This window comes from Tistrella mobilis KA081020-065, assembly GCF_000264455.2.
Taxonomy (GTDB): Bacteria; Pseudomonadota; Alphaproteobacteria; order Tistrellales; family Tistrellaceae; genus Tistrella; species Tistrella mobilis.
In genome coordinates this window covers 2,011,197-2,067,356 of record NC_017956.1, presented here as the reverse complement: position 1 = coordinate 2,067,356, position 56,160 = coordinate 2,011,197, and the positions used below count along the sequence as shown (strand labels likewise).

General features: G+C 67.2%; 53 protein-coding genes and 1 riboswitch (1 of these 54 cut by a window edge). Of the genes, 23 read left to right on the top strand and 30 right to left on the bottom strand.

The features are described 5' to 3' along the window. The 10 genes from radA to rpsF all read right to left on the bottom strand — a co-directional run. Positions 1-750, bottom strand: the 5' portion of a protein-coding gene (gene radA, locus TMO_RS09435; RefSeq protein WP_014745394.1) for a DNA repair protein RadA. The gene continues 723 nt to the left of window position 1, outside the view; the window shows 750 of its 1,473 coding nt (coding positions 1-750); it begins with the start codon at positions 748-750; its stop codon lies off the left edge, out of view. A 36-nt stretch (positions 751-786) separates the two neighbouring features. Beyond that, complete coding sequence (locus TMO_RS09430) at positions 787-1,566, bottom strand: ABC transporter ATP-binding protein (RefSeq protein WP_014745393.1); 780 nt, start codon at positions 1,564-1,566, stop codon at positions 787-789. A 34-nt stretch (positions 1,567-1,600) separates the two neighbouring features. After that, positions 1,601-2,374 carry an MlaE family ABC transporter permease gene (locus TMO_RS09425; RefSeq protein WP_014745392.1) on the bottom strand — a complete coding sequence of 258 codons (774 nt, stop codon included), beginning with the start codon at positions 2,372-2,374 and terminating at the stop codon, positions 1,601-1,603. Continuing rightward, positions 2,371-3,597: an alanine racemase gene (alr, locus tag TMO_RS09420; protein WP_014745391.1), complete on the bottom strand. Its 1,227-nt coding sequence runs from the start codon at positions 3,595-3,597 to the stop codon at positions 2,371-2,373. Before alr ends, TMO_RS09425 begins: the two co-directional genes overlap by 4 nt. Continuing rightward, positions 3,594-5,177 (bottom strand): replicative DNA helicase, encoded by a 1,584-nt coding sequence (locus TMO_RS09415; protein ID WP_014745390.1) that lies wholly within the window; start codon positions 5,175-5,177, stop codon positions 3,594-3,596. Before TMO_RS09415 ends, alr begins: the two co-directional genes overlap by 4 nt. 161 nt (positions 5,178-5,338) lie before the next feature. Continuing rightward, complete coding sequence (locus TMO_RS09410; protein ID WP_014745389.1) at positions 5,339-6,580, bottom strand: SAM-dependent methyltransferase; 1,242 nt, start codon at positions 6,578-6,580, stop codon at positions 5,339-5,341. Positions 6,581-7,010: 430 nt separating this feature from the next. After that, complete coding sequence (gene rplI, locus TMO_RS09405) at positions 7,011-7,580, bottom strand: 50S ribosomal protein L9 (protein ID WP_014745388.1); 570 nt, start codon at positions 7,578-7,580, stop codon at positions 7,011-7,013. A gap of 22 nt (positions 7,581-7,602) precedes the next feature. Continuing rightward, on the bottom strand, positions 7,603-8,556 hold the full coding sequence (locus tag TMO_RS09400; protein WP_014745387.1) for a hypothetical protein: 954 nt from the start codon (positions 8,554-8,556) through the stop codon (positions 7,603-7,605). 160 nt (positions 8,557-8,716) lie between these two features. After that, positions 8,717-8,992: a 30S ribosomal protein S18 gene (gene rpsR / locus TMO_RS09395; protein WP_014745386.1), complete on the bottom strand. Its 276-nt coding sequence runs from the start codon at positions 8,990-8,992 to the stop codon at positions 8,717-8,719. Between the two features lie 32 nt (positions 8,993-9,024). Next, complete coding sequence (gene rpsF / locus TMO_RS09390; protein ID WP_014745385.1) at positions 9,025-9,477, bottom strand: 30S ribosomal protein S6; 453 nt, start codon at positions 9,475-9,477, stop codon at positions 9,025-9,027. 595 nt (positions 9,478-10,072) lie between these two features. Here rpsF and fabD point away from each other — a divergent pair. The 5 genes from fabD (at position 10,073) to mltG (ending at position 14,862) form a co-directional block, all read left to right on the top strand. Beyond that, positions 10,073-11,014 carry an ACP S-malonyltransferase gene (gene fabD, locus TMO_RS09385; RefSeq protein WP_014745383.1) on the top strand — a complete coding sequence of 314 codons (942 nt, stop codon included), beginning with the start codon at positions 10,073-10,075 and terminating at the stop codon, positions 11,012-11,014. A 57-nt stretch (positions 11,015-11,071) separates the two neighbouring features. Next, the gene (gene fabG / locus TMO_RS09380; RefSeq protein ID WP_014745382.1) at positions 11,072-11,809 is read left to right on the top strand and encodes a 3-oxoacyl-[acyl-carrier-protein] reductase; all 738 of its coding nucleotides are present in this window, start codon (positions 11,072-11,074) and stop codon (positions 11,807-11,809) included. Positions 11,810-12,008: 199 nt separating this feature from the next. Continuing rightward, on the top strand, positions 12,009-12,245 hold the full coding sequence (locus TMO_RS09375; protein WP_014745381.1) for an acyl carrier protein: 237 nt from the start codon (positions 12,009-12,011) through the stop codon (positions 12,243-12,245). Positions 12,246-12,529: 284 nt separating this feature from the next. Then, on the top strand, positions 12,530-13,789 hold the full coding sequence (gene fabF, locus TMO_RS09370; protein ID WP_014745380.1) for a beta-ketoacyl-ACP synthase II: 1,260 nt from the start codon (positions 12,530-12,532) through the stop codon (positions 13,787-13,789). A gap of 50 nt (positions 13,790-13,839) precedes the next feature. Then, complete coding sequence (gene mltG, locus TMO_RS09365) at positions 13,840-14,862, top strand: endolytic transglycosylase MltG (RefSeq protein ID WP_014745379.1); 1,023 nt, start codon at positions 13,840-13,842, stop codon at positions 14,860-14,862. 4 nt (positions 14,863-14,866) lie between these two features. Here the strand turns inward: mltG and TMO_RS09360 are convergent, their stop codons facing one another. The 6 genes from TMO_RS09360 to TMO_RS09335 form a co-directional block, all read right to left on the bottom strand. Beyond that, complete coding sequence (locus tag TMO_RS09360; RefSeq protein ID WP_014745378.1) at positions 14,867-15,910, bottom strand: DUF6925 family protein; 1,044 nt, start codon at positions 15,908-15,910, stop codon at positions 14,867-14,869. After that, positions 15,865-16,701 (bottom strand): ABC transporter ATP-binding protein, encoded by an 837-nt coding sequence (locus tag TMO_RS09355; protein WP_051045494.1) that lies wholly within the window; start codon positions 16,699-16,701, stop codon positions 15,865-15,867. The genes TMO_RS09360 and TMO_RS09355 overlap by 46 nt, the downstream gene beginning before the upstream one ends. 12 nt (positions 16,702-16,713) lie before the next feature. Beyond that, positions 16,714-17,709, bottom strand: coding sequence for a FecCD family ABC transporter permease (locus tag TMO_RS09350; protein ID WP_014745376.1), 996 nt, complete (start codon positions 17,707-17,709; stop codon positions 16,714-16,716). Next, complete coding sequence (locus tag TMO_RS09345; protein ID WP_014745375.1) at positions 17,706-18,584, bottom strand: ABC transporter substrate-binding protein; 879 nt, start codon at positions 18,582-18,584, stop codon at positions 17,706-17,708. The genes TMO_RS09350 and TMO_RS09345 overlap by 4 nt, the downstream gene beginning before the upstream one ends. Positions 18,585-18,587: 3 nt before the next feature. Continuing rightward, on the bottom strand, positions 18,588-20,558 hold the full coding sequence (locus TMO_RS09340; protein WP_014745374.1) for a TonB-dependent receptor plug domain-containing protein: 1,971 nt from the start codon (positions 20,556-20,558) through the stop codon (positions 18,588-18,590). Between the two features lie 134 nt (positions 20,559-20,692). Next, positions 20,693-20,909: riboswitch (cobalamin riboswitch) on the bottom strand. A gap of 71 nt (positions 20,910-20,980) precedes the next feature. After that, positions 20,981-21,754: an SDR family NAD(P)-dependent oxidoreductase gene (locus TMO_RS09335; RefSeq protein ID WP_014745373.1), complete on the bottom strand. Its 774-nt coding sequence runs from the start codon at positions 21,752-21,754 to the stop codon at positions 20,981-20,983. Positions 21,755-21,915: 161 nt separating this feature from the next. Here TMO_RS09335 and TMO_RS09330 point away from each other — a divergent pair, with 161 nt between their 5' ends. Together TMO_RS09330 and gmk are read left to right on the top strand one after the other, a co-directional pair. Further along, the gene (locus TMO_RS09330; RefSeq protein WP_014745372.1) at positions 21,916-22,806 is read left to right on the top strand and encodes a YicC/YloC family endoribonuclease; all 891 of its coding nucleotides are present in this window, start codon (positions 21,916-21,918) and stop codon (positions 22,804-22,806) included. A gap of 28 nt (positions 22,807-22,834) precedes the next feature. Continuing rightward, on the top strand, positions 22,835-23,509 hold the full coding sequence (gene gmk / locus TMO_RS09325) for a guanylate kinase (RefSeq protein ID WP_014745371.1): 675 nt from the start codon (positions 22,835-22,837) through the stop codon (positions 23,507-23,509). Between the two features lie 29 nt (positions 23,510-23,538). Here gmk and TMO_RS09320 read toward each other — a convergent pair whose 3' ends face one another. From TMO_RS09320 to lptF, 7 genes are all read right to left on the bottom strand, one after another. Next, positions 23,539-24,528: a calcium/sodium antiporter gene (locus TMO_RS09320; protein ID WP_014745370.1), complete on the bottom strand. Its 990-nt coding sequence runs from the start codon at positions 24,526-24,528 to the stop codon at positions 23,539-23,541. Between the two features lie 100 nt (positions 24,529-24,628). Next, positions 24,629-25,504, bottom strand: a complete 876-nt coding sequence (rsmA, locus tag TMO_RS09315) for a 16S rRNA (adenine(1518)-N(6)/adenine(1519)-N(6))-dimethyltransferase RsmA (RefSeq protein ID WP_014745369.1) — start codon at positions 25,502-25,504, stop codon at positions 24,629-24,631. A 47-nt stretch (positions 25,505-25,551) separates the two neighbouring features. Further along, positions 25,552-26,586 carry a 4-hydroxythreonine-4-phosphate dehydrogenase PdxA gene (gene pdxA / locus TMO_RS09310; protein ID WP_014745368.1) on the bottom strand — a complete coding sequence of 345 codons (1,035 nt, stop codon included), beginning with the start codon at positions 26,584-26,586 and terminating at the stop codon, positions 25,552-25,554. Next, positions 26,573-27,853, bottom strand: coding sequence for a peptidylprolyl isomerase (locus TMO_RS09305; RefSeq protein ID WP_014745367.1), 1,281 nt, complete (start codon positions 27,851-27,853; stop codon positions 26,573-26,575). Before TMO_RS09305 ends, pdxA begins: the two co-directional genes overlap by 14 nt. A 31-nt stretch (positions 27,854-27,884) precedes the next feature. Further along, positions 27,885-30,077, bottom strand: coding sequence for an LPS-assembly protein LptD (locus TMO_RS09300; RefSeq protein ID WP_014745366.1), 2,193 nt, complete (start codon positions 30,075-30,077; stop codon positions 27,885-27,887). 2 nt (positions 30,078-30,079) lie between these two features. Beyond that, on the bottom strand, positions 30,080-31,234 hold the full coding sequence (gene lptG, locus TMO_RS09295; protein WP_014745365.1) for an LPS export ABC transporter permease LptG: 1,155 nt from the start codon (positions 31,232-31,234) through the stop codon (positions 30,080-30,082). Beyond that, positions 31,231-32,370, bottom strand: a complete 1,140-nt coding sequence (gene lptF, locus TMO_RS09290; RefSeq protein ID WP_051045347.1) for an LPS export ABC transporter permease LptF — start codon at positions 32,368-32,370, stop codon at positions 31,231-31,233. Before lptF ends, lptG begins: the two co-directional genes overlap by 4 nt. Positions 32,371-32,689: 319 nt before the next feature. Here lptF and TMO_RS09285 point away from each other — a divergent pair, with 319 nt between their 5' ends. Then, complete coding sequence (locus tag TMO_RS09285) at positions 32,690-34,174, top strand: leucyl aminopeptidase (RefSeq protein WP_014745363.1); 1,485 nt, start codon at positions 32,690-32,692, stop codon at positions 34,172-34,174. A gap of 17 nt (positions 34,175-34,191) precedes the next feature. After that, positions 34,192-34,671 (top strand): DNA polymerase III subunit chi, encoded by a 480-nt coding sequence (locus TMO_RS09280; RefSeq protein ID WP_014745362.1) that lies wholly within the window; start codon positions 34,192-34,194, stop codon positions 34,669-34,671. 11 nt (positions 34,672-34,682) lie between these two features. On the opposite strand, the gene TMO_RS09275 is transcribed toward TMO_RS09280, so the two are convergent. The 3 genes from TMO_RS09275 to TMO_RS09270 form a co-directional block, all read right to left on the bottom strand. After that, entirely contained in the window at positions 34,683-36,812 is a 2,130-nt protein-coding gene (locus TMO_RS09275; protein WP_014745361.1) for a histidine kinase dimerization/phospho-acceptor domain-containing protein, read from the bottom strand. A gap of 138 nt (positions 36,813-36,950) precedes the next feature. After that, a complete protein-coding gene (locus tag TMO_RS30350; RefSeq protein WP_081598844.1) occupies positions 36,951-37,214 on the bottom strand; it encodes an usg protein in 264 nt (87 codons plus the stop codon). A gap of 400 nt (positions 37,215-37,614) precedes the next feature. Next, entirely contained in the window at positions 37,615-39,528 is a 1,914-nt protein-coding gene (locus TMO_RS09270; protein WP_014745360.1) for an ABC-F family ATP-binding cassette domain-containing protein, read from the bottom strand. A gap of 256 nt (positions 39,529-39,784) precedes the next feature. Between TMO_RS09270 and ndk the strand changes: the two genes are divergently transcribed. After that, on the top strand, positions 39,785-40,207 hold the full coding sequence (gene ndk / locus TMO_RS09265) for a nucleoside-diphosphate kinase (RefSeq protein WP_014745359.1): 423 nt from the start codon (positions 39,785-39,787) through the stop codon (positions 40,205-40,207). 92 nt (positions 40,208-40,299) lie between these two features. Here the strand turns inward: ndk and purN are convergent, their stop codons facing one another. Then, positions 40,300-40,965, bottom strand: a complete 666-nt coding sequence (gene purN / locus TMO_RS09260) for a phosphoribosylglycinamide formyltransferase (protein ID WP_014745358.1) — start codon at positions 40,963-40,965, stop codon at positions 40,300-40,302. Continuing rightward, positions 40,938-42,062 (bottom strand): phosphoribosylformylglycinamidine cyclo-ligase, encoded by a 1,125-nt coding sequence (gene purM, locus TMO_RS09255; RefSeq protein WP_051045493.1) that lies wholly within the window; start codon positions 42,060-42,062, stop codon positions 40,938-40,940. The genes purN and purM overlap by 28 nt, the downstream gene beginning before the upstream one ends. Before the next feature lie 289 nt (positions 42,063-42,351). Here purM and TMO_RS29300 point away from each other — a divergent pair, with 289 nt between their 5' ends. Genes TMO_RS29300 through TMO_RS09230 form a run of 5 tightly spaced genes read left to right on the top strand, consistent with a single transcriptional unit; the run spans position 42,352 to position 46,865 of the window. After that, the gene (locus TMO_RS29300) at positions 42,352-43,596 is read left to right on the top strand and encodes a DUF2066 domain-containing protein (RefSeq protein WP_014745356.1); all 1,245 of its coding nucleotides are present in this window, start codon (positions 42,352-42,354) and stop codon (positions 43,594-43,596) included. Positions 43,597-43,599: 3 nt separating this feature from the next. Next, the gene (locus tag TMO_RS09245; RefSeq protein WP_014745355.1) at positions 43,600-44,217 is read left to right on the top strand and encodes a CDP-alcohol phosphatidyltransferase family protein; all 618 of its coding nucleotides are present in this window, start codon (positions 43,600-43,602) and stop codon (positions 44,215-44,217) included. A gap of 19 nt (positions 44,218-44,236) precedes the next feature. Continuing rightward, the gene (locus TMO_RS09240) at positions 44,237-45,376 is read left to right on the top strand and encodes an AI-2E family transporter (protein ID WP_014745354.1); all 1,140 of its coding nucleotides are present in this window, start codon (positions 44,237-44,239) and stop codon (positions 45,374-45,376) included. After that, a complete protein-coding gene (locus TMO_RS09235; RefSeq protein ID WP_041604891.1) occupies positions 45,373-46,101 on the top strand; it encodes an HdaA/DnaA family protein in 729 nt (242 codons plus the stop codon). Before TMO_RS09240 ends, TMO_RS09235 begins: the two co-directional genes overlap by 4 nt. Beyond that, positions 46,098-46,865 (top strand): VOC family protein, encoded by a 768-nt coding sequence (locus TMO_RS09230; RefSeq protein ID WP_014745352.1) that lies wholly within the window; start codon positions 46,098-46,100, stop codon positions 46,863-46,865. The genes TMO_RS09235 and TMO_RS09230 overlap by 4 nt, the downstream gene beginning before the upstream one ends. A gap of 28 nt (positions 46,866-46,893) precedes the next feature. Here the strand turns inward: TMO_RS09230 and rnd are convergent, their stop codons facing one another. Beyond that, on the bottom strand, positions 46,894-48,162 hold the full coding sequence (rnd, locus tag TMO_RS09225; protein ID WP_014745351.1) for a ribonuclease D: 1,269 nt from the start codon (positions 48,160-48,162) through the stop codon (positions 46,894-46,896). 259 nt (positions 48,163-48,421) lie between these two features. Between rnd and aspS the strand changes: the two genes are divergently transcribed. The 6 genes from aspS (at position 48,422) to TMO_RS09195 (ending at position 53,128) form a co-directional block, all read left to right on the top strand. Continuing rightward, the gene (aspS, locus tag TMO_RS09220) at positions 48,422-50,248 is read left to right on the top strand and encodes an aspartate--tRNA ligase (protein WP_014745350.1); all 1,827 of its coding nucleotides are present in this window, start codon (positions 48,422-48,424) and stop codon (positions 50,246-50,248) included. Between the two features lie 228 nt (positions 50,249-50,476). Then, positions 50,477-50,749: an NHLP leader peptide family RiPP precursor gene (locus tag TMO_RS09215; protein ID WP_014745349.1), complete on the top strand. Its 273-nt coding sequence runs from the start codon at positions 50,477-50,479 to the stop codon at positions 50,747-50,749. Positions 50,750-50,791: 42 nt separating this feature from the next. After that, a complete protein-coding gene (locus TMO_RS09210) occupies positions 50,792-51,091 on the top strand; it encodes a hypothetical protein (RefSeq protein WP_014745348.1) in 300 nt (99 codons plus the stop codon). Positions 51,092-51,094: 3 nt separating this feature from the next. Continuing rightward, complete coding sequence (locus TMO_RS09205) at positions 51,095-52,033, top strand: hypothetical protein (RefSeq protein ID WP_014745347.1); 939 nt, start codon at positions 51,095-51,097, stop codon at positions 52,031-52,033. After that, entirely contained in the window at positions 52,030-52,878 is an 849-nt protein-coding gene (locus TMO_RS09200) for a hypothetical protein (RefSeq protein ID WP_014745346.1), read from the top strand. Before TMO_RS09205 ends, TMO_RS09200 begins: the two co-directional genes overlap by 4 nt. A 13-nt stretch (positions 52,879-52,891) precedes the next feature. Beyond that, a complete protein-coding gene (locus tag TMO_RS09195; RefSeq protein WP_014745345.1) occupies positions 52,892-53,128 on the top strand; it encodes a hypothetical protein in 237 nt (78 codons plus the stop codon). Between the two features lie 159 nt (positions 53,129-53,287). Here TMO_RS09195 and TMO_RS09190 read toward each other — a convergent pair whose 3' ends face one another. After that, positions 53,288-53,761 (bottom strand): MucR family transcriptional regulator, encoded by a 474-nt coding sequence (locus TMO_RS09190; protein WP_014745344.1) that lies wholly within the window; start codon positions 53,759-53,761, stop codon positions 53,288-53,290. 494 nt (positions 53,762-54,255) lie between these two features. On the opposite strand from TMO_RS09190, the gene rpiB reads away from it, so the two are divergent. Together rpiB and glyA are read left to right on the top strand one after the other, a co-directional pair. Then, a complete protein-coding gene (gene rpiB, locus TMO_RS09185) occupies positions 54,256-54,699 on the top strand; it encodes a ribose 5-phosphate isomerase B (protein WP_014745343.1) in 444 nt (147 codons plus the stop codon). Between the two features lie 154 nt (positions 54,700-54,853). Next, positions 54,854-56,152: a serine hydroxymethyltransferase gene (glyA, locus tag TMO_RS09180; protein WP_014745342.1), complete on the top strand. Its 1,299-nt coding sequence runs from the start codon at positions 54,854-54,856 to the stop codon at positions 56,150-56,152. Positions 56,153-56,160: the final 8 nt, after the last annotated feature.

The following is a 56,160-nucleotide window of genomic DNA, read 5'->3' as shown; positions in this document are numbered from 1 at the left end:
GTAGGCATGGCCGCGCTCGCCCTCGAAGTGGAGCACGGTATCGACCATGTGCTCCAGCAGGCGGGGACCGGCGATCTGGCCCTCCTTGGTGACGTGACCGACGATGATGACCGCAATGCCGCGCCGCTTGGCCAGCTGGATCAGCTCCTGACCGCAGGCGCGCACCTGCGACACCGTTCCCGGTGCGCCTTCCAGACCGTCATGGCGCATGGTCTGGATACTGTCGATCACCGCTACCGCGGGTCTGTCCGCCGGGGTCTTCTCCAGCGTCGAGACGATGTCGCGGATATTGGTTTCGGCGGCGAGCCTGACCGACGAACCATCAAGACCCAGCCGATGGGCGCGCAGCCGGACCTGATCGACCGATTCTTCGCCCGAGACGTAATAGGCATCGACCCCATTGCCGGCCAGTGCCGCCAGGGCCTGGATCAGCAGTGTGGATTTGCCGATGCCGGGGTCGCCGCTGATCAGGATCGCCGCCCCCGGGACCAGGCCGCCGCCCAGCACCCGATCCAGTTCACCGATGCCGCAGCGCCGCCGGGGCACGACCTCGACCGGCCCGTCCAGGGTGACGAAGGACAACCCGCGCCGCGCGGAGGCCACGGCCGAACCGCGCCCACCCGCCACCGGCTGGGGCAGGACCTCTTCGACCATGGTGTTCCATTCGCCGCAGGCTTCGCAGCGCCCGGCCCATTTCGCCGCAGTGGCACCGCAGGACTGGCAGACGAAATGTGTGGTGGCTTTGGCCATCGACTGGTTTCCCGGAATCCGTCGCGCCGAAACGCGTCAGGGCCGGCGCAGTTCCATCTGGATCGGCCCGTCGGCACGACCATGGATGAACTGGTCGACATAGGGGTTGCCGCTGTGGTCGATCTCTTCCACCGGGCCGTGCCAGATGATCCGGCCCTGATAGATCATCGCCACATGGTCGGCGATCTTGCGGGCGCTCGCCATGTCGTGGGTGATGGTGATGGCGGTAGCACCCAGGCGCTTCACCTGATTGCGGATCAGATCGTTGATGACGTCGGCCATGATCGGGTCGAGCCCGGTGGTCGGTTCGTCGAAGAACAGGATGTCGGGGTCGGTGGCGATCGCCCGGGCCAGGCCGACGCGCTTCTGCATGCCACCCGACAGTTCCGCCGGGGCCAGTTCTGCAACATCGGCGCCGAGCCCCACCAGGGACAGCTTCTCGATCGCGATCTCCCGCGCCTTGCGCCGGGCCACCCCCTTGCCCTGGATCAGGCCGAAGGCGACGTTCTGCCAGACCGGCAGGCTGTCGAACAGCGCACCGCCCTGAAACAGCATGCCCATGCCGGCCATGACCTCTTCGCGGTCGCGGGCGCCGAGCCCCATGGTCTCGCGGCCGTCGATGCGGATCGAGCCCTTGTCGGGATGGATGATGCCCAGGATCGACTTGATCAGCACCGACTTGCCGGTGCCCGAGCCGCCGATCACCACCAGCGACGATCCGGCATCGATCGAAAGATCTACGCCGCGCAGCACCTGCTTGCGGCCGAACGATTTGTGCACGTCGGCGAGCGCGATCTTCGGGGTGGCGGTGGTCATGTCGCCTGGGGCTCCTCGGGGACGGGGCTGTGGTTCAGCGCGCGAAGAACAGCTCGGTGATGACATAGTTGAAGATCAGCAGCAGGATCGAACTCGACACCACCGCATTGGTCGTGGCACTGCCGACACCCTGGGCGCCGCCGCGGCTGTTGAAGCCGTGATAGCAGCCCATGGTTGCGATCAGGAAGCCGAACACCGCCGCTTTCACGAGCCCTGAGATCACGTCCAGCGGCTCGACGAAATTGAAGGTGTTGACCAGATAGGTGGTGGAGATGAAGCCCAGCTTGTAAACGCCGACCAGCCAGCCGCCCATCACGCCGATGATGTCGGCGATCAGCACCAGTACCGGCAGCATCAGGGTCGCAGCCAGAACCCGCGGCACGATCAGGTATTTGTAGGGGTTGGTGCGCAGCGTGGTCAGCGCGTCCACCTGTTCCGTCACCCGCATGGTGCCGATTTCGGCGGCGATCGCGGCCCCCACCCGACCGGCGACCATCAGCCCGGCGAGAACGGGGCCGAGTTCGCGGGTGATCGACAGCACCACCACGCCTGCGACGGCACTTTCAGCCGAAAAGCGGGCGAAGCCGGTATAGCTTTGCAGGGCCAGCACCATGCCGCTGAACAGCGCAGTCATGCCCACCACCGGCAGGCTGTAATAGCCGATCTCCATCACCTGCCGGCCCATGGCGCGGAAATAGAAGGGCGGGGTGACCAGATGGCGCAGCACGACCAGGACGAAGAGCGTAACGCGGCCCACGGTCTCGAACAGGGAGAGCAGGGCCCGGCCGATGGCGGCAAGCGGGTTCATGGGGCGGGGTCGACCTCCGTCTGCGGCGTGGGCACGCCAATCGGATAAACCTGCGTCTGGCCCGACGTCATCGGCTGCCGGGCATAGCGGCGGCCCAGGCGGGTCAGGATCTCATAACCGATGGTACCGGCGTCTTTTGCCAGCGCATCGATGTCGCGATGATCGCCGATCAGCTCCGCCACGGCGCCGCCATGGATCAGCGGTTCCGGCAGGGTGCTGACATCCACCGTCACCAGATCCATCGACACGCGGCCGAGGATCGGGGCCCGATGGCCGGCAATCACCACCTCGCCCTTGCCTGCGGCCGACCAGGGCCAGCCATCGGCATAACCGATCGCCAGCGTCGCCACCCGCATGCCCGGCCGCGCGCGGGCTGCCGCACCATAGCCGACGCTCTCGAAGCTGTCGATGGTTCGCACCTGCAGCACCCGGGCCTTCAGACGCACGACCGGGACCATCGGGTTCGGGTGCCCGGGCACCGGATTGACACCATAGAGCGCCACACCCGGGCGACCGAGATCGAAATGGAAGTCGGGGCCGAGGAACAGCCCGCTTGAATTCGCAAGGCTGAGCCGGCCACGCCCGACTACGGCCGTCACGGCCCGGAAACGGTCGAGCTGGCGCCGGTTCAGCGGATGGGCGGGATCATCGGCACAGGCGAGATGGCTCATGGTGATCCGGATATCGACGCCGCCGAGGCGTGCCGGGTCGGCTGCGAGGGCCTTGAAGCCTGCCTCGTCGAAACCGAGCCTGCTCATCCCCGTGTCGATATGCAGGGCGGCGGGCAGCGGCCCGCCTTGGGCCTGGCCGGCGCGGGTCCAGCGGTCGAGGTCGTCGGGGCCGTTCAGCACAGGGCGGAGGTCGAAGGCCAGAAAATCCGCACGTTCTCCCTCGGCCATGCCGTTCAGGATGTAGACCGGCAGGGCATGGCGGGCGGGGTCGGGATCCGCCCGGAGCGCCCGGCGGAGCGCTGCACCTTCCGACAGATGTGCGACGAAAAGCGCAGGCGCGCCGGCCCGCGCAAGGGCGGGGCCGACGATATCCGCCCCCAGCCCGTAGCCATCGGCCTTGATTACGCCCGTGACCTCGGCAGCCGGGTTGTGCGCGCGCATCAGCCCGGTGAGGCGGGCGTGGTTCTCTGCCAGCGCGTCGAGATCGATCTCGATCCAGGCCGGCGGCGGGGCGGCGGGTGCCGCGGGCAGGGCAGTGAGCGGCGTGCTCATTCGCTCGACGGGGCGTTGGCGGCCAGCAGGGCTGCGTGGTCGCGATCCAGATTGCCGAAGCGCGTGGTGTTCAGGTCGAAATGCAGCCGCACGGTGCCGATCGGGCCGTGGCGCTGCTTGGCCACGATCACCTCCGCGACGCTGCGCGACATCTCGAACCGGCTTTGCCAGTGGGAATAGCGCTCGGCGAACTTGTCGGGCTTCTCGTCCGGGCGCTGTTTGGGCTCGGCGCGGGCCAGATAGTACTCTTCACGGAACACGAACATCACCACGTCGGCGTCCTGCTCGATCGATCCGCTTTCGCGCAGGTCCGAGAGCTGCGGCCGCTTGTCCTCGCGCTGCTCCACGGCACGCGAGAGCTGGGACAGCGCGATCACCGGCACGTTCAGTTCCTTGGCGACGGCTTTCAGTCCCTGAGTGATCTCCGACACTTCCTGCACGCGGTTGTCGGTGGCGCGCACCGCCCGCATCAGCTGCAGGTAGTCGACCACGATCATCGACAGACCGTGCTGCCGCTTGAGCCGGCGGGCGCGGGCGCGCATGGCCGGGACGGTGATCGCCGGCGTGTCGTCGATGAACAGCGGGATGCGCGACAGCTCTCGCGCCGCCATCACCACCTTCTCGAAATCCTCGGGCGACATGGTGCCGCGGCGCAGCCGGTCGGAAGGCACGCCGGCGGCACCCGCCAGAAGGCGGGCGGCCAGCTGTTCGGCCGACATTTCGAGCGAGAAGAAGCCGACCACGGCGCCGTCGACGTGTTTGGGCTTACCGCCGGCCTCTTCGGGTTCCGTCCGGTAGGCGCGCGCGGCGTTGAACGCAATGGTCGTCGCAAGCGCCGTCTTGCCCATCGACGGACGGCCCGCCAGGATCAGCAGGTCCGAGGGCTGCAACCCGCCCATCAGATTGTCGAGATCGATCAGTTCGGTGGCGACACCGACCAGGTTGCCGTCGCGCTTATAGGCCGCTTCGATCTGGTCGAGTGCCGTGCTGAGTGCCCGGTCAAAAGAGACGAAGCCGCCCTCGATCTCTCCCTGTTCGGCCAGGGTGTAGAGGCGGTGCTCTGCATGCTCGATCTGCTCGATGGCCGGACGCTCGGCGCGGCCGTCATAGGCTTCGTTCACCACCTCTTCGCCGATGTCGATCAGCGCCCGGCGGAGCGCGAAGTCGTGGATGATCCGCGCATAGTCTTCGACATTGATGATCGAGATCGCAGAGCCGACCAGGCGCGCCAGGTAGGCGGCCCCGCCGACACCGGACAGGGCGGGATCGGCGTCGAACAGCGGTTTAAGCGTTGCGGGATTGGCGATCTGACCGCGCTCCATGAAGCGCAGGATCTGGCCGTAGATCCGCTGGTGAACCGGCTCGTGGAAGTGTTCGGGGCGCAGGAAGCTGCTGACCCGATGGGTGGCTTCATTGTTGATGAGCAGGGCGCCCAGCAGCGCCTGTTCGACTTCGGCATTGTTGGGGCGGCTGCGGACCGCGAGCCCGCTGCCGGCCGCATCGGACCCTGCCGTAAGCGCCGTGGAGGCGCCGGCGGTGACGGCGGGCAGGCCGGCTGCGTCGAAATCGGTGTCGGTCATCGGCCTCGGGATCGGTGCAGAAACAGATCAGGTCGTGGGCGACCGGTGGCCGGGACGGGTTGGCCCGGCCACCGGTCGCCCACGGTCGCGATCATGCACCGGCGGGCGTCGGGATGAAAGGCTTCTGAGGGCAGGGACCCCTGGCGGGCCAGGGCGTCGCGTCAGCAGGCCACATGCAACTCGTGCCGACGCTCCCGCGCGGCCCATTCGCGTTCGGTGTCGGTGATGTAGTCGCGGGTCAGCGGCACGGCATCCTGGCGGCGGGCCAGCTGAACCTGGAACACCACCTGACCCCAGTGACGGAACGAGGCCTCGCAGCCTGCCAGATAGAATTCCCACATCCGGCAGAACCGCTCGTCATACAGCGCCAGGACCTCTTTGCGGTGCTCCATGAAACGCTCATACCAGTGCTTCAGCGTTTCGGCATAATGCAGACGCAGGATTTCGACATCGGTGACGACCAGTCCGGCGCGCTCGATCGCCGGCATCATCTCCGAAAGTGCCGGGACATAGCCGCCGGGGAAGATGTATTTGCGGATCCAGGAATTGGTGACGCCGGGCCCGTCGGTTCGGCCGATCGTGTGAACCACGGCCACGCCGTCATCGGTCAGCAGGTCGTAGACCTTGCGGAAATACTCGTCATAGTGCTTCAGGCCGACATGCTCAAACATGCCGACTGACACGATTCTGTCGAAACGCTCGGAGAGGTCGCGATAATCGGTGAGCCGGAAATCGGCGCGCTGGGCGAGGCCTGATGCTTCTGCGCGGGCGCGGGCCACCTTGTGCTGCTCTTCCGACAGCGTCACGCCGACCACCTCGACATCGGCATGACCCGACAGATAGAGCCCGAGACCGCCCCAGCCGCAGCCGATGTCGAGCACCTTCTGACCCGGTTGCAGCAGCAGCTTTGCCGCCAGGTGCCGCTTCTTCTGCCGTTGCGCCGTCTCCAGATCGTCATCCGGCGTCTGAAAATAGGCGCAGGAATATTGACGGTCGGCATCCAGAAACAGCCGGTACAGCTCTTCGGACAGGTCGTAGTGATGGGCGACGTTGCGTCGCGCCCGGTTTCGCGGATTGTGCTGATAGAAGAAGTTGATCAGCCTCGTTGCCCAGACCGGCCAGTGATGGGCATGGGCCGACTGGCGGGCATAATTCTTCACGCCCAGATCGAGCAGGGTGCGCACATCCCCGTCGATGATGTCGAACTGGCCGTTCATATACCCTTCGCCGAGGGCCATCGACGGGTTGACCGCCATGCGCCGGAGCATGGCAGGGTCGTGGATCTGGATGCGGACATGCGGGGCGGTGCCGTCGCCGAAGCGGTGACTGCGTCCGTTCTCGTCATTCACAACCAGCGTCCCCGTGCGGATCAGTCCGCCGAGGAAGGTCAAACCGGATATCACGGTCAATCGCCTCCGTCAGGAGCCGTGACCGGGCCGTGGCGAAAGACGCCGGGTCTGTGCGGGGGCAACTCCACGCGTGCGGATGCCGGAAACCGTGCGGGAGGAGCACGGGCCGGGTATTGTGGGTCAGCCGACGCGCGGGGGATGGTCCGACGTCGCTCGCCGGTCCGGGCCGGCGTATTTTAGACACGTTCCAATCTTATGCCCCTTCAAAAGCGCCCGTCAAATGTCTACGGACTTGATGTGCTGCACTGTTGAATTTTTGCCACAGCATCCGGATGGGGCAGATCGGTCGTAAAATCCGCAGGTCCTGTTGCGGTTCCAGAAAGCCGGTCTGTCAAAACGATACGGCCGCGTCCCGGATGTACCGGAACGCGGCCGCATGTGTCGGCCCCAAGGGGTCCCGACGGGCTGTCCGGGCGGAAGAGGATCAGACCTCTTCCTCCTCCTCAACCTCGTCGGCCTGATAGGCAGCGCTTTCCTCGGCGAGCTCATAGGCGTCGTCGAGCTGCTCGTCGGCCTCGGCCGCACGGCGCTGCTGGTTCAGGAAGTCGTCCATGCTGCGGACGACGATGATGGTCACGTCGACCACAACGTCGGGGTGCAGCGAGATGGAGACGGTCTGAGTGCCCAGGGTCTTGATCGGCTCGCGCAGCTGAACCTGGCGGCCGTTGATTTCGAACCCGAACTGCTCCATCGCAATCGCGACGTCGCGGGCGGTGACCGAACCGTAAAGCTGGCCGTTGTCGGCCGCCTGACGGACGACCGGCAGAACCTGGCCGGTCAGCTTCTCGGCCAGCACCTCGGCCTCGCCGCGACGCTGATCGTTCAGCGCCACCAGGGCCTTCCGCTGGGTCTCGAAATAGCTGAGGTTCTCCTTGGTCGCGCGCATGGCCTTGCGCTGCGGCAGGAGGAAGTTGCGCGCATAACCCGGGCGGACCTTCACGCGGTCGCCGATCTGGCCCAGGTTCTGAATGCGCTCAAGCAGGATCACTTCCATCGGATGTACTCCTAAGGCTGTGTCAGGCGGCACCGGAGCGACGGCGCAGCCCGGCCCAACGTTCGACGAAGCCCAAGACAAGGATCAGCAGGATCGGCCAGTACAGCATCAGTGCCAGCAGATAGACCGCAGCGAGGATAAACCCGCCGCCGCGGACACCGCGGGCAAGCCCGTGTGCCACACCCAGACCGAGGACCAGATAGGGCATCGCGGCCAGCACCGCGGCAACTCCGGCAAAGAGGCCGAAATCACCGTCGCCGCCGGTGGCGATGGTCAGTGCGACGCCGGCGACCAGCACCCAGCGAACCGCCTCGGGCGGATCGAAGGAGGCAAGCGGCGGCACGGGCCGCATCGATCCCCCGAGCAGCCGGTCCGCGGCGAAGCGGCCGAGCATGCCGGAAAGGACCATCTGCACCACCCAGAAACACGCGGCGAAGGCGACGAAACGCCCCGCCAGACTTTCGGCCAGAACCGCGGCATTCGCCGTGGCGGCATCTGCCGCCATCAGCTCGATCAGCGGTTCCAGCGTCCGCGCGACCTCGCCGCGCAGGCCACCCTCGGCACCGGCTGCGAACAGCCATCCCCCGGCAACCAGCGCGCCGGCGAGCGCGATGGCCACCGTCATCAGCCGTCCTGCCGGGTACCATTCGGTTCCCCCCGCACCATCGGGGCGGGAAAGCAGGGCGAAACGGGCGATGACAAGCACGGGCAGCGCGGTGACCACCGCAAAGCCCAGGCCGTAGAGAACCTGTTCGGGCCCGGCCAGCGCCGCTGCGGTGGCGGCGCCTGCGATGGTGCCGGCCACGGCCGAAATCACCCCGCCGGGCAGCCCATAGCGGAACGCGGCGGCGAAGAGCGGTGCGGGCGCCAGATAGGCTGCGATCACGCCCAGCACCCCCGTCACGACCAGCAGGCTGCCGACGCCCGAAAGGGCACCCGCCGCCAGGGTGATGGAGATGTCGCGCGACAACCGCATGGGCGTCCTGTTCCGCTATCCGCCTCCGAAGCCGGGGCACCGTTACCGGTACCGGGTCGAAGGTCGTGTTTCCGGGACCATCCGGACCTGATCAGTCGGTCGGTCCATCGGATCCCGTCGATCACCGTCTTGAGCGGACGGCGTCGGAAGGGCTGATGGGTTACTGCACCACGAAGGGCAGGAGGGCGAGAATGCGCGCGCGCTTGATGGCGCGGGCGAGCTCACGCTGCTTCTTCGCGGACACGGCCGTGATCCGGCTCGGCACGATCTTGCCCCGCTCCGAGATGTAGCGGCTGAGCAGCTTCACGTCCTTGTAGTCGATCACCGGCGCATTCGCACCGGAGAACGGGCAGGTCTTCTTCCGGCGGAAGAACGGGCGACGCTGGCCCTGAGCCGCCGGAATCGTGACGGCGCTCTGCGACTTGTTGGAAGCCATGACGATCTATCCTCGCGATTTCTGATACAGGATCAGCGGTCGGCGCGCTCACGACGCTCGAAGCGGTCGCCGCGATCACCACGATCGCCGCGATCACCACGCTCGAAGCGGTCGCCGCCACGGCGCTCGCCACGCTCACCGCGTTCGCCACGCTCACCGCGGCCACGGCTCTGCATCATCACCGAGGGCTCCTCGGAGACTTCGTCGACGCGCACGGTCAGATAGCGGAGCACATCTTCCTGGTAGCGGAGCATGTACTCGATCTGAACCAGTGCCTCGGCCGAGGCCTCGATGTTCAGGTGCAGATAATGGGCCTTGCGGTACTTCTTGACCCGGTAGGCGAGCTGGCGAAGACCCCAGTTCTCCTGCTTGATCACGCGGCCCTGGGCGTTCTCGAGGATGGTCTTGATATCCTCGCCCAGCTTCTCGACCTGCTGGGTCGAGGCGTCCTGACGGACGATGATCGTCGTCTCGTAGAAGGGCATATAATGGACTCCTTACGGCTTTTTCCTGCCCGACGCCCCGGTCTCCGACGATCGCCTTCCGGCGTGTCGGACCGCCCGGGCGGGACGGGCTCAGCCGACATCACGCGATGCCGGCAAGGAGCGGTGTTGTGCATCTGGCCATGTCATAATGGCGTAGACGCACGACATCCCCACCACCGGATCGAGAGACCCGGTGCGGAGGCGCGCACTATACGTCATGCCCTTCGGCGCGCAAGGCAAATCGCCGCCGGCGGCCCGCCCGGCGGATGGCCGGGCACAAGGCGGCCCCCGGTGGGCACTGAAACTCGCCCTGTGATCACAAAAGTCCCGAAAAATACGTATTAAAGGTTGATTTCGCCTCTCGCATCTTCCGCGGCGTCGGCTAAACTGAGACCGATCCGGCGTTGGATGTTCCGCATCGCAAAGCCCTGGAAACTGCTGGTCGTGCCAGTCATGGCGACCATATCCGGTGCGCTGGGACGATGCGGTTCTTGACAATCGGTCGCGGTCGCGGTCATGACTTGGCGACGACCGGCCGGGCCTGCGGGCTTCGGTCCGGCGATCGGGTCGACAGCCAAGACTGAAGCGAGGCTCCATGGCACGTGCGTTCGTCTTTCCCGGACAGGGCTCGCAGAAGGTGGGCATGGGACAGGATCTTGCAGCGGCCTTCGCCGCGGCCCGTGAGGTCTTCGAGGAGGTGGACGAGGCGCTGAAGCAGCCGCTGACCCGCCTGATGTTTGAAGGCCCGGCCGAGCAGCTGATCCTGACCGAGAATGCCCAGCCGGCGATCATGGCCTGCTCGATGGCCGTGGTTCGCGTCCTCGAGCGGGAAGGCGGCGTCGATCTGGCTCAGAAGGCCGCCTTCGTGGCCGGGCATTCGCTGGGCGAGTATTCGGCGCTCTGCGCGGCCGGGGCGCTGGACATCGGCGATACGGCACGTCTGCTCAAGATCCGCGGCCAGGCCATGCAGATGGCGGTGCCGGTCGGGCAGGGCGCCATGCTGGCGCTGATGGGCGTGGATCCCGACGAGGCGCGGGCCATCGCCGACGAGGCCGCGGGGTCCGGCGAGGTCTGCGTTGCGGCCAACGACAACGCCCCGGGCCAGGTGGTCCTGTCGGGCCACAAGACCGCGATCGACCGCGCGGTCGAGGTCGCCAAGGCCCGTGGCAAGCGGGCGATCCCGCTGGAGGTCAGCGCGCCTTTCCACTGCCCGCTGATGCAGCCGGCCGCCGAGCGGATGGCCGATGCCCTGGCGCAGGTGGAGATCGACGCGCCGCGCCTGCCGCTGATCGCCAATGTGCTCGCCGCTCCGGTTTCCGATCCGGACCGCATCCGCGGTCTGCTGGTCGACCAGGTGACCGGCATGGTTCGCTGGCGCGAAAGCGTGCTGGCGATGAAGGAGGCCGGCGTCGAGGAAACCGTGGAGCTGGGGGCGGGCAAGGTCCTCTCCGGTCTCACCAAGCGCATCGACCGAGCGCTTTCGGCCCAGTCGGTGGGAACGCCGGCCGAGATCGAAGCGTTCCTGAAGTCTCTTTGAGGACGGCCCCTCAACCGTCCCGCGATCTTTCCCGTCCACCACAGTGATGGATCATCCATGTTCGATCTGACGCAGCGCACCGCGCTCGTGACCGGGGCCACCGGCGGCATCGGTGCCGCCATCGCCCGCGCTCTCCATGCCCAGGGCGCCGTGGTCGCGCTGCACGGCCGCCGCGCGGACGCGCTGGAAGGTCTTGCCGCCGAGCTTGGCTCGCGTGTTCATGTTCTGCCCGCCGACCTGGCGGCGGACGGCGCGGCCGAGCAGCTGGTGAAGGATGCCGAAGCCGCCATGGGCGGGCTCGACATTCTGGTCAGCAATGCGGGGCTGACCCGCGATACGCTGTTGATGCGGATGAAGGACGCCGATTTCGATCAGGTGATCGACGTCAACCTGAAGGCCGGCTTCCGTCTGGCCCGGGCCGCGATGAAGGGCATGATGAAGCGCCGCTACGGCCGCATCGTCGCCGTCACCTCGGTCGTTGGCCATATGGGCAATCCGGGGCAGGCGAACTACGCTGCTTCGAAAGGCGGGCTGACCGCCATGATCAAGGCGATCGCGCACGAAGTCGCTTCGCGCGGGATCACCGCCAATTGTGTTGCACCCGGTTATATCGCGACGCCGATGACCGACGTGCTGACTGACGAGCAGAAGACCGGTCTGCTCGAGAAGGTGCCGGTGGGCCGTCTCGGTTCACCGGAAGACGTCGCCGCGGCCATCGTCTATCTGGCGAGCGCCGAGGCGGCTTACGTGACCGGTCAGACGCTCCACGTCAACGGCGGCATGGTCATGATCTGACCGCCGGGCCGGGGACGCAAACCGGACCAGCCCCGTGACCTTCATTGCCGCGACATGTCCGCCGCGGCTGGCCAAGGTGCGGAAAGTGTGCTACAGCCCTGTTCGATTTCGGCGGGGCTGCCAGGCACGAGACAAACGGCAGTACGGCGCTACGCCCGAACGAACGCCACTTGCCAGTGAGCTTGAGGGACGACGACTGATGAGCGACATTGCTGAGCGCGTGAAGAAGATCGTGGTCGAACATCTCGGTGTCGACGAAGAGAAGGTCACCGAGACGGCCAGCTTCATCGACGACCTCGGTGCCGACAGCCTCGATACCGTCGAACTCGTGATGGCCTTCGAGGAAGAGTTCGGGATCGAGATCCCCGACGACGCCGCGGAGAAGATCCTGACCGTTCAGGACGCCATCAAGTTCATCCAGGAGAACCAGTCCTGATCGGACAGGTCTCCGGGCGACGTGCCGGCCACCAGGTCGGTACGGCCGCGCCCGCTTCCATGCGGGTGAGCTGATCCTCCGGAGCCGGTGCTGCGATGCCGATCAGGCATCTCCGCAGCCGGCTCTGCCGCGCAACCCTGACGGGCCGCGGAGATCCGCTATGAAACGGGCGTCGTCGGCCGGTCCGGAACGGGATCGGCTGCAACGCCCGCTTCTGGCGTTCCGGCAGGCGTCGCGCCGCCGGCACGCGACCGATTTCAGGCAGAAAGGACGCGCTGACCGAGATGAGACGTGTCGTCGTCACCGGGCTGGGTCTTGTCACTCCGCTCGCGGTCGGGGTGAAGACGAGCTGGGAGCGTCTGCTCGCCAGCAAGTCCGGAATCCGTCACATCGACAGCTTCGATGTGTCCGACCTTTCCGTCCGCATCGCCGCCATGGTGCCCAAGGGCGCCGGTGAAGATGCCTTCCGTCCCGAGGACTATGTTCCCGCGAAGGACGTGAAGAAGATGGACGAGTTCATCCACTACGCGCTGGGGGCCGCCGACGAGGCGATCCGCGACGCCGGATGGGCTCCGGAGGCCGAGGAAGAACTCGATCGCACCGGTGTCATGATCGGCTCTGGTATCGGCGGTCTGCCGACCATCGCCGAGGGCGCGGTCACCATGGAACAGCGCGGTCCGCGCCGCGTGTCTCCGTTCTTCATCCCGGCAGCGCTGATCAATCTGGCCTCGGGCCAGGTCTCGATCAAATACGGTTTCCGCGGGCCGAATCACGCCGTGGTCACCGCCTGCTCCACAGGTGCGCATGCCATCGGCGATGCCGCCCGGCTGATCATGTGGGGCGATGCCGACGTGATGGTGGCAGGTGGCTCCGAAGCCGCCGTCTGCCGCATGGGCATTGCCGGCTTCGCGGCGGCCAAGGCTCTGTCCTCCGGCTATAACGACACCCCCGAACGGGCGTCGCGGCCCTGGGACAAGGGTCGTGACGGCTTCGTGATGGGCGAGGGTGCCGGCGTGGTCGTGCTCGAAGAGCTTGAGCATGCCAAGGCGCGTGGCGCGAAGATCTATGCCGAAGTCGTCGGCTACGGCATGTCGGGCGATGCCTATCACATCACCGCGCCGTCAGAAGACGGCAATGGCGGCTTCCGCGCCATGCAGGCGGCGATGAAGCGGGCGGGGCTCAACCCCGACCAGATCGACTATGTCAACGCCCACGGCACCTCCACGCCCCGCGGTGACGTGATCGAACTGGCGGCGGTGAAGCGCCTGTTCGGCGAGGCGGCTTACAAGCTGTCGATGTCGTCGACCAAGTCGTCGATCGGCCATCTGTTGGGCGCTGCCGGCGCTGTCGAGGCCATCTTCTCGATCCTCTCGATCCGCGACGGTGTCGTGCCGCCGACCCTCAATCTGGACAATCCGGACGAGGGCTGCGACATCGATCTGGTGCCCCATCAGCCCAAGGAACGTGAGGTGCGTTACGCCCTCTCCAACTCCTTCGGCTTCGGCGGCACCAACGCCTCGGTGATCTTCGGCCGGCCCGAATGAGCCGTCCCGAGTGATGCCGACACTATGATCCGGGATCTGCGGGCTCTGCCGTGCGCTTCCTGAAGCATCTCATCATCGCCCTCGTCTCCCTGACGACCCTGGTCGTCGCGGGGGCGGGGGCGTTGTTGTGGTGGGGCTCCGTCTGGCTGGAAACGCCCGGGCCGCTGACCGAGGCCCGGACCGTGCTGTTGCCGCGGGGTACGGGCGTCGCCGGCATCACCCGTGAACTGGCCGATGCCGGGGCGATCGACCAACCGGCGGTCTTTCGGGCGGCGGTGGTGCTGCTGGATGTGCAGACCCGGCTGAAGGCCGGCGAATACCGGGTCGAGCCGGGGCAGAGCCCGTCCGACATCATCGACATGCTGGTCGAAGGCAGGGTCGTGCTGCACCGCCTGACCCTGCCCGAAGGCATCACGCTTCGCGCCGCCTGGGAGGCGGTGGCCGGCGACGACCTGCTCAGCGGCGACATGCCGCCGATGGAGGGGTTCGCCGAAGGTGCGCTGCTGCCCGAGACCTACACCTATACCCGTGGCGATGATCGCGGCGCCCTGATCCGCCGGATGAAGGCGGCGATGGACAAGGCACTGGACGATGCCTGGGCCGCAAGGCGGCCGGATCTGCCGCTGTCGACGCCCGAAGAGATGCTGATCCTGGCCTCGATCGTCGAGCGGGAGACCGGCATTCCGGACGAGCGGCCGCTTGTGGCCGGGGTGTTCGTGAACCGGCTGAAGCGCGGCATGCGGCTGCAGTCGGATCCGACCGTCATCTATGGCCTGAGCGAGGGCAGCGGCCGGATCGACCGCGGTATCACCCGGTCCGATCTGGGCAATGCCCACGACTGGAACACCTACGAGATCGACGGTCTGCCGAAGACGCCGATCGCCTTGCCCGGCCGGGCAGCGCTGATGGCCGTGGCCCAGCCGGCGGAGACCGATGCGCTGTATTTCGTGGCCGACGGGACGGGCGGCCATGTCTTTGCGCGCACGCTCGCCGAGCATAATGCCAATGTCGCCAAATGGCGCCGGATCGAGCGCGAGCGTCGCCGGGCCGCGAAGGCGGCGGCCGGCGACTGACGCCTCAGCCGCAGACGGCGTCCGGAGCCCGCCCACGAGTGGCAGGATCGATTGCATCGCCCCAGGCATCGATAACAGCCGTTCTGGCCGCCTGCGTCTGGCGGGCCTGACGCAGAGCCACACGAAGCGTCGCCCGCAGATGCCGGGCATCCTGATCATCGTCATCGACCAGGGCGTCCGGAGCCATCCCGTCCTGCAGTGCGGCCAGGAACCGCTGACGCAGGGCCAGCACCCGCGGATCGCCATGCGTCGTCATCAATTCCTGAAAGGTCTGATGGGCGATCGGGTCGAAGGCACGCGGCCGACCGAGAGCGTCGCGCAGCGGATTGCACGCATGCAGCGTCAGACCGGCGACCAACCCGTCGGGGATCGGCGTATTGGCGGAGGCGGCGCGACCGGCGGCCAGCAGCTTCGGCAGAAGATGGGTGTGGGGTCCTTCGGGAGAGGTTTCACCCGTCTTCGGAACGGCCTGAAATACCTCGATCCTTGCCAGCCGGGTCATGAAGACCCGATGGGCCCCGGTGGCTGCGGCGGCCCGGCGCGGGCCCGGATCCTCTCCCAGCAGCGGCCGGCCGGCCAGCCTGCGGAGAACCGAGAGCGCCTCGGGCGTCGAGGCGCGCAGGCAGGCCTCGGTATGAGGAATGCCGAGGCCCAGATCGAACAGGATGCCGCTCCGGTCTTCCGGCCGTACGGCATCCGCATCGGGGCCGAGTTCGGTGACCACCGTTCGGGCCGGCCCGGCGGCGGCGGCTTCGGGCAGGCAGAAGGCGATGGCCGACGACCAGCCGACGCCGTCGGAGGACGGGGTCTCGTAGGCCAGAGGCCGGACATCGCTCCGCGGCGTGATGGCGATGGCACCACGGGCGGTGGCCAGCCGGCGGCGCTCGGGGTCCTCTGCGGCATCGACCGACAGCGGCTCGTCGGCATCGCGCATGAACTCGGCGATGGCGCCGAAGCTGCCTGTGCTCCAGGCCTGGGCCGGATCGGCCAGAAGCTGGCCGATCAGCGGGCCTGCATCCTCATACCCGGAGATGGATGCGTGGGGCATGTCGTTGTCTCCCTTGACTGTTCCGACATCCGGGTGCGGGCCCAGGGCACGACCAGCAGATGGCCGTCGGCCTGGCCGTGCAGGGCGCGGATGCCATAGGCCCGTGCCAGCCTGTCGGGGGTGAGCACGGCTTCAGGTGGTCCGTCGGCAATCAGGCGACCCTCGGCCAGCAACACCAGCCGGCCGCAGAACCGGGCGGCAAGCCCCAGATCATGCAGCACGGCCACCACCAACCGGCCATCGCCTGCAAGGGCTTTGAGCAAGTCCATGACATCGAGCTGGTGTGCCGGGTCGAGGGCTGCGACCGGCTCGTCTGCAAGCAGGATCGGTGCTTCCACGGCCAGTGCCCGGGCCAGCAGAACCTTGAGCCGTTCACCGCCTGAAAGCCTGTCGACCCTGCGTCCGGCAAAGCCCTCCGTCCCGGTCGCCGCCATGGCCCGGGCGATCGCGCGGCGGTCCGCGGGCGTCCGGCCGTCACCATGAGGCAGGCGGCCGAGTGCCACCACCGCCTCGGCCGGCAGCGGCCAATGCACATCGGCACCCTGGGCCAGATACGAGATCCGACGCGCCCGGGCGGCGGCCGACAATTGGTGCAGCGGCTGCCCGCCGAGCAGCACGCTCCCATGCTGCGGGGTCAGAAGACCGGCGAGCAGGCGCAGCAGCGTGGTCTTGCCGGCGCCATTGGGGCCGATCATCCCCACCAGTTGCCCCGGGCCGAACGACAGGGACAGATCCTCGAGCCGGGCGCGGTCCGGCCCTGAAAGGGTGAGGTGTCGCGCCTCGAGGGTCATTGCGTCCATGGGTCAGCCGTCCTTTCGCGCGGTCTTCAGGATCAGGGAGGCGAGGAAGGGTGCACCGATCAGGGCCATCATCACCCCCAGCTTCAGTTCGGGACGGGTCGGCAGCAGGCGAACGGCGATATCGGCCGAGAGGGTGAAAGCGGCGCCAGCCGGCGCTGCGACCAGCAACAGGGCGCCGGGGCGATGGCTGACCAGCGGCCGCAGCAGATGCGGAACGATGAGGCCGACGAAGCCGACCGCGCCCGCGACCGCGACACCGGGCCCGACGGCAAGGGCCGTGCCCAGAATCGCCGTAAGCCGGGTGCGGGTGACATCGAAGCCGAGACTTGCGGCCGTGTCCTCGCCAAGGGTCAGCGCTTCGAGTGCCCGTCCCAGCCGGGCGAGCATCACCAGACCGATCATCACCGGCGGCACCGCCAGCCAGACATGATCCATACTGCGGTCGCTGAGCGATCCCATCAACCAGAAGACGATTTCGAGCGCCGCATAAGGTGACGGTGCGAGATTGAGGGCGAGGGCGGTGAGGGCTGCGGCGAAGCTGCCGACGGCGACGCCGGTGAGGATAAGCGCTGTGGTGCCGGCCCCACGTGCCGCGATCACGGCCAGGACCAGCGTGGCGGCGAGGGCGCCTGCGATGCCACCGAGCGGCAGGGCCAGCGACCAGGCGGCTGCCGCACCGCTGTAGAAGGCGGCAACGGCACCCAGACCAGCCGAGGCGGAGACACCGACCATGCCCGGATCGGCGAGCGGGTTGCGCAACAGCCCCTGCAAAGCTGCGCCGGACATGGCGAGCCCGGCGCCCAGCACAATCGCGAGGATCGCGCGGGGGAGGCGCAGCTGGACCAGGATCAGCGCATCCAGCGTGTCGCGGCCATGGGCGACGTCGGCCATGGCGCGCGGAAGATCCAGACCGTCCGGCCCGGCAGCGATGGAGGCCACCGACAGAAGGGTGGTGAGGAGGAGGAGCGCCGCCGATATCCGCCCCGTGGTCAGCGTCATGGCCGCGATCCTCGCGGGCGTGCGGCGAGCGACCGTCGCGCGGCCGACAAGCGACCGACCGCCTCTGCGACCCACGGGCCGGGGCAGACCCAGAGAGCGGCCGGCAGGCTGGTGACGGTTATACCCGCCGCCCGTGCCCGGAAGGCCGGATGGTCGAGCACCTCGCGCGCAAGGGCCGGTGGCGCATCCCCGTCGGAATCGAGCACGAGCAGATCGGGTTTCAGGCGCAACAGCCGTTCGAGGCCGATCCGGCCATCGCCATCGACCGGCGCATCGGGGGCCAGATTGCGGAGACCGGCCGCGGCCAGGATCTCGTCCTGCAGGGTTCCCGCTCCGGCGACACCGCCGCCGGGGCGCAGAACCACGACACCCGGTTGCGGTGTATCTTTCGCATCCAGGGTCGCCTCGCCAAGCATCCGGTCCATGGCGTCGAGCATCTGCCGGCCGGCAGCGGGGTTGCCCACGGCCGCCGCAAGGCTGGTGACCTGGGACCGGATGCCGGCGAGGCTGGTCGCCTCGTCGAGCAGCAGCACCGGGATGCCGGCCCTGCGCAGCATCTGCGTGGTCGTCAGCGTGGTGTAGCGGCCGGCGACCACCAGATCCGGGGCGAGCCGGGCAATCTCCTCCGCCCGGCCGTGATTGAACACCAGCCCTTGCGCTGCTGCAGGATCGATCGCCGCCGGCCCCGCGGCCAGCCAGGTGACCGATACCAGCCGGCCGGGCGGCGCCAGGCGCAGCAGCAATTCATCGGCACACAGGTTCATCGACACGATCCGGCGCGGCCCGTCCCCGGCGAAAGCCGGGGGCAGGATCGCGAGCAACAGGCCGGTCAGCAGAAGGCCGGTCGGGCGGAGCGTGAGGCGCCACCTCCGCATGGATCAGAACCGCATCCGCAGGCCGGCATAGCCTGCGCGACCGCGTGAGCCGTAACCCAGAACCTCCTGATACTCCTCGTCAAAGAGATTATCGATCCGGCCAAAAATTTCGACCGTGTCGGTGAGATCATAGGCGGCGGTGAGGTTGACGAGGGTGTAATCGTCGAGGGTGACGACGCTTCGGTTGTAGAAGGCATCGTAGGCCCAGTCTTTCTGTTCGCCGTTGTAGACGACAGAGAGGCCGGCCCGGCCACGGTTGTCGAGAAAGCGGGTCGCGAGATCGGCACTGGCGATGTGCGGCGCACGACGCACCAACTCCTGCCCGTTGGAGTCTTCTCCGTCTGTATACGTATAGGCCAGCCGCAGATCGGCCCACGAAACCGGCCGAATGGTGACCGAGGTTTCTATCCCATTGACCCGTGATGCGCCGGGCAGGTTGATCGACGTGCTGCCGCTGCCTTGGATCAGGTTTTCGATGTCCTGACGGAACCAGCCGAAATCGATCACGAATCGGCCATCGAAGAAGCTGTGCTCGATACCGGCATCCCAGCCGGTTGCCTCTTCAGGCTTCAGATCGGGATTTCCTTGATAGGTATTGGTGTAGCCGAACAACTCAAACAAGGTCGGGTTCTTGATGCCAGTTCCATAAGAAGCCCGCAGTTTGGTATCCGTGCCCGGGATCAGCCAGGCTGCGGTGAAGCGCCAGGTCTTCTGATCGTCGAAGATTTCATTCTTGTCGTAGCGTCCGGCCGCAGAGAGAAAGAGCTGGTCGTAGAGCCCGAGGCGGTATTCCCCCGCAAAACCTGTGGAATCAAAGGCACGGTCGACCGTTGACCAGGCACTGCTGGTTCGTACGGTTTCGCGTTCATACTCGGTTCCCAGCGAAAGATCGTGACTGACGGCGCCGGTCTCGAACCCGTAGTCGGTCTGATAGTCTGCCTTCAGCCGGCGGCCCAGATAGGTGCTGGTGATGCTGCCATCTGATCGGTAGTCGCGATCATGTTCGGTGTTGGCAAGGCCGACCTTATGATGCCAGCGGCCGTCCGCCATGGCGTAGCGCGCTTCGCCGCGCAGGAAGGTCTGCGTACCGCGGGTTTCCTCATCGGCGTCGTAAGGGAGGGTGGAATAGCCATCGCCTTCGGCCCGATAGCGCACGGTCCTGCCGACCAGGGCGAACTCCAGGTCTTCGGACGGCCGCAGGCCGAATTTGGCAAAGGCCGAACGGTTGCGGTAGCCGTCCTTCTCCGGATTGCCGGCGCGTTCGTCTGCGGACGAGATGCCGTCGGTGCGGAAGCTTTGGGCCGAGACCAGCGCGTCGAAGATCTGGTCGCCATAGGAGACCGTGCCGACCGCTTCGCGGGTGTCGAAACTGCCGGCCTCGGTCCGCACACTGCCCGAGAGCGGGCCGGAGCCACGCTTCGTCGTGATGTCGATCACGCCACCCACGGCGTCTGAGCCATAGAGCGCGCTCTGCGGCCCGCGCAGCACTTCGATCCGCTCGATCTCGTAGGCGAGCAGATGGCCGAAATCGAATTCCGAACCGCCCGAAGGGTCGGAGACTTCGATGCCGTCGATGCGCACCAGCGTCTGATTGCCTTCCGAGCCCCGGATACGGATTTGCGACATGCCGCCGACCGATCCGGTGCGGCTGACTGCGACGCCGGGAACCAGGCGCAACACATCGTCGACCTGACGGATCTGCAGAGCCTCGATCTGTTCGGCGGTGATGACGGTGACGGCGCTGCCGACGGTTTCGACCGGCACGGGGCTGCGGGCGGCCGAGACGGAAAGCGGTCCGAGGCGGGTCGCCTCGTCAGTGCCGGCATCTTCGGCTGTGGCGACGGTGGCGACCGCAAACGGAGAGAGGGCGACCAGCGGCAGGGTCAGACCGGTGCGGAGCAGACGGCGCGACCGGGCAAAAGCGGGCGGGCGATTCGTGGACACGGGATACTCGACCTCGTTCGACTGCATCATGCGGTCACTGCGAACGAGGCCGGCAGGGTGGCTGGTCGGGGCGGGAAGAGGGAAGCCTTGGGGGCCTATGGGATCTTCATGCCGCGCCGCCACCGCTTGCAGAACCCATCGGTACACCCCGCCCGACGTGCTCGCCCGTGACCGCGAATGACGGCAGGTCTCCTGGCTCGCGGGTCGTCGCACCACCGTCACCTTCCCGGCCCCCGTCGGGGCCAGTGGTTTCGAGACGGGGCACTCTCCGCTTACAGTTGCGGGGGCAGCCGCGGAATTGCCGGACTATTCCACCGGCGCACCGCATTCCCTTTTCATCCCGCGGAACGACCGCAGGACACCGTCAGTGGCGACATCCTGGCGCGGAGATCGCCCTTCTGGCAAGTGCGATGTGACATTCGCGTGTTTTCACGGGCCCGACGTGGCGGCCATCACTTTCCGGGCAGGCTGCCGAGCAGCCGGTCCGCCCAGGCGGCCGGCAGGGCGGCGAGCAGCCAGCAGAGGGCGGCAAGCTGCCAGGGAAAGGCGATGCGCGCCCGGTTGCGATCGAGCCCGCGGCGGATGATCCGCGCTGCCCGGTCGGCATCCATCAGGAAGGGCATCGGAAAGCGGTTGCGGGCAGTCATGGGCGTGCGCACGAATCCCGGGCAGACGACAGAGACCCGCAGCCCGCCATGGGCAAGGCGCGGACGCAGCCCCTCGCCCCAGGCCTTCACCGCCGCCTTGGAGGCGGCATAGGCCGGGGCCCCCGGCTGACCGCGATAGCCGGCGAGACTGGCGACGATGGCGATCGCTCCCCGCCCGCGACCCAGCATCAGTTCGGCTGCGGGCAGTACGGTGTTGACCACGCCGTCGACATTGACCGCGAAGATCGCCCTTGTGACCTCTGCCGAAACGGCGCCGCCGCTGCCGGTTTCATTGCCTGAGATGCCGGCATTGGCGATCATCAGGTCGAGGGGGGCGCGTGCGCCGATCGCGGTCACCCAGGCTGCGACGGCATCGGCATCGGTGACGTCGAACCGCGCCACATCCACCTCGGCACCTCGGCTGCGGGCGGCCGCCGCCACGGCTTCCGTGCGGTCCATGTCGCGCCCGTGCAGGGAAAGCCGGATGCCCGGCCCGGCATATTCCAGGGCCAGGGCGGCGCCCAGGCCGCTGGACGCGCCAGTGATCGCGATATGGCGGGGCGTGGGGGATGCGGTCATGGGACGCGGGTGGTCCTGGTGGACATCCGACGGGCAGCGTCGGAGACTGTGACGTGATCAGACCCGGATGGTGATCCGAGGCTTGGCGGGGGCGGGGCGGGTTCGTATAGTCCGCCCGTCCGACCCGCCCCTGATCATCGCTCATCCTCGGGAGATTGGCCATGGCGCTTGCCAGCATGACAGGATTCGCCCGCGCCGATGCAGGCGATGCCCGCTATGGCTGGAACTGGGAAGTCAAGAGCGTCAACGGCCGCGGGCTGGACCTGCGGATCCGGCTGGCGCCCGGTTTCGACCAGCTGGAACCGGTCGTGCGCAAGGTCGCCCAGGACCGTATCCGCCGTGGTCATGTCAGCGTGCAGCTGGGCCTGGTGACCCATGCCCGGGGCGCGCGTCTTCGCATCGATCCAGAGGTCGCCGATGGGCTGGGCGAGGTTCTGACCGAGCTTCAGCGGCGCTTTCCCAAGGCGAAGGTGCCGCGGCTCGACGGTCTGCTGCGGGTGCCCGGCCTGCTGCAGATGGTGGAGCAGGAGGAGAGCGAGGCCGTTCGGGCGGCGCGCGAGCATGCGATGACCGAGAGCCTGATCGCCGCCTTCGATCGCCTGGTCATTGCCCGCGCCCAGGAAGGGGCGGCTCTGACCCGGTTGCTGACCGAACATGTCGATGCGATCGAGGGGCTGGTGACCGAGGCTGCCGGCCTGGCCGCCACCCAGCCTGCGACCATCCGTGCCCGGCTGGAAGAACAGCTCCGCAGCCTGCTGCAGGACCGCGCGGGTGCTGCCGAAGACCGGATCGTCCAGGAAGCCGCAATGCTGGCCGCCAAGGCCGATATCCGCGAAGAGCTGGACCGTCTGGTCGCCCATGTCGCCCAGGCGCGGGAGCTGATGGCCGCAGACGAACCGGTCGGGCGCCAGCTCGACTTCCTGGCGCAGGAATTCAATCGCGAGGCCAATACGCTGTGCTCGAAATCTTCCGACACGGCGCTGACCCGGATCGGCCTTGCCCTCAAGACCCGGATCGATCAGCTCCGCGAGCAGATCCAGAACGTCGAATGAGCTTCGACATCACCGCCTCTCAGGGACCATGCTGCCGATGACCGACGCCACCGCTGCACGCCGCGCCCCTCATGATCGCCGGCGTGGTCTGATGCTGGTGCTCTCCTCGCCTTCGGGGGCCGGCAAGACCACGTTGTCGCGCCGCCTGCTCTCGCAGGATGACGACATCACGCTGTCGGTCTCGGTGACCACCCGGCCGATGCGCCCGGGCGAGGTGGACGGCGTCGACTATCACTTCATCGATCGCCCGAGTTTCGATCGCATGGTGGCCGAAGAGGCGCTTCTTGAGCATGCGACCGTATTCGAAAACAGCTATGGCACACCCCGGGCCGCGGTGGAGGCGACCCTGGCCGACGGCCGCGACGTTCTGTTCGACATCGACTGGCAGGGCACCCAGCAGCTGGCCGACCGGGCGCGCGACGATCTTGTGACCGTCTTCATCCTGCCGCCCTCGATCGCCGAACTGGAGCGCCGCCTGACCACCCGGGCTCAGGACAGCGCCGAGGTGGTGGCCAAGCGCATGGCCAAGGCGGCGGATGAGATGAGCCACTACGCCGAATACGACTATGTGCTGGTCAACGAGGATGTCGACCGTACCCTGGCGGATCTGGAAGCGATCCTCAGGGCTGAGCGCCTGCGGCGCCGGCGGCGGCTCGGCCTCAGCGGTTTCGTGAACGCGATGCGCGAAGGTGCCGGCCGCTGAGGAGAGGCGGTCCGGCAACCCGACGCATGTCAGGCGAGCCCCAGCGCCCCGCGGATGCCGGGTGAGAGCTGGGCCGCCAGATAGACCAGGTAGGCTGCAAGGAAGATGCCGGATTCCCGGCGTCCGATGCGCCAACCTGTCCAGGCGAAGAACAGCAGCAGGGCCGTAGCCCCGGCCATCGCCCAGAGATCCAGTGCCAGCACCTCGGCCGGAATCGCGATCGGCTTGACCAGGGCCGTCACGCCGGCGATGCCCAGGATGTTGAAAATATTGCTGCCGATGACGTTGCCGAAGGCGACGTCGCCATGGCGGCGGATCGCGGCCATCACCGAGGTGACCAGCTCGGGCAGCGACGTACCGACGGCGACCAGGGTGAGGCCGATGACGGCTTCCGACATGCCGTATTCGCGGGCGATCTCCACCGCCGAGCCGACCAGAAAATTGGCCCCGAGCATGACGCCCGCGATGCCGATCGCGGTGATCAGCAGGCCCTTGGGCAGGCTCATGGCTTTCACCTGCGGCTCTTCCGAGACGAAATCCGCCTCGGCTGCATGCATGCGGGCTGCAGCGTCGTTGCTCCGCCGGTCGGAGATGTAGCTGAACAGCGTGTAGCCGACGAGGCCAACGAGAAAAAGCACGCCGGCAATCCGGCCAAGCTCGCCGCCAAGGCAGGCGACGATGAAGGCGATGGTGGCGAGGGCGAGCGCGGTACCGTCGCGGCGAAAGGCGGACGGGTTCACGACCACCGGCAGGATCAGCCCCGAGACACCGAGGATGAGCAGGATGTTGGCAAGATTGCTGCCGACCACATTGCCGATTGCGATACCCGGAGCCCCGGCAAGGGCGGCCTGAAGACTGGCCACCAGTTCGGGGGTCGAGGTGCCGAAGCCGACCAGCGTCAGGCCGATCACCATGGGAGAGACGCCGAGACGTGTAGCGGTACCGACGGCTCCGCGCACCAGCAGTTCGCCACCCAGGAACAAAAGTCCAAGGCCGGCAGCGAGCAGAAGATAGGTCATGCGGTCTCCGGTCGAGAGGGAGGCCGGACGTGGCCGATGCCAATGTCGGGCGCCGTCGCGAGCCGTTCAAGATCGTCGACGGTGTAAATCGATCATGTCCTCAAGGCGTGTTGCGCGCTGTAAGGGCCCGTGCCAGGGCGCAGAAGCCTTCTACCGGCACCGTCTCTGCCCGGCGGGTCGGATCGATATCAGCGGCAGCAAGGAGCCCTTCTGCCTCGCCAAGTGCTTTCAGGCTCTGTCGCAGCATCTTCCTCCGCTGGCCGAAAGCAGCAGCGGTGACCGTCGACAACGCTTTCAGATCTGCAGGCGCCAGCGGTTCGGGACGGGTCTCGAAGACCAGCACGGTCGAGGTCACCTTGGGCGGGGGCGTGAAGGCACGCGGGCCGATATCGAAGCCCTTGTGGATGCTGAAGCGCCATTGGGCCAACACCGACAGCCGGCCGTAATCCTTGCTGCCCGGACGGGCGGTCAGCCGGTCGGCGACCTCCTTCTGGTACATCAGCACCATGCCGGCGATGCGTTCCGGACGCTCGGCCCACTGCACGGTCAACTGCGTGGAGATGTTGTAGGGCAGGTTGGAGGCGATCCAGCACCGACCGTCGTCACCAACCTCGTCGAGCAGCTTGCCGGGGTCTATCGTCAAGGCGTCGGCTTCGATGATCGAGAAGCGGCCGGGACAGACCTCGATCAGCGGCTGCAACGCCTGAACGGCCCGGCTGTCGCGCTCGATCGCGATCACGCGGGCGGCAGGGCCGGCGAGCAGACCGCGGGTCAGGCCACCCGGCCCCGGGCCGACCTCGATGACCGTACGACCGGCAACCCCGTCCCGCCCCTCTGCAAGCTTCGCGATCCGGCGGGTCAGGTTGAGGTCGAGGAGGAAGTGCTGGCCGAGCGATTTCCGTGCATCGAGGCCCGCGGCCGCGATCACGTCCCGGAGCGGGGGCAGGGCGTCGAGCGCCGATGTCGGATCGCGCATCGCAGCGGTGTCAGCCGGAGGCGTGGAGGTCATGAGGGCTCTGTAATTCAGGCAGAAGGGGAGACACGGCGCCGGGCGGCAGCCATGGTGCCGGCGAGGCGGATGGCGGCGATCAGGCTGTCGACACGGGCCGTGCCGCGGCCCGCCAGATCGAGCGCCGTGCCGTGATCGGGCGAGGTCCGCACAATCGGCAGGCCCAGCGTCACGTTGACACCGCCATGGAAGTCCAGGGTCTTGGCCGGGATCAGCACCTGATCGTGATACATGCCCAGAACCGTGTCATAGCCCGCCCGGGCCTCTTCGTGAAAGAGGGTATCGGCCGGCAGCGGCCCCCTGGCATCGATGCCGGCTGCCTTCAGCCGTTCGATTGCCGGGGCGACGATCTCGATATCCTCCCGGCCAAGCGTGCCGTCTTCGCCTGCATGCGGGTTGACGCCGGCAAGGGCGAGCCGAGGCCGAGCGATGCCGAAATCCCGGCGCAGCGCCTCGGCGGTGATGGTGGCGGTCTCGACAATCAGGTCGGGCGTCAGCAGGGCCACTGCCCGGATCAGGGCCTCGTGAATGGTCACAGGCACGACCCGGATGGCCGGGCTTGCGATCATCATGACCGGCCGCATGCCGCCACCACAGCGGGCGGCGAGGTATTCGGTATGGCCGGGATAAGGAAAGCCCGCGTCGTAGAGGGTCTTCTTCTGGATCGGATTGGTCACCACGCCATCGATCGCGCCCGCCATGGCAAGGTCGACCGCACGGTCGAGTGCCTCGACCACTGCCCCGGCATGGGCGGGATCCGGGCGCCCCGGGGTGGCAGGCGAGGGCAGCCGGACGGGCAGAACCGGCAGGGCGTCGTCGAAAGCCGTCAGCGCGTCGCCGGCCGACGCAATCTCGCGGATCGGCACCGTCCATCCAAGCTTGCGTGCAATCCCGGCCAGCCGGTCGGGATCGTCGATGGCCAGGAAGGCGGGCAGGGCGAGATCCGCCCGGCGCATCCAGGCGGCGAGGGTCAGCTCGCCGCCGATGCCGGCCGGCTCTCCCATGGTGACGGCCAGCGGCCGCCGTGCTGCATCGTCAGACGCGGACATCGATGAACGCCTGGCGGCGAAGATCGTGCAGATGGCGCTGGGCCATCGTGTCGAGCCGCTGGCGGATCAGCGCCTCGCGAATGGTATCGCGGTCCGGAAGCCCGGCGATGTCGCCACTGCGGTCGCAGACCACGAACACCCGCACCATGCCACCACCGGTAATCGGCCCGGAAACCTCGCCGGGGCCCAGATTGATCACCGCCTGACGCAGCGCCGGAGCCAGATCGCCGACCTTCAGCCGGCCGAGATCGGTGGTCGGATCGGCGCCCAGCTCCTTGGCGATGCCGTCCACGGCCTCGCAGGAGGCGAGATCGGCCGTGGCCGATTGCAGCCGCTCGGTGGCGGCCCGCTGGGCTGCCGGATCGTCACCGGTTTCAAGCGCAATCTGTTTCAGCGCGATCTCGATCTGTGAGGCGTCGCCGCCCGTCACCTTGCGGGTGTCGGCGACCGCCACGATGTGATAGCCCTCGGGCGTACGGATGGGCGTCGATACGCTGCCGGCCTGGGCATTGGCAAGGAAGGCGTCGATCTCCGGCGACAGCTGACCGGGCAGAACCCAGCCGACATCGCCCGACTGCTGGGCGGTGACGCCGTCGGAAAACTCGCGGGCCAGCGCCGTGAAGGGCGCACCTGCCTTCAGCTGTTCAAGCAGCCGCTCGGCATTCTGGCGCACCTCGGCCTCGCGTTGCGGGTCGGGCACGCTCAGCACGATTTCGAGCACGCGGTATTCGGTCTGGCCGGCATTGGCGCGGATGCGATCCAGCACCGCATTGATTTCATCTTCACCAACCACGATCCGCGGCCGCACCTCGCGGGCCACTACCTTTTCCCACGCGATTTCCGAGCGCAGACGGTCGATCACTGTGGCGGGCACGATACCCTGAGCCCGCAGCCCCTGTTCCAGGGTGCCGGGCGCGAAGTTGTTGCGGGTCTCGATCTGCGCCTCGGCGCGCGACAGTTCATCGGCGGTGACGTTCAGGCCCAGCCGGCGAGCCGCCTGCAGCTGCAGACGTTCGTCGATCAGCTGGCGGAGAATCTGCGGTGCCAGGCGCTGACGGGTCTGCTGATCATCCGGCAACTGAGAGGTCTTGATGACCATGTCCATCCGGGCAGTCAGATCGAACACCGAGACGATATCGTCATTGACGACGGCCGCGACCCGGCCCGCCGTCTGCGCGAGCGCCGTGCCGGGCCCAGTCGCCACCACTCCGCCCAATGCGGTGGTACCGGCGAAGGCGGCCAGGAGCAGAATGCGCAAGGGCTTCATCGAACGTCCTCTGTGCTCGTTCGTGTGCATGTCAGTAGGTTCCGCCCAGGGTGCGCAGCACCACACGGACCAGCACATCGGTCGACGGCTGGATGTCGCGGTCGCGCGAGAAGCTGCGCCGGACTTCGGAGACGATGTAGAGGCAGTTGTCGAGATCGACGGCGAAGCCCGCCCCATGATTGATCGAGCGGTCATTCTCCAGATCGCGGCGCAGGCTGCCGAAGATCTTGAAGTCGTCCGTAATATCGTAGCCGGCGCTGAAATACACCTCTTCGCGGTCGGTGTAATCCTCTGTGACTTCGCGCTCATCGGCCCTAAGGAGCGTATAGGACAGATCAAAACTCGCCCGATCGACGATCCAGGCCGCGCCCAGGTCGGTGCGGCGAGGTTCGAAGGTGTCCTTGTCGAAGCGGAACCGGTAATAGAGATCGAGGTTCGGGTTCGGCGTGACTACCACCCGGCCCACATAATCGGAAACCTTGTCCTCAAGCCCGCTGCCGGGCGCGAAGGTGTCGTCGGCCCTGGCCCTGAGCGACTGACCCACCAGACCGGTGATCTGTCCGCCATCGCCGGTATAATGGCCGACCCGCAGGCCGTAGCTGACCCGCGGCCCGCCTTCGACGCGGTCATAGCCTGAGAAGCGCTGGGTCGAGAACAGGTTGGTCTCGTCGAACTCGAAATCGCGGCTGTCTTCGTTGGGGATCTTCCACGAATTGCCGCCATAGGGGCTGATCACCCCCATCACGATCGGTTCGATCATCTGCCGGGTCTCGCCGTCGGAGCGAACCATCGGCAGGCGCCAGTCCAGCGCAATCTCGGGCAGGATACGGCCGGCGGTGCCATTGAAGCTGCGGCCGTCATCGGTCAGGTCATCGACCACATAGCCGTCACCCCGCAGATTGGCGGTCAGCGTGTACACCCCGCCTTCGCTGCCGATATAGCTGCGGTTCCACCCGCCGCCCACCGTGGCGCGGTAGCTGTCGGTCCCGTCCTGACGCGACAGGCCGGCAAAGCTCGATTCCATCCGCCACTGACCACCCAGCGGGGCCATGCCGGGCGCGCCGAGGCGGCTCCATTGCGCCATCGGCAGGGCTGTCGGCAGCTCCGATTGCCGCTGCGTGCTGCGGAGGCCCTGGAACCAGTAGCCGGCAATCTGAGCATAGTCCCGGCCGTTCAGCTCTTCGGCGTAAAGGGTAGAGGTCAGGGTCTCACGGTTGGTAATGTCGTAGACGCGCAGCACCGTGTCGTCGCCGGCCCATATGCCGTCAAAACCCCAGCGCCACGTATCGGTCAGGTCGAAACGCCCGCGGCCGGCGATGTAGCCGCGGACATTGTCGCGCGCGACATCGTCCGTTGCCTCGGCGATCATGCCTTCCAGCGCATAGGCCCCGTTATCCAGGGCCCGCCGGTATTCGGCACTGAGGCCTGCACCCTGGTCGGTGGTCCACATCGGCGTGACCGTGGCATCGGTCGCGGGATCGATCACGATGTAGTAGGGGATGTCGATCCGGCTGCCGAGCGTGCTGTTCGAGCGATAGGTCGGCGCCAGCACGCCGCTGCGGCGATCGACCGTCGGGTCCGGATGGCTGAAATAGGGCGTGTAGGCGATCGGCACCCCCAGCAGTTCCAGCGTCGCGTCGCGATAAACGATGTCGCGGGTCTGCTCGTCATGGGTGACTTTGTCGGCCTTGATCTGCCAGAGAGCCGGCCGGTCGGGCTTGTCTTCGCAAAGTTCGCAGGCGGTATAGGCCGCCTTGTCCATCTGCGTGAAGCGGCCTTCCCGGGTGCTGCCGGCGGCAACCAGAAGCGTCTGGTCGGCGAGTCGGGCCTTGAGATCGCGGGCGATGCCCTTGGCGAAGCCTTCATCCAGCTGGGCATAGCTTGCGAACATGACCGAGCCGTCGGGCTCGACCATCGCCACATTGCCCTGCGCCGTGACGATACCGTCGCGCCGGTTGTAGGTCAGGCTGTCGGCCCTGACGATCCGGTCGCCCTGGGCGACCTCGACATTACCGCGCGCGACCACAAGCTCCAGCTCGCGCGCATACTCCACCTCATCCGCCTGAAGCAGGATCGGCTCGTCGGAGGCAAGAGAGGGCAGGGCCTGGGCGCGGGCCGGATCAGGCAGGGCGCTCAACACGACGACGGCGGCTGCGGCCAGAAGATCGGCGCGCAGGCGATCGAGCGTGGAGCGGCGGCGGGTGGAAGCAGGTCCGGCGACCAAGGCTAGCCGTCCTCCAGATGCAACAGGGTCGCTATGCCGAACAGCGCCGCAACGCCGGCCGGAGTCCAGGCAGCCAGCACCACCGGCAGGCCTCCGGATTGGCCGAGAGCATAGACCACGCCCGTGAGGAAATACAGCAGGAAGCCGGTGAAGACACCGCCGGCAATGGTGATGCCGGCACCGCCCCTGCGGGTGAAACGCAGACCGAAAGTAGCGGAGATGATGACCATGGCCGTCATCAGCAATGGCAGGGCCAGAACCGAGTGCCAGTAGAGCCGATGCTGTAGCGCGCTGAAGCCCGCATCCCTGAGCTGCGCGATGAATCCGGGAAGCGCCCAGAAGGACATGGTTTCGGGATTGGCGAAGCTGTCCAGAATCTGCTCGCGCGTCATCTGAGTCGCCTGTTCCATGGTCTCTGCGCGTTCTGACATCCGGTCTGGTGCCGAGATTACGGCGTTCTCGATATGCCAGACCTGATTGCCCAGAGTGGCACGGGCCGCGTCGATCCGGTCGCGGAAGGTTTCATCCGGCCCGTAGCGGAAGATCGTGACATTGCCGAGATCGGTGCCCGCCGCAGCCATACGCGTGGCGTGGATGACCACTGGTGCGCCGTCCAGCCGCTCGCGCAGCCACAACCCGCCGGGGCCGACCGACAGAAGACTGCTGCGACCGCCGATATATCGGGCGTCGAGCGATTCGTATCTGGAGGCCATCATGGCGGCGAGAGGGTTGAAGACGGCGACCAGAAACGCCCCCAGCAGCAGGGCCACCCCGACGGGCGGCGCCATGAACTGCCAGACGGACACGCCGGCCGCTCGCGCCACCACCAGCTCATTCGTGCGGGTGAGGCGTGAGAAGGTGATCATGCCCCCGATCAGCACCGCGAAAGGAGCGATCTTCTGCAACTGAAACGGATTCTTGAGGATCGCCATCCCGATCAGCGTCGCTACCGGCACGTCGTCCCCGGCCGCGCGGCGCAGCAGTTCGATGAGGTCGACCACCAGCACCAGCCCCATCACTACGGCCAGCACCAGCCCGACCGAATTCAACATATGGCGGGCAAGATAGAGGCTGAGCGTGGTCGATACATGCCGGCGCGGGGTCGATGGTGCCCGACCCGCCCGCACGTGACCGGCACTGGATGATGGCTGCGTCATGCCCGGGCCTCCTCCGCCGCCGCGTCGGGCGCCTGGGGTGGAATCCGCCGGGGATGGCGCCCCAGCATGAGCCAGAGGGCGATGGCTGCAGCGCCGAAAATCGAGAGATAAAGCGGGATTGCGGCGAGCGGCGACGTGACGAGTGCCGAGGTCAGCATGATGCCGGCGAGCTGTACGGCGATCATTGCCGTCGCGGCCAATGCGACCCTCGTCCAACGGCTGCGCCGGGAGAATTCGCCGGCGAGCAGGGGGCCGAGGGCAATCAGGGTGAAGGCGAGATTGTAGAGCGGCCAGGCAAGGCGCTGATGCAACTCGCTGCGCAACTCGCCGCGGAACTTCTCCGAAATGCCGGCCTCAGGGTTCAGAAGCTGCGACAGATAACGCTCGCGCCGGTCCGGTGCACTGGGCGCCGCATCGCCTGCAACCAGTGCCAGATCGACGGTATAGCGGTCGAAATAGAGGAAGCTGACCCGCCCGTCGGGGCTGCGTTCCTGCCTGTTGCCCTCGACCAGGACGATCCGCTGGCCGGTGTCGGTGGCGACCAGGCCGCCCTTCGCCGCCATCATCGTGACCGGCGCCGCCTTGTTGCGCTCGTCCTGCACCAGAATGCCCGCGAGTTCGCCTGAGGGCAGGCGTTCGCGGACGAAGACCGTCAGCCCCGGCACCGGCGAATTGAACCGCCCTTCCTGGAGCAGCACGGCGGCCACATCGCTGCGGATCGAGATCTGGAGTTCGCGGAAATCCCGGGTGAAGGTCGGGACGATGTAGAGCGAGAGCAGATAGCCGATCAGCATGAAGACGCCGGCCAGCATCATCGCCGGCCGGATCAGCGCCCATGGGCCCAGGCCGGCGGCGCGCAGCACCACCAGCTCCCGGTCCGAGATCAGCCGGGAATAGACCGTGACCACCGCGCAGAACAGGGCGATCGGCATGATGATGGTCAGGAAAGTGGGCAGAAGCAGGATGGTGAGCTGAACGAAGACCAGTGCCGAAAGACCGCGGTTGACGATCAGATCCAGGAAGCGCACGGACTGCGTCAGCCAGACCACTGCGGCAAGGCCTGCTGTGATGGCGAGCGCCGGCAGCAGCAGCTGTCTGAACAGATAGCGGGTGGCAAGCGGCATGGAACCCGGCATGGAACCCCTGGGCTGGGAAGCGGCTTCACTGTCCATCCCCGAGCGGAGACCGGGGGCGGCGAGAGATGCGGAACGGGCGGGTTGTGACGTGTCCTGCGACAGGATGCGGGGACACCGCCCGCCGGGCGCAACTTATATTGGCCGACGCCCAGGGTCCAGTGCCCGCCTTCGGGGATGGGCGTGTCCGATATGCGTCACCGGTCTTCTGCCGGAGGGACACACCGCCTATATTGCCCGGAGACACCCGCCGGAGAGCAGTCCGCATCAGGATCACCTTCAGGCGTGTCCGAGCCATGCACAGGAACCCGGAGAGGCAGGCATGACCATCAGCTTCGCGACGTCGTCGATTCCAGCCGACGGCACACTCGTTCTTCCCGTCTCCGAAGGTCGGGCACTGACGCCTGCCGGGCAGGCGGTCGACGAGGCGACCGGCGGCGCGCTGGGCCGGGCCATGGCGGCGGCCCGTTTCGAAGGCAAGCCCGAGCAGCAGGCCGTCGTGCTGGCGCCACATGGCGTGGGGCTCGATCGGGTCGTTCTGCTCGGCATCGGCAAGACCGGAGAGTTCGATGCGCTGAAGGCGCTGAAGCTCGGGGGCAGGGCGGTGCGCTCGGCCGCCGGTGCTGCGGCGATCGCCATCGATATTTCCGGGCTCGACGGAGATCAGGCGGCGCTTGCCGCCGAGGTCGCGCTGGGCGCCCGGTTGCGCGCCTGGCGGTTCGACCGCTATCGCAGCAAGAAGGAGGGTGACGACGCCCCCGTCGATCCGGCGGTGACGGTGATGAGCGGCGCCGGTGCCGAGGCTGCCGGGGCGTTCGAGGCCCGCAATGCCGCCGGCGACGGTGTCGATTTCACCCGCGAGCTGATCTCGGAACCCGCCAACGTTCTCACGCCCCGTAATTTCATGGAGCGGCTGAAGGATCTGGCGCGGCTCGGCATCGATGTCGAGGTGCTGGACCGCGACCGCATGGCGGCGTTGGGTATGAACGCCCTGCTGGGCGTCGCGCAGGGGAGCGCCAACGAGCCCTATCTGGTGATCATGCGCTGGACCGGCCGTGAGGACGACGGCGATCCGGTGGCCTTCGTCGGCAAGGGCGTGTGTTTCGACAGTGGCGGCATCTCGATCAAGCCCGCGGGTGGCATGGAAGAGATGAAGTGGGATATGGGCGGCGCCGGCATCGTCGCCGGGCTGCTTCGCACGCTTGCCCAGCGCAAGGCGCGGGTGAATGTGGTGGGCGTGGTCGGCCTGGTCGAGAACATGCCGTCCGGAACTGCACAGCGGCCCGGCGACGTGGTCACCTCGCTCTCCGGCCAGACCATCGAGGTCATCAACACCGATGCTGAGGGCCGGCTGGTGCTGGCCGATGCGCTTGCCTATACGCGCGACCGCTTCAAGCCGTCTGCCATCGTCGATCTGGCGACCCTCACCGGGGCGATCATCGTGGCGCTGGGCACCTATAATGCCGGGCTGTTCGCCAATGACGACGGTCTGGCGAATGCCCTGCTCTCCGCCTCGGCCGCGACCGGCGAGGGGCTGTGGCGCCTGCCGCTGTCGGATGCCTATGACAAGGACATCAATTCCGACATTGCCGACATGAAGAATGTCGGCAAGGGACGGGATGGCGGCAGCATCACCGCGGCGCAGTTCCTGAAGCGGTTCGTGGGCGACACGCCCTGGGCGCATCTCGACGTGGCCGGCGTGGTCTGGGGCAAGGGTGACACCGATCTGGGGCCCAAGGGGGCCACGGGTTACGGCGTGCGCCTGCTCGACCGCCTGGTCGCCGACCGCTTCGAAGCCGGCGCGTGAGCGGCGGCGGAGAGGCGATGTCCGCCGACGCCGAGGCAACGCCCGCCGGGGTGGAGATCGCCTTTTATCATCTGACCGCGACCCCGCTCGAGCAGGCGCTTCCCGCGCTGCTCGAGCGGGTGCTCGCCCGCGACTGGCGGGCGGCGCTGCGGGCGGGCTCGGCGGAGCGGGTGAAGGCGCTGGACAGTCTGCTCTGGACCTATGATCCGGACAGTTTCCTGCCGCATGGCAGCCAGGGCGATCCCCTGCCGGAACGTCAGCCCGTCTGGCTGACGGCGGGGGATGATCTGCCCAACGACCCCCAGGTCCTCGTCCTGGTCGATGGCATGGATCATCCGGATCCGTCGGGTTTTGTCCGGGTGCTCGATCTCTTCGACGGGCGGGATGACCTGGCGGTTGCGGCGGCACGCGACCGCTGGCGGGCGCGGAAGGCCCGGGGGTTCGCGCTGACCTATTGGCGCCAGCGGCCGGATGGCCGCTGGGAACGGGCCGCCTGATTGCATGGCCGTCAGCCGGTCCGGTGGAGCGGCAGATCGATTCTGAAGCGGCTGCCGGCGTCGGTGGTTTCCCACCAGATCAGCCCGCCATGACGCTCCACCACCGCCCGGGTGACCGCCAGACCGAAACCGATATCGCCTGGGCGGCGTGGCGGGCTCGAGCGGTTTCCCTTTGTGCGCGGCATTGTCTCGGCCGGCAGGTTGGCCGGATCGGGCTGTTCCACCGACATCCGGACCCGGTGATCGTTCAGGCCCCAGGCCAGCCTGACCGCGGTACGGCTCCCGATCCGCGATGGTGGCCCTGCGACCTGATCGACGACGCCCAGCAGAGCCTGGGCGAGACGTTCCGGATCCATCATCACCGTGGTGGCCTCTGCACAGCCCATCTGATCCGCGGGACCGCTCACCGTCAGTCCGACATGCGGCAGATCGCTTGCGCGGGCGGCGATGGTTGCCAGCAGATCTACCAACCTCACCGGCTGACGTGCCAGAGTGAAGCTTCCGCTTTCGAGGCGCTCGACATCCACCAGCCCGTCGATGACGGATGAGAGGCGATCGGCATTGCGCGAGGCCATGTCGAGCAGCGCGTTCAGTTGCGGGGGCACATTGCCCCCGACACCGCTGTTTGCGAGACGCAAGGCGCCAAGCAGTGCCGTCGTCGGCGTCCGCAGCTCATGGGCCGCGGCCGCGATGAAGGCCGCCTTCAGCTTGTGGACGCGATGGACTTCACTGACATCCCGGATCAGGGCGATGACGCCGCTGAAGCCGGCAGAGGCCTCCCGGAGCGCGACGAAGGTTGCCTCGCCATCGCGGCCGGTGGGGCTGAAGTTCCCATCAGGGCCGGGACGGGCGATCGGGAAGGCGCGTTCTGCCATTTCGCAGCCGGACAGTTCGTCGAGCAGGGCCCGGGTCATCTGCTCCGCATCGGATGGACGGAGCAGCAGGCCGATGGGCTGCCCCTCTATGGCTGCCGCCGATACGCTGTAAAGCTGTTCGGCCGCCGGGCTGACATCCATGATTTTTCCGTCGGCATCGGCCAGCACTACGCCATCCGTCAGGTGTTTGAACACCAGAGCCTGACGATGCCGTGCGTGTTCCGCAGCTATGAGATCGGTGACGTCTGCCACGGTCACGGCACGGCCGCCATCGCTGCCGATACGAACCCTGAGCCGCAGCCAGTGCTCGTCGGCCAGCTTGACATCCAGGGCCGGAAGCAGCGCGCGTCCGGGCTCCGGCATGCTGTCCAATACATGAAGCAGGCGTCGATGTGCGGTTTCCGGGTCGGCCGCACTGGCGGCCAGGGCGGCGATCAGCAGCCCCGAGGGCTGGCCGCGGTGGACGGACGCCATGGTGCGAGGCAGATGGCTGCGCAGCCGTTCATTGGCAACGGTCACGCGGCCATTGCGGTCGATGTGCAGAAAGCCGTCGGACATGGCTTCGATGGCGTCGCGCAGTCGCCCGCGGCTTGCGCGGAGCCTGAGCTGCATGATCACCGACAACAGGGTGAGACCCGTGACCGAGACCACGACCCCCGTTGCCGACAGCATGCTCATCGTCTGCAACGTCTGAAGCTCAGCGCGGGCGGCCATCCGGGCTTCGGCCGTTTTTTCTTCGATCCTCGGCAGCAGCCCTGCGAGCCGGGCGGCGATCGGGCCCAGCTCCCGGACCACCTCGCCGGGATCTGCCGTGCTGCCTGCCCGGCGGAGTGTGGCGCGCAGTGTATCCAGGACCGGTCCGCCATCCGGCAAGGCGCGGACGATTGCGCCCATGCCGGTGCTGTCGATCGCGATCGTCAGCTCTCGGATATGATCGAGCCTGTTGCGCGTGATATCGGGCTCGTCAGGGATTGTCCGGTCCGTCGACGGGAGCCCCGCCACCACGGCCAGAATCGTGCGCTCAAGATCGCGGAGGGCGATCGCGGCACGCGGAAGATCGCCCGATGCGGCCGTTATGACGCCGCGGACCATCTCGTTGCTGCGCACCAACCCCACGGCAAACAACAGCAGGGCCGCGAGCATCAGCCCGACCGCCACTGGCTTCAGCCAGACGATCAAGGCGTCGGCGGCGATCGTCGATCGTCTCCCGGCGCTTCGATGATCAGGTGCAGGGCGCGCTGCGGCGCCCGGCCGGTCTTCGGTCATGACAGCTTTCCGTCCGCGACCACATGCAGGCGCCTGCCGGCATGTGCCGTGGTGGGGGGCGGTGGTGATGACCGAAGAGGTAAGCAAGTCCCGCGCCATGATCGTTCGGGCTGTGGCAGTCACAGCGCGGGCCCATGCCTATTGCAGGCGCCACACCCCGTCCAGGTGCCGCCAGCGTGCAGGTGCTGCCAGTGTTGAGTTGGCAACCGTTACCGAGTGAATTCGGCCATCAATCTCGCGGGCCCAGAAATCCAGGAACGAGCGTAACTTCGGAAACCGGGGAGCGATGTCGAGGAATTGCCAGACAAAACTCTGAAGGACTGTTGGATGATCCGGCATATGATAGAGAATCTCCGCAGTGGTGATGCGATTGTCGCGCAGGATAGCCTCAATTTCTTTCATGGCCGCACTCCTTACGGATGGAAGCATGTGAATTGAGCAGGGATCATATGGATTATTTAGGATCGTCTCGACGATGTGTTCAAGATGAAAAATGCGAAGCAAAATTTGAAGATGAGATCCTTTGATTATTGGCACTCGACGTCGGCTGCTGCTGATACGCCAGGCGTGAATAACGACCGCCGGGAATGGTTATGATGTCTTGATGCAAAACGCGATGCATTCTGCAGCGCATAGGGTTGCGTCTCAGTCGCAGTCTGCAACGCAAAATTCGCCCGTCGCGTCGTAGACGCGTTTCGGGCGCAAAAAAAGCAGAGGCGGCAGGCGGCGCTGGCCGGCCTGCGCATCGTGATGGCGATCGGATTGCGGAGGAGCGGACGCCGTCAGCGCGGCATCGGCATTCTCAGGCGTCGGCCAGTGCCTCGGCCTCCGCCGCCTCATAGGCTTCTGCAGCGGCAAGCCAGCGCTCTTCGGCAGCTTCGAGGTCGGCGTCGACCTTGCCCTTGGCCCGAGTCGCCTCAGCCACCTTAGCCTGTGGCCCGTCATAGAGCTTCGGGTCGGCCAGAATGGCGGCAAGACGGTCGCGTTCGCGGGTCAGCTTCTCGACCTCTGCTTCAGCTTTCCGGACCACATCCTTGAGCGGCTTCAGCTTTTCCCGCCGTTCAGCGGCGGCGCGGCGCTGGTCGCGACGTGTCGCCCTGGCGTCGGCGTCACTGGCAACTCCGCCCCGGTCAGGGGTGGCCCGGGCAGTTTCCAGCAGCAGGCGCCGGTAGTCGTCGAGATCGCCTTCATAGGGGCGGCAGCGGCCGTCGGCGACCAGCCAGAGACGTTCGGCGGCAAGTTCGACCATGCGCCGGTCATGGGCGATGAAGACGACGGCGCCGGAATAGTCGTTCACGGCCTCGATCAGCGCATCGCGTGCCTCGATGTCGAGGTGGTTGGTCGGCTCATCCAGCAGCAGCAGGTGCGGCGCATCGCGAGTGACCAGGGCAAAGAGCAGCCGGGCCTTTTCTCCGCCCGACAGCTGTTCCACCGGCGTATCGCCCCGCGCCTGGGTCAGGCCGAACCGGCCCAGATGCGCCCGCACTTTGCTCTCATGCTGGTCGGCCATCACCCGGCGCATATGCTGGAAGGCGGTTTCGCCCGGGATCAGCTCGTCGGCCTGATGCTGGGCGAAATAGCCGATTCTGAGCTTTGACGGCCGCACCATGCGGCCTGCACGCGGTTCCAGCCGGCCGGCAAGGAGCTTCATCAGCGTCGATTTGCCGTTGCCGTTGGCGCCCAGCAGGGCGATGCGGTCGTCCTGGTCGATGCGCAGATTGATGCCTTTGAGCACCGGCGGCGCATCACCATAGCCCAGCGTCACGTCGTCGATGGCGATCAGCGGCGGTGCCAGGGTCTCGGGCGAGGGGAAGGAGAAGGCAACTTCATAGGCAGGCGGCGGCGCGTCGGCCGAGCCCAGCCGCTCCAGCGCCTTCACCCGGCTCTGCGCCTGGGCGGCCTTGGTCGCCTTGGCGCGGAAGCGGTCGATGAAGGCCTGCAGTTTTTTCCGCTCGGCTTCCACGCGCTGGGCAGATTTTGCCGCGTGCTCGCGCCGTTCTGCGCGCTGGCGCAGGAACTGGTCGAAATTGCCGCGATAGGACACCAGCCGCCCGCCCTCGACATGGGCGATGCGGTCGGTGACGGCGTTCAGCAGGTCGCGGTCGTGGCTGACCACCACCAGCGTGCCCGGCCATGCGGCAAGATGGCTTTCAAGCCAGATCGTCGCTTCAAGGTCGAGGTGGTTGGTCGGCTCGTCGAGCAGCAGAATGTCGGCATTGGCGAACAGCGTGCGGGCGAGCGCAATGCGCATGCGCCAGCCGCCGGAAAAGCTTGAACAGGCCGCAGTCTGCATCGCCTCGTCGAAGCCGAGGCCCGAGAGGATGCGCGCCGCGCGCGCCGGGGCGGCATGGGCACCGATTTCGGCCAGCCGGGCATGGATTTCCGCCTGGGCCATGCCGTCATGGGTTGCTTCCGCCTCGGCCAGACGCGTGAGCAGGCGTGCCCGTTCGACATCGGCGCCCAGCACATGCTCCACCGCACTGTCCGGGCCGCCCGGTGCTTCCTGGGCGACGGAGGCCATGCGCGCACCGGGGCGCAGCTCCACCGATCCCGCATCGGGGGAGATCTCGCCACGGATCAGGCGCAGCAGCGTCGACTTGCCGGCACCGTTCGGGCCGACGAGGCCGACCTTCTGGCCCTCGGAAATGGCGATGGTCGCGCCGTCGAACAGCGGCCGACCCTCGATGCGATAGACGAGATCGTTGATGTGCAGCATGGGCGATCACATAGCATGAGCCGCGAGGGCTGTCATCCGCTGCCGGAGGCGGGGGGATCGGTGTTGTGTCGGCGTCGTGTCGTCACGGAGCGGCGGTTGCCCCGGCCCCGGGAAACCGTTATAAGCCGGCTCGATCGCGGCATGTCGATGCGCGCCCGGTAACGGGCCGGTCGGGGTGGCCGCGGAGACCCGTCGGCGCCCGGGGGATGTCCCTGCGGCACCGCTTCCTTCCGCTTCCGAGAGACGAGTTCGAGACATGGCCACCGAGCGCACCCTGTCGATCATCAAGCCCGACGCCACCCGCCGCAACCTGACCGGCCAGATCAATGCCCGTTTCGAGGCGAAGGGTCTGCGCATCGTTGCCCAGAAGCGCCTGCAGCTGACCAAGGCCCAGGCCGAGGGCTTCTATGCCGTGCACAGCGAGCGCCCCTTCTTCAACGATCTCGTCGCTTTCATGATCTCGGGCCCGGTGGTGGTCCAGGTGCTCGAGGGCGAGAATGCGGTTGCCGCCAACCGCGAGATCATGGGCGCCACCAACCCGGCCAATGCCGCCGAGGGCACCATCCGCAAGGACTTCGCCGAGTCGATCGAGGCGAATTCGGTGCATGGTTCGGATTCGGCCGAGAATGCGGCGATCGAGATCGCCTACTTCTTCGCCCAGACCGAGATCGTCGGCTGATCCGACGCCTTCGGGACGAAGAAAAGGGCCGCGTGGCACAAGCCGCGCGGCCCTTTTCATATCCATGACGTCCTATCAAGGACAGCCCGGCGTCAGCCGAGGGCGGGTGGCGAGATCAGCACCGAGTTGATCGCCACCGGATCGGTCAGGTGTTCGACCCGACCCGACTCTGCCAACCGCACGTCGCCGGCGGCAACCCAGCGCAGGGCGGCCGGATAGATCCGGTGCTCGGCGGCATGGATGCGCTTCGCCAGCGCATCATGATCGTCGCCGGGCAGTACCGGCACCGCCGCCTGTACCACGATCGGGCCGGCATCCATTTCGGGCACCACGTAATGCACCGAGACGCCGGTGATGCGCACGCCGGCCGCCAGGGCATCGTCGATCGCGCGTGCCCCCTTGAAGGCCGGCAGGATCGAGGGGTGGATGTTCAGCATCCGCCCGGTCCAGGCCTCGACGAAGGGGGCGGTCAGGATGCGCATGAAGCCGGCGAGGCAGACCAGATCGATCCCGCGCGCCTCAAGCTCGGCCTGGAGTGCGGCATCGAAGGCCGCCCGGTCGGGGAAGGCCTTGTGATCGATGACGACCGCTTCGATGCCAGCCGCGGCGGCGCGCTCCAGCCCGTAGACGCCGGGCTTGTTGGAGATCACCAGCCGGATCCGGGCCGGGTGGTCCGGATCGGCGGCAACCGCATCGATCAATGCCTGAAGGTTGCTGCCCGATCCGGAGATCAGGACGGCGACGTCACGCTTGGCCATGCGGCCTCCATGTTCTCGATCGCAACCAGGGCCTCGCCCGCCGCACGTGGCACCAGACGGCCGATCACGGCTGCGTCCTCACCGGCAGCACCCAGGGCCGCGACCACGGCTTCGGCCTCGGCTGCAGCCACCACGACCACCATGCCGATGCCGCAATTGAAGGTCCGGGCCAGTTCATGCCCCGACAGCCCACCCGTTTCCGCCATCCAGCGGAACACCGGCGGCAGGGCCCAGCGGGCGGCATCCAGATCGGCGCCGACGCCCTCGGGTAGCACCCGCGGGATGTTCTCCAGCAGGCCGCCGCCGGTGATATGGGCCAGCGCCTTCACCCGGCCGGCCCGGATTTCCGGCATCAGCGCCTTCACATAGATCCGGGTGGGGGTGAGCAGGGCCTCGCCCAGGCTGGCGGCTGCGGTCTCGAACGGGGCCGGCGCGGCATAGTCGAAGCCGCCATCGGCGACCAGCTTGCGGACCAGTGAATAGCCGTTCGAATGCACGCCCGAGGACGCAAGCCCGATCACAACGTCGCCGGCACCGACGTCGTCGCGCGGCAGCAGCGTGCCGCGCTCGGCGGCGCCGACCGAGAAGCCGGCGAGATCGTAATCCGATCCGGAATAGAGGCCGGGCATCTCGGCGGTCTCGCCGCCGACCAGTGCGCAGCCCGCCTGATCACAGCCTTCGGCGATGCCCTCGATCACGTCGGCCGCAAGCGGCACCGACAGCTTGCCGGTGGCGAAATAGTCCAGGAAGAACAGCGGCTCGGCGCCCTGGACCACCAGGTCGTTCACGCACATGGCGACCAGATCGATGCCGATGGTGTCGTGACGGCCGACCGCCTCGGCGATCTTGAGCTTGGTGCCGACGCCATCGGTGGACGAGACCAGGATCGGATCCTTGAAACCCGCCGCCTTCAGGTCGAACAGCGCGCCGAAGCCGCCGATGCCGCCGGCAACGCCCGACCGCTTCGTGCGGGCGGCGGCAGGCTTGATCCGGTCGACCAGCGCATTGCCGGCGTCGATGTCGACGCCCGCATCGCGATAGCGGTCACGTGCCCCGGCGGGGGCGGCGGGGGTCTGTGCGGTGCGGTCGTCGCTCATCGAAGGCATCGCCTCTGAGTGTCGTGGTCCGGGGCAGCGGTCACGCGGCCGGTGCCGCGTGCTGCGGCAATCCCGTGTCGTGAAGCTGATTTCCGGGCGAGATGGTTTTCAGCGCGCCGGCTCTCGACTAGAGTTGCCGTCGAACAACAACGGCGGGCGGCCCGGCGGGCGGTCCGGCGCGGTGAACATACTGCAACGATCGGCGTTTGCAATGCTAGCAATGCAGCCAGGCCACGCTGTACCCGGCCTTTCCGCCTTCAATGGCGTCCGACCCGTGCTCCGGCGCCTTATGCCGGCATTCGCCGCCCTTGTGGTGGCGGTGCTGTGCCTGGCTGCGTCGGGTGCCGCCCTGGCGCAGAGCCGCGCCCAGGTCTATACCCAGGATGGTGTCGCGGTCGACGAGACCTCCGGCAATGCCAATGCGGCGCGCGAAAAGGCGCTTGCCGTGGGTCAGCGCAAGGCGCTGGACATGCTGCTCAGCGGCATGACCGATCCGCGTGACCATGGCCGCCTGCCGCAGCCGTCGGACGATCAGCTGCTTCGGCTGGTGCGTTCGATCGACGTGGCGAACGAGGCGGTGGCGCCGCAGCGCTATCGCGCCACCCTGACCGTGCGTTTCGATGCCGAGGGGGTACGCGGCCTGCTGCGCAATGCCGGCATCGCCTTCGCGGCCGCCGATCAGGGGCTGTCGCTGGTGGTGCCGGTCATCCGCACCGATGACGGCATCTACTGGGATGACGGCTGGTGGCGGGCGGCGTGGGAACAGGCTGTCGGCCGCGGCGGGCTGATCCCGATGCTGGTGCCGCTCGGCGACTTTGCCGATCGTCAGGCCCTGCCGGCCGACGGCGCGTCGCTCGCCGACGACGTGGCCAAGGGCGAGCTGGCGAAGCGCTACGATGCCGAGGGTGTCTGGGTGGCCGAGGCGCAGGTGACCGGCAGCCAGCTTCAGGGGCGGATGACCGCCGCCGACGGGACCGTCTACACCGCCAACGGCCAGATTGCCGGCGACAACGGTGTCGCAACGGCCGCCGAGGCGGTGGTGGCCCAGCTGCTGGATCAGGCGCGCAGCGGCTGGCGCGCGACCAACATCGTCGACTACAGCCGGCGTGAGCGCCTGGACGCGGTGGTGCGCTTCGCCAATCTGTCGGTCTGGGCCGAGATCCGCCGGCGGTTGACGGCGCTCGCCATGATCGAGAAGGTCGAGGAGACGCTGCTCTCCAATGTCGGCGCCGAGATCACCATCCGGTATTACGGCGATCGCGAGGGGCTTCAGGCGGCCTTGACCCGGCAGAATCTGGCGCTGGTGCCGCTGGGGGTCGACTGGGAGCTGATCGATCGCATCCGCAACCCCGATGCGGCCGTACAGCCCGTGCCGCCGCAGAACTCCGGCCTCGCCCCCTATGGTGGGGTGGCGCCGACCACCACCTCCACCTCGCCGGCGGCGGCGCCCGCCGCCAATACCGGCACGCCGGCGGCCGGGACGTCCGGGCAGGGCGGCAGCGTGCCGCCGCGCACGGTGGGAACCGGCGGCTGAGCCATGGCCGCCGGCCTGCGCCAGCTGCCCAATCTGATCACCACCGCCCGGATCCTGATGGTGCCGGTGGTGATCTGGCTGATCCTGAAGGGCATGGTGGCCGAGGCCTTCTGGGTCTTCCTGTTCGCGGGCTTCTCCGACGGGCTGGACGGCTGGATCGCCAAGCGCTTCGACGCCCGGACAGAACTGGGCGCCTGGCTGGACCCGATCGCCGACAAACTGCTGATCGCCGGCACGTTCATCGCGCTCGGCTGGCAGAATCTGGTGCCGGTCTGGCTGGTGATGCTGGTCGCCTCGCGCGATGTGCTGATCATGGGGGCGGTGATGCTGGGCCAGACCATGGGCCAGCCCTTCGCCATCGCCCCTTCGCGGGCCAGCAAGATCAATACTGCCGCCCAGATCGGGCTGGCGCTGATGGTGATGGCCATGGCGGCGGCGATGCTGCCCGGTCACGGCCCGACCGACGAACGTCACTGGCGGACGGTGACGGAATTGCTGATGCTGGTGGTGGCAGCCACCACCCTGACATCCGGGGCGGGCTATCTGGGGCGCTGGCTGTCCCATGCCCGCACGCATGATCACGAGCCTCGCGACGACGCCGACGGCCGGCCGCCGTCCTGACGATCCGAAGGGAGACCGGATGAGCCGCAGTGCACGCACCCTGTTCTGGGCCGCCTTCATCGTGGTGCTGATCGGCAGCCTTTGGCTGCTGGGCGGCGTGCTGCTGCCCTTCGTAGCCGGGCTTCTGGTCGCCTATTTCCTCGACCCCGTGGTCGACCGCTTCGAACGCGCCGGTCTGGGCCGCATGGCATCTACCTGGCTGGTGACGATCATGTTCTTCGGCGTGATCGTGATCGGCATCGCCGTGCTCGCGCCTTATATCCAGACCCGGATCAGCGCCTTCATCGACAAGCTGCCGGATTACGTCAAGGCGGTCCGCGAGGAGGTCCTGCCGCAGCTGGATCTGCTCTGGCGCCGGCTGCCGCCTGAAGTGGCGGATCGCATCCAGGCGATGTTCACCTCGGCCGAGGGGGAGGGCTCGCGCGCGGCGGGTATGATCGCCGATGTGCTCAAGGGCGTGATGAACTCGGTGATGTCGATCGCCAACCTGGTCTCGCTGATCCTGATCACCCCTGTGGTCAGCTTCTATCTGCTGCGCGACTGGGACGCGATGATGGCGCGCATCGACGGCTGGGTACCGGTCACCGGCCGCGACGTTGTTCGCCGGCTGGCCCGCGACATGGATCGTGGCATTGCCGGTCTGGTCCGCGGTCAGACGCTGCTCTGCCTGATCCTGGGAACCTGGTACTCGCTTGGGCTGGTGACCATCGGGCTTGATCTGGCGGTCCCGGTCGGCATGGCGGCGGGTATTCTGTCCTTCGTGCCCTTCGTCGGCTTCATCAGCGGCTTTGCGCTGTCGGTCGGCTTCTCGCTGCTTCAGTTCGGTACCGACTGGCATGTGATCGCGGCGGGCGCGATCTTTCTGGCCGGGCAGGGGATCGAGACCCTGCTTCAGCCGCCGCTGGTCGGCAATCGTGTCGGGCTGCACCCGGTCTGGATCATCTTCGCCCTGATGGTCGGCGGCGCTCTGTTCGGGCTGGTGGGCGTACTGGTGGCCCTGCCGGCCGCCGTCTGTGTCGCGGTTGTGGTGCGCTATGCGCTGGAGCGGTATCTTGCCAGTGCGCTCTATGATCCGCGGCCGGCGGTCGATGCAACGGTCATCGATGCCACCGGCTCGCCGGATGCCTGCTCCACAGCTGCCCCGGAGGCCGGTGGTTGACACGACGCCCCGCTCAACTGCCGTTGGACCTTGCGCTTCGCCCGGCACTCGGGCGGGAGGATTTCCTCGTGGCGCCGTCCAATGCCGAGGCGGTGGCGTGGCTGGACCGGTGGCCCGACTGGCCGGGGCCGGCACTGGCCATCCACGGGCCGGCCGGCTGCGGCAAGACCCATCTGGCCCGGGTGTGGCAGGCGATGAGCGGCGCCGTAGAGGTGGCGGCTGACCGACTGACTGCAGATGCCGCACCGGTCGACCTGTCCGGCGGTGCCCGTGCGGTGCTGGTCGAAGATGTGGGCGAGGCGATTGCCTCAGGAGCGGACGAGACGGCGCTGTTCCATCTCTACAATCACCTGGCCGCCGCCGGAGGCACCCTGCTGCTGACCGGGGCCGAGCCGCCGGCCCGCTGGGCGCTGGCGCTGCCGGATCTCGCATCCAGGCTGCGGGCGGCCCCTGCGGTCAGGGTAGGGCCGCCGGATGACGCGCTGCTGAGCGCCGTGCTGGTCAAGCTGTTCACCGATCGCCAGCTCAGGGTCAGCGGCGAGGTGGTGCACTGGCTGACGCTGCACATGGAGCGGTCTTTCGATGCGGCCCGCCGGTTGGTCGATCAGCTCGATGCTGCGGCGCTGGCGGAGCGTCGCGGGATCACGGTGGCGCTGGCACGTGGTGTTCTCGGTATCCCGGCGCCGCGGGTCCGCGGTCGGGGCCGGACGGCAGGCGACGGATGATCCTGGGGCTCGACCATCTCATGATCCGCGTGCCGGCAACCGATGCTGCGGCCCGGCTTTATGCGCATATCCTGGATCTGGCGCCGGTCGCTGCCGATGACCACCTCGTCCGGTTCCGGATCGGCGGTCTGGAGGTGCGGCTGGTCCGCGCTGAAACCGGCGTGGGGCAGGGGGCGGTGGCGGAAGGCCTGGCTCATGCCGCCCTGGCGGTGTCGGACCTGGACCGGACCGCGCGCCTGATGTCGCGGCGCGGGCTTGCCGTCGATCATGGCACCGATGCCGTGGATGGCCGCCCGGTCGCGGTGCTGCGCAGCGGCACCGATCCGGCGCTCTGGCTTCTGGTCGAGCAGGATGCGGCGCGTCCGGCAGCGGCGGGCAGCGTTATAGGGCTCGATCATCTGGTCGTGGCCAGTGATGATCCGGAACGGTCTCTGGCGATGCTCGGCGGTCGGCTGGGTCTGGATCTCAGGCTGGATCGTGCCAACCCCGCCTGGGGGGCGCGGATGCTGTTCTTCCGCTGCGGCGATGCGGTGGTCGAGGTCATCCACGAAACCGCCGCCGCCGCACCACATCCGCCTGTGTCGGACCGGTTGTGGGGGCTGTGCTGGCGGGTGGCCGATATCGAGGCCACGCATCGGCGTCTGGCCGCGGCGGGCATCGCCGTGACAGGGATCCGGACCGGTCGGCGGCCGGGGACCAGGGTCTTCACCCTGTCCGAGCCGCCGGCTGCGGTCCCGACTCTGATGCTTCAGGCCGATCGCTGATCGATCAACGCCGATCGACCGAGGTCGATCAGTCTGCTGCGACGGCGTCCGATGCCGTGGCCGCATCATCGGCTCCAGCCGGCTCGCCATCCTTGCGGGACTTGCGCTTGCGCCGCTTGCGGCGGGTGGCCTGCAGAACGGCTTCGTCACCCGACAGCGACAGCACGGCAATCGACCGGCCGCGGGCGCCGAGGGCGACCTCACCTGCCAGAAGACGCAGGGCGTCCTCGCCGAAGACCTCGTGCCGCCAGCCCTTCAGGGCGGCGATCTGCGCAGCTGAGCCATCGAGCGCCAGGGTCTCCAGATCCTCCTGCGAGGCGATGAGCGTGCGCGCCACGCCGTGCTCCTCGCTCTTCATCTTGAGCAGGACCTTGAGCAGTTCGATGAGCGGCCCAAGGCCGCGCGGCAGTTCGCGCGGCGGCTCGCGATCGGGCAGGGCGTTGCGGTTCTCGGCCAGCGCCCGCTCGATCGCCGTCAGCACCTCGTCGCCACCGGCACCCTCGGTCGCCCATTTGGGCAGGCCGCGCACCCGTTTCAGATCCTCGGCGCTGCGGGGCTGGCTGGACGCCATCTCCAGCAGGGTCTCGTCTTTCGAGATGAAGGTCCGCGGCACATTGCGCGACTGGGCCTGACGTTCCCGCCAGGCGGCCAACTCGCGCACCAGCCCCAGGAAGCGACGATCCAGGCTGCGGGTGCGGATCCGCTCCCACGCCGCCTCGGGTCGGCTTTCATAGGTCTCGGGCGCGTTGAGCGTCGCCATCTCCTCGTCCAGCCACTCCTCGCGGCCGCTGTCTTCCAGCAGCTTCGCGAGCTTCAGATAGACGGTGCGCAGATGGGTGACGTCGGCCAGCGCATAGGCGATCTGCTTGGGCGTCAGCGGCCGGCGCGACCAGTCGGTGAAGCGCGACGACTTGTCGATCGACGCCTTCGCCAGCTTGTTGACCAGCGTTTCATAGCCGACGCTTTCACCGAAGCCGCAGACCATGGCGGCGACCTGGGTGTCGAACATCGGCCGCGGCACGTTGCCGAACAACAGCAGGAAGATCTCGACGTCCTGTCGGGCGGCGTGGAACACCTTCAGGACCGACGGATCGGCGAGCAGCTCCCCCAAGGGCGCGAGATCGATACCGTCGGCCAGCGGATCGACCGCGGCCGCCCGCTGCGCGCCGGCCAGCTGTACCAGGCACAGCTTGGGCCAGTAGGTCTTCTCGCGCATGAATTCGGTATCGACGGTCACGAAGGGCTCCGCCTTCAACTCGTCGACCAACTGCCGCAGCGACTGGGTATCGGTGATCATCTCTGTCATGATCCGTCTATAGCATGATTGCCCGCCCCGCCGCCACGGGCGACACACGTCACGTCACCTTCCGGGGGCTTCATGGCGCCCGCGCGAGGGATGCAAGGCGGCATGGCTTGACAATCCGGCGGCATCCGTGCGTTGTTCCGAACCGGTCCCGCGCGGAAAGCCTTTCGTCGCGGGGCCTTCGCGTGCGCTGCCGCACCCGGTCGCCGCACCCACAGTCTCGACCCGCCCGCTGACGAACAGGCCCGAACCGATGCATGCCTATCGCTCGCATACCTGCAATGAACTGACGCTCGCCCATGAGGGCCAGACCGTCCGGCTTTCGGGCTGGGTGCATCGCAAGCGCGATCACGGCAATCTGCTGTTCATCGACCTGCGCGACCATTACGGCCTGACCCAGATCGTGGTCGACGTCGACAGCGCCGCCTTCAAGCTGGCGGAAGAGCTGAAGAACGAGAGCGTGATCACCGCGACCGGCCGGGTCGTCGCCCGCAGCCCCGAAACGGTGAACGCCGGCATGGCCACCGGTGAGATCGAGGTCCGGGTCGAGGAGCTGTCGCTGCAGTCGGCTGCGGACCCGCTGCCGCTGCAGGTCAACAGCGACCGCGACTATCCGGAAGACACCCGGCTGCGCTATCGCTATCTGGATCTGCGTCGCGAGCATGTTCACAAGAACATCGTGCTGCGCTCGCAGGTGATTTCGTCGCTGCGCCGGCGGATGACCGATCAGGGCTTCATGGAGTTCCAGACCCCGATCCTGACGGCGTCGAGCCCTGAAGGGGCCCGCGACTTCCTGGTGCCGAGCCGTATCCATCCGGGCAAGTTCTACGCCCTGCCGCAGGCGCCGCAGCAGTTCAAGCAGCTGCTGATGGTGGCGGGCTTCGATCGCTACTTCCAGATCGCCCCCTGTTTCCGCGACGAGGACGCCCGCGCGGATCGCAGCCCGGGCGAGTTCTATCAGCTCGATATCGAAATGTCCTTCGTGACCCAGGAAGACGTCTTCCAGGCGATCGAGCCGGTGTTGCGGGGTGTGTTCGAGGAATTCGGCGGCACCCGCCATGTGCCCGCCGGGCCGTTCCCGCGCATTCCCTTCGCCGAAGCCATGCTGAAATATGGCTCCGACAAGCCTGATCTGCGCATTCCGATCGAGATCGCCGATGTGTCGGAGATCTTCCGCGGGTCCGGCTTCGGTGTGTTCGCTAAGGCGGTCGAGGCCGGCAAGGTGGTGCGTGCGGTGCCGGTCAAGAACGTCGCCGACCGGCCGCGCAGCTTCTTCGACAAGATGAACGATTGGGCGCGCGAGCAGGGTGCCCCGGGCATGGGCTGGATCGCCTTCGAGAATGGCGGCGGCAAGGGCCCGATCGCCAAGAATCTGGGCGATGAGCGTCTGGCGGAGATGAAGGCACAGCTGGGCCTGGGGGATGGCGACGGCGTGTTCTTCGCCACCGACGTGGCAGACAAGGCCGCGAAGCTGGCGGGCGCCGCCCGCCTCAAGCTTGGCGCCGAGCTCGACCTGATCGAGCCCGACGTCTTCCGGCTCTGCTGGATCGTCGACTTCCCGATGTACGAGTTCGACGAGAAGCTCGACCAGATCGTGTTCAGCCACAACCCGTTCTCGATGCCGCAGGGCGGGCTCGAGGCGCTGAACACCAAGGATCCGCTGGAGATCAACGCCTATCAGTACGACATCGTCTGCAACGGCGTGGAACTCTCTTCGGGCGCGATTCGTAACCACAAGCCCGAGATCATGTACCGGGCCTTCGAGATCGCCGGCTACGGTCCCGAGGTGGTCGAGGACAAGTTCGGCGGGATGCTGAACGCCTTCCGCTTCGGCGCCCCGCCGCATGGCGGTATCGCGCCGGGTGTCGACCGCATCGTCATGCTGCTGGCCGATCAGCCGAACATCCGCGAGGTCGTGGCCTTCCCGATGAACCAGCAGGCCCAGGACCCGATGATGAACGCGCCGCACGAGGCGACGCCTGAGCAGTTGAAGGAACTGCACCTGCGCGTGGTCCTGCCGCCCAAGGTGGTGAAGGCCGAAAAGCCTGCCGGAGATGCCGCGCCGGCTGCCGAGGCCTGACCAAAACTGCCATCACCGTGCCTGTACGAGGCCGGCCCTGCCCCATATCAGACGGGCGCGGCCGGCTTCGTCATTTCAGGATCGGGGACAGGACATGGTTCAATGCCGGTTGACATGTCTGCAGGTGCGGATTGCCCGAGCGCCTGCCGCAGGGGATGATCACCCGGCCAGCAGGATCGCCCTTCGGGGCCGCCGCTGCCGTGCATCATCCCTGAAAGGTGAGATCGCATGCTGTCCCGCGATGACGCTCTGAACCGCATTCTCGACCGCGCAACTGCCGATCCGGGATTTCGCGAGACAATGCTTCGCGATCCGAAGGCTGCGATCTCCACACTGCTCGGGATCGAACTGCCGACGGCGCTGGAGGTCGTGGTGCATGAAGAAACCCCCTCGCGCCTGCACATCGTGCTGCCGCCCGCCGGCGATGCACTGGACGACGCATCCCTGGAAGCGGTGTCCGGCGGCACTGTCGACTGGAATAACCTCAACTTTCCGATGTGAGGCCAATCCACCGGTGGTGGCGCCGGGGGAGAGGGAATTCTGATGAGCATGGACGAGATTCTGGCCCGGATTGCAGCGGCGGTCCGGGAGAAGCCGGAGCTGGCGGCCCTTCTGGAGAGCGACCCGAAATCGGCGGTCACACAGATCTTCCGGGCGGCGCCCGCCATAGAGGACGGAGCGTTGGACGACGACGCGCTGGATCGCGTCGCAGGTGGGACCGGCGGCTTTACCGATGCCGAGATTCAGCAGGCCCTGGCACAGTTTCTGGCGTCTCGCGGCAATGTCGACCTGACGCCGTGGCTGAACGCCCCGCAGTCTCCGCTGGTCGGCAACATGCGGTGACGGATGGTGGAGATCGATCACGCCTTCGGTGTGGCCCGGGACTGGTTGAACCGGACGGTTGCTGCCGACGGCTGCTGGCCCTCGCAGCGTGTGCCGGGCCCGCCCGATAATCCCGTCGGTCCCGGGATCGACGAGCGCACGCCCTTCGTGGCGGCGGTGGGGCTTCTGGCGCTTGGGGGGCTTGCAGATCCGGACCAGACAGAGATTGCCGCGCTGATCGACCGCTCGCGCGGGTTTCTTGTGCGCACTATGCGCGCACCCGGGATCTGGGCCTATCTTGAGGGCTTCGTGCCCGATTGCGACGACACCGCCTGTGCCTCCATGGCGCTCTCCGGCGCCCATCCCTGGATCGCATCCGGCCGCAATCGCACTCTGGGGCGTGCAGCACGGGTACCGGATGGCCGCTTCAGAACCTGGATGGCAGGGCCGAGAGCCGATCTGGACATCGATGCCGTGGTGAATGCCAACATGATCGGCTGGTTGGGCGATGCCGTGGAATGCCGCGCGGCGGCCGATTTCGTGATCGCAGCCTGTTCGGGATCTGCGCGGGAGGCGCTGATCTTTTACGACCATCCCATCGATCTGGCCCAGGCCGTCGCCCGTGCCGTTCGTCGGGGCACAGGTAGCTTGCGGCCAGCACTGCCGGACGTCTCCAGGACGGCGGCCCGGGTGCTGGAGGATGATGGAGCCTCGCCCTTTCGTCTGGCGCAGGCCCTGGATGTTGCCGACGCCCTGGACATGCTGCCGCTGCCTGTCAGGGACCGCCCAGTTGCCCTGCTGGTCCGCGAGGTCTTCACGCATGGATACTGTCGCTCGGACGCGATCTATCTCGGTGTCACCCCACCTGCACCGCCCGGCTGCCACTATCGCTCGGACGCATTGGCAACGGCATTGACGTTGGGGGCGTTGGCACGCGCGCGGAGGCGAGGGGACGGCATATGACGGTCTTCGGTTCGGATGACGGTCGTCTTCATCATGGTCAGGGGATGGGGCCGGCCATTCAGGCGCTGCTCGGGGTCATGGGGCGCGATCTGGTTCCCCCGGAAGACCGCCGGCGGATCATGGATGTTGCTGCGGCGATACCGGCTGCCCTGGCGCGCAATTCGTTCGGTGTCGAACTGCGTGCCGATGCGCCGGATGGCGGAGCCGTCGATCTCTGTGTTGCCATGACCCGCCAGGAGGTGGCGGACCCCGCCTGTGCGGCGGCCGATGGCCCCTGGCGGCGGCTCTGGTCGGATGAAGCCTGGGGGCGGGTGGTTCAGACGATTGAGGCATGGCGGGGAGGCATGTTTCCCCAATTGCGGGATCTGCTTCTGGAATTCGACACCGGCACACCCGGGGCTCGTGATGCAGGGGTGTTCACTGCGCCGGCCGATCTTGCGGACGAGACCCCTGAGATGAGCCCGACCAACCGGTTCCATGCGGACCCGGCTGTCGGCTTTGCCCCGCTTTGCAGCCTGTCGGGCGAGATCGGGCCCGGGATCCACGCGACCTTCAGACGTCTGCTCGGCCGGTTGCCGCCCTGGGCCGAAGTCTTCCAGGCGGGCCGAATGATCGGTCGGGCCGAAGGGGCGGAGACCCTGCGGGTGGTGATCCGTCGCCTGCGGCCCGACGCCATTCCGTCGCTGCTGGCCGGAGAAATGGCTCCGGAGGTGCGGGATCACGTGCTGGGCGCCATTCTGCCGCTTTCCGGTCGCCTGCAGGCGGGCGGGGGGAGCACTGGCGCTCTCCATCGACCTCACGCCGGCGGGGATCTCCCCACGGGTCGGTATCGAGATCAACGATGATGCCCGCTTCTATATGGGGCGCCCCGGAGCCTGGCCGCAATTCTTTGAACTGATGGGCGAGGCGGGGGCGGCCCATCCACGGCTGGCCGAGAGCGTCCTGCGGGCCGTCGGGCGCCACCGTCTCTTCGCCCGTATTCCCGCCGCGGCGATCCTGGTCGGGATCAGCCATGCCAAGCTGCTGCCAGCTGCGGGTGGCTCGGCGGCCAAGATCTATCTGGGGGCCCGGCTCTGGCATGGTGCTCAGGAGTGATAATCCAAAACAATGTATTTTATTTAAATTTATGGAAATTTATCTCGGAACATATTGCGCCTGAACACGAACGGGGCGCCGCAGATCTTGCGGCGCCCCGTTCGTGTAAACCGTCTGATGGCCGTTCAACGCGGTCCTGCGTGAACGCGACGCCGGTTTTCAGGCCTGCGCAGCCCGCCGGCCGCCACGCGCCCGCGGCGCATTCGTCGCACGACCCAGACCGATCTTCTTGGCGAAGTCCGAGCGTTGACGTGCATAATTGGGCGCAACCATCGGATAATCAGGCGCCAGACCCCATTTGGCGCGGTATTCCTCGGGGGTCATGCCATAGTTGGCACGCAGATGCCGCTTCAGCATCTTGAGCTTCTTGCCGTCTTCCAGGCAGACGATGTAGTCCGGCGTGATCGACTTCCGAACCGGAACCGCAGGCTTCTGCGCTTCCTCGCGCACGACTTCCTGTGCGGCGGCCGTGCCGCTCTGCTGATCGTTCAGCGCACTGTAGACCGTCTGGATGATCTCGGGCAGTTGCTGGGCCGGCAGGCTGTTGTGGCTGACATAGGCCGCGACGATCTGCGCGGCCATGCTCAGCAGCTTGTCATGGGCGATGATGGGGTTTTCGGAACTATCCGACATGGAACACTCGCTTTCCGATGGCTGGCAGCCGTTGTAGTCGCCGCACGATGTGTTGCTGCAGGACAGTCCGCATGCCTTCCAGATTATATCGAACCGTCATTGCTCCGGTTAGAACCACCTCCGGAACTTGGCCCGGTCGGAGGGCACAGGCATCCTGCAAATATCACTCGCCGCATGATGACTTGCGTCCACAGATATCACAACAGAAATATGGCGTGAGGTGGTGACTTTATCAGTATTGGGCCACAATCGACGCCGGTGGATTTGGAGAATGGGGATGCGTGCCGCCATGGCGGGCGATTGCGGTCGCCATCATGCATGCGCTGGCGAAGGGCCATGTGTGTACCGCAGTTGGCGTGGCACACGGGTTGTGTTAAGGGAGAGGGGCGCCGCGACCGGGCTTCCGCAACCGGGCTCCGACGCCGGATATCCGGCACCGGAACCCCGGCCATCGGGCCGGTCGCCTGGGTCTCGATGCGATGGAAGGGGCCGGAATGTCCGAGGACAGCACCCGTATCGTGGCGATCGCCTGTGATCACGGCGGCGTCGACCTCAAAACGGTCCTGAAGGAAGACCTCGCTGCGCGAGGTCTGGAGGTCCTGGACCTCGGGACCGATGGCTCCGCTTCGGTGGACTATCCCGATTTCGCCAATGCGCTGGCGGCCGCCCTGGCTGAGGGGCGGGCGGCGCGTGGCGTGCTGATCTGCGGATCCGGCATCGGTATCTCGATCGCCGCCAACCGTCACCCCCATATCCGGGCTGCTCTGGTCCACGACGCGCTCACCGCCCGGCTCTGCCGCGAGCACAACGATGCCAATGTCGTGGCCTTCGGGGCCCGCGTGACCGGTGTCGAGACCGCGCGGGACGCGCTCCGGGTCTTCCTGGACACGCCCTTCGAAGGCGGTCGCCATCAGCGGCGGGTCGACAAGCTCGGCTGACCGCACAGATCCGTTCGTGACGTCGGCGGTGCTCCGGTGTGTGCGGAGTGCCGCCGCCGCCGTTCCAGTATCCGACCGCATGAGGTCGTTTCGACCGTCCCGGTCTCTGCGTCTTGTCCCGCACGAGCGCGACCCCGTCAGAAAGTGCCGACCGATGACCGATCAGACCCCCAGCTACAGTGCCGCGGCCTTCTTCCGTGCCGCTCTCGCCGACGATGCCGAGCTGATGCGCTCGATCAACGACGAACTTGCCCGGCAGCGTGATCAGATCGAGCTGATCGCTTCCGAGAACATTGCAAGCCCGGCGGTGATCGCAGCCCAGGGCACGGTGCTGACCAACAAATATGCCGAAGGCTATCCGGGCAAGCGCTATTACGGCGGCTGCGAATATGTCGACGTTGCCGAGAAGCTGGCGATCGAACGGGCCTGTGCCCTGTTCGGCTGTGGCTTCGCCAATGTCCAGCCCCATTCCGGTGCCCAGGCCAACCAGGCGGTGTTCCAGGCTCTGCTGCAGCCGGGCGATACCATTCTGGGCCTGTCGCTGGCGGCCGGCGGCCATCTGACCCATGGTGCGGCGCCGAACCAGTCGGGCAAATGGTTCCATGCGGTTCAGTATGGTGTCCGTCCCGAGGACGGCCGCATCGACATGGACGAGGTCGAGCGGCTGGCGAAGGAAAGCAAGCCGAAGCTGATCATCGCCGGCGGGTCGGCCTATAGCCGCGTCTTCGATTTCGCGCGTTTCCGTGCGATTGCAGACGAGGTCGGTGCCTATCTGATGGTCGATATGGCCCATTTCGCGGGTCTGGTGGCCGCCGGTGCCCATCCGTCGCCGCTGCCGCATGCCCATGTCGTCACCACCACCACCCACAAGACCCTGCGTGGTCCGCGCGGCGGCATGGTGCTGACCAATGACGAGGCGCTTGCCAAGAAGATCAACTCGGCCGTCTTCCCCGGTCTGCAGGGCGGTCCGCTGATGCATGTCATCGCCGGTAAGGCGGTTGCCTTCGGCGAGGCGCTGCGTCCGGAATTCAAGGCCTATGCCCGCCAGGTCGTGGCGAATGCCCAGGTGCTGGCCGAGACGCTGGTTGCCGGCGGTCTCGACATCGTCACCGGCGGCACCGACAATCACCTGATGCTGGTCGATCTTCGTCCGAAGGGCCTTAAGGGCAATGCCACCGAGCATGCGCTTGAGCGCACGGGCATGACTTGCAACAAGAACGCCATCCCCTTCGATCCCGAGAAGCCGATGGTGACCTCGGGCATCCGCCTCGGTACCCCTGCGGCGACCACCCGCGGCTTCGGCGAGGCCGAATTCCGCCAGGTGGGCGAGATGATCGTCCGCGTGCTCGACGCGCTGGCGGCGACGCCCGAGGGGGATGCCGGGGTGGAGGCGGCGGTGCGGGCCGAGGTCAAGGCGCTCTGCGACCGCTTCCCGATCTACCCGGCCCTGTGATCGACGTG

Excerpts from the sequence above, each read along its gene's own strand:
- TMO_RS09415 (WP_014745390.1), bottom strand. The coding sequence starts at position 5,177 with ATGACCGACACCGATTTCGACGCAGCCGGCCTGCCCGCCGTCACCGCC.
- rpsF (WP_014745385.1), bottom strand. The coding sequence starts at position 9,477 with ATGCCCTTCTACGAGACGACGATCATCGTCCGTCAGGACGCCTCGACC.
- ndk (WP_014745359.1), top strand. The coding sequence starts at position 39,785 with ATGGCCACCGAGCGCACCCTGTCGATCATCAAGCCCGACGCCACCCGC.
- TMO_RS09190 (WP_014745344.1), bottom strand. The coding sequence starts at position 53,761 with ATGTCGGATAGTTCCGAAAACCCCATCATCGCCCATGACAAGCTGCTG.
- TMO_RS09320 (WP_014745370.1), bottom strand. The coding sequence starts at position 24,528 with ATGACCTATCTTCTGCTCGCTGCCGGCCTTGGACTTTTGTTCCTGGGT.
- TMO_RS09345 (WP_014745375.1), bottom strand. The coding sequence starts at position 18,584 with ATGCGGAGGTGGCGCCTCACGCTCCGCCCGACCGGCCTTCTGCTGACC.
- alr (WP_014745391.1), bottom strand. The coding sequence starts at position 3,597 with ATGAGCACGCCGCTCACTGCCCTGCCCGCGGCACCCGCCGCCCCGCCG.
- purN (WP_014745358.1), bottom strand. The coding sequence starts at position 40,965 with ATGGCCAAGCGTGACGTCGCCGTCCTGATCTCCGGATCGGGCAGCAAC.
- TMO_RS09270 (WP_014745360.1), bottom strand. The coding sequence starts at position 39,528 with ATGCTGCACATCAACGATCTCGTCTATCGCATCGAGGGTCGGCCGCTG.
- purM (WP_051045493.1), bottom strand. The coding sequence starts at position 42,062 with ATGAGCGACGACCGCACCGCACAGACCCCCGCCGCCCCCGCCGGGGCA.
- glyA (WP_014745342.1), top strand. The coding sequence starts at position 54,854 with ATGACCGATCAGACCCCCAGCTACAGTGCCGCGGCCTTCTTCCGTGCC.
- TMO_RS09360 (WP_014745378.1), bottom strand. The coding sequence starts at position 15,910 with ATGCCCCACGCATCCATCTCCGGGTATGAGGATGCAGGCCCGCTGATC.
- TMO_RS09305 (WP_014745367.1), bottom strand. The coding sequence starts at position 27,853 with ATGAAGCCCTTGCGCATTCTGCTCCTGGCCGCCTTCGCCGGTACCACC.
- TMO_RS09335 (WP_014745373.1), bottom strand. The coding sequence starts at position 21,754 with ATGACCGCATCCCCCACGCCCCGCCATATCGCGATCACTGGCGCGTCC.
- lptF (WP_051045347.1), bottom strand. The coding sequence starts at position 32,370 with ATGCCGGGTTCCATGCCGCTTGCCACCCGCTATCTGTTCAGACAGCTG.
- fabF (WP_014745380.1), top strand. The coding sequence starts at position 12,530 with ATGAGACGTGTCGTCGTCACCGGGCTGGGTCTTGTCACTCCGCTCGCG.
- TMO_RS09340 (WP_014745374.1), bottom strand. The coding sequence starts at position 20,558 with ATGATGCAGTCGAACGAGGTCGAGTATCCCGTGTCCACGAATCGCCCG.
- aspS (WP_014745350.1), top strand. The coding sequence starts at position 48,422 with ATGCATGCCTATCGCTCGCATACCTGCAATGAACTGACGCTCGCCCAT.
- TMO_RS09330 (WP_014745372.1), top strand. The coding sequence starts at position 21,916 with ATGGCGCTTGCCAGCATGACAGGATTCGCCCGCGCCGATGCAGGCGAT.
- TMO_RS09355 (WP_051045494.1), bottom strand. The coding sequence starts at position 16,701 with ATGACCCTCGAGGCGCGACACCTCACCCTTTCAGGGCCGGACCGCGCC.
- TMO_RS09430 (WP_014745393.1), bottom strand. The coding sequence starts at position 1,566 with ATGACCACCGCCACCCCGAAGATCGCGCTCGCCGACGTGCACAAATCG.
- TMO_RS09275 (WP_014745361.1), bottom strand. The coding sequence starts at position 36,812 with ATGACCGAAGACCGGCCGGGCGCCGCAGCGCGCCCTGCACCTGATCAT.
- TMO_RS09425 (WP_014745392.1), bottom strand. The coding sequence starts at position 2,374 with ATGAACCCGCTTGCCGCCATCGGCCGGGCCCTGCTCTCCCTGTTCGAG.
- TMO_RS09215 (WP_014745349.1), top strand. The coding sequence starts at position 50,477 with ATGCTGTCCCGCGATGACGCTCTGAACCGCATTCTCGACCGCGCAACT.
- TMO_RS09240 (WP_014745354.1), top strand. The coding sequence starts at position 44,237 with ATGAGCCGCAGTGCACGCACCCTGTTCTGGGCCGCCTTCATCGTGGTG.
- pdxA (WP_014745368.1), bottom strand. The coding sequence starts at position 26,586 with ATGTCCGCGTCTGACGATGCAGCACGGCGGCCGCTGGCCGTCACCATG.
- TMO_RS29300 (WP_014745356.1), top strand. The coding sequence starts at position 42,352 with ATGCCGGCATTCGCCGCCCTTGTGGTGGCGGTGCTGTGCCTGGCTGCG.
- lptG (WP_014745365.1), bottom strand. The coding sequence starts at position 31,234 with ATGACGCAGCCATCATCCAGTGCCGGTCACGTGCGGGCGGGTCGGGCA.
- TMO_RS09280 (WP_014745362.1), top strand. The coding sequence starts at position 34,192 with ATGTCCGCCGACGCCGAGGCAACGCCCGCCGGGGTGGAGATCGCCTTT.
- rplI (WP_014745388.1), bottom strand. The coding sequence starts at position 7,580 with ATGGAAGTGATCCTGCTTGAGCGCATTCAGAACCTGGGCCAGATCGGC.
- TMO_RS09375 (WP_014745381.1), top strand. The coding sequence starts at position 12,009 with ATGAGCGACATTGCTGAGCGCGTGAAGAAGATCGTGGTCGAACATCTC.
- TMO_RS09245 (WP_014745355.1), top strand. The coding sequence starts at position 43,600 with ATGGCCGCCGGCCTGCGCCAGCTGCCCAATCTGATCACCACCGCCCGG.
- TMO_RS09400 (WP_014745387.1), bottom strand. The coding sequence starts at position 8,556 with ATGCGGTTGTCGCGCGACATCTCCATCACCCTGGCGGCGGGTGCCCTT.
- rpiB (WP_014745343.1), top strand. The coding sequence starts at position 54,256 with ATGTCCGAGGACAGCACCCGTATCGTGGCGATCGCCTGTGATCACGGC.
- rsmA (WP_014745369.1), bottom strand. The coding sequence starts at position 25,504 with ATGCGCGATCCGACATCGGCGCTCGACGCCCTGCCCCCGCTCCGGGAC.
- TMO_RS09205 (WP_014745347.1), top strand. The coding sequence starts at position 51,095 with ATGGTGGAGATCGATCACGCCTTCGGTGTGGCCCGGGACTGGTTGAAC.
- rpsR (WP_014745386.1), bottom strand. The coding sequence starts at position 8,992 with ATGGCTTCCAACAAGTCGCAGAGCGCCGTCACGATTCCGGCGGCTCAG.
- gmk (WP_014745371.1), top strand. The coding sequence starts at position 22,835 with ATGCTGCCGATGACCGACGCCACCGCTGCACGCCGCGCCCCTCATGAT.
- TMO_RS09350 (WP_014745376.1), bottom strand. The coding sequence starts at position 17,709 with ATGACGCTGACCACGGGGCGGATATCGGCGGCGCTCCTCCTCCTCACC.
- TMO_RS30350 (WP_081598844.1), bottom strand. The coding sequence starts at position 37,214 with ATGAAAGAAATTGAGGCTATCCTGCGCGACAATCGCATCACCACTGCG.
- fabG (WP_014745382.1), top strand. The coding sequence starts at position 11,072 with ATGTTCGATCTGACGCAGCGCACCGCGCTCGTGACCGGGGCCACCGGC.
- TMO_RS09285 (WP_014745363.1), top strand. The coding sequence starts at position 32,690 with ATGACCATCAGCTTCGCGACGTCGTCGATTCCAGCCGACGGCACACTC.
- rnd (WP_014745351.1), bottom strand. The coding sequence starts at position 48,162 with ATGATCACCGATACCCAGTCGCTGCGGCAGTTGGTCGACGAGTTGAAG.
- fabD (WP_014745383.1), top strand. The coding sequence starts at position 10,073 with ATGGCACGTGCGTTCGTCTTTCCCGGACAGGGCTCGCAGAAGGTGGGC.
- TMO_RS09210 (WP_014745348.1), top strand. The coding sequence starts at position 50,792 with ATGAGCATGGACGAGATTCTGGCCCGGATTGCAGCGGCGGTCCGGGAG.
- TMO_RS09230 (WP_014745352.1), top strand. The coding sequence starts at position 46,098 with ATGATCCTGGGGCTCGACCATCTCATGATCCGCGTGCCGGCAACCGAT.
- TMO_RS09200 (WP_014745346.1), top strand. The coding sequence starts at position 52,030 with ATGACGGTCTTCGGTTCGGATGACGGTCGTCTTCATCATGGTCAGGGG.
- TMO_RS09195 (WP_014745345.1), top strand. The coding sequence starts at position 52,892 with ATGGGGCGCCCCGGAGCCTGGCCGCAATTCTTTGAACTGATGGGCGAG.